At 53.0% G+C, this 42,171-nt stretch carries 37 protein-coding genes and 3 pseudogenes; 30 read left to right on the forward strand and 10 right to left on the reverse strand.

Annotated features, from left to right (window positions below):
* The 7 genes and pseudogenes from rumA to eno form a co-directional block, all read left to right on the forward strand.
* Positions 1–136, forward strand: a pseudogene (gene rumA, locus FDX22_RS02095) (23S rRNA (uracil(1939)-C(5))-methyltransferase RlmD); the annotation flags it as partial.
* Positions 137–234: 98 nt separating this feature from the next.
* A complete protein-coding gene (relA, locus tag FDX22_RS02100; protein ID WP_115257597.1) occupies positions 235–2,469 on the forward strand; it encodes a GTP diphosphokinase in 2,235 nt (744 codons plus the stop codon).
* Positions 2,470–2,564: 95 nt separating this feature from the next.
* The gene (gene mazG, locus FDX22_RS02105) at positions 2,565–3,356 is read left to right on the forward strand and encodes a nucleoside triphosphate pyrophosphohydrolase (protein ID WP_117343141.1); all 792 of its coding nucleotides are present in this window, start codon (positions 2,565–2,567) and stop codon (positions 3,354–3,356) included.
* A 224-nt stretch (positions 3,357–3,580) separates the two neighbouring features.
* A pseudogene (gene pyrG / locus FDX22_RS02110) lies at positions 3,581–3,790 on the forward strand (CTP synthetase); the annotation flags it as partial.
* A 41-nt stretch (positions 3,791–3,831) separates the two neighbouring features.
* Entirely contained in the window at positions 3,832–3,948 is a 117-nt protein-coding gene (locus tag FDX22_RS32530; RefSeq protein ID WP_370316629.1) for a hypothetical protein, read from the forward strand.
* Positions 3,906–5,333: pseudogene (gene pyrG / locus FDX22_RS02115) on the forward strand (glutamine hydrolyzing CTP synthase); the annotation flags it as partial. The gene FDX22_RS32530 and the pseudogene pyrG (FDX22_RS02115), both read left to right, overlap by 43 nt.
* Before the next feature lie 86 nt (positions 5,334–5,419).
* Complete coding sequence (gene eno / locus FDX22_RS02120; RefSeq protein WP_115257599.1) at positions 5,420–6,718, forward strand: phosphopyruvate hydratase; 1,299 nt, start codon at positions 5,420–5,422, stop codon at positions 6,716–6,718.
* 55 nt (positions 6,719–6,773) lie between these two features.
* Here eno and FDX22_RS02125 read toward each other — a convergent pair whose 3' ends face one another.
* The gene (locus FDX22_RS02125; protein ID WP_115257600.1) at positions 6,774–7,598 is read right to left on the reverse strand and encodes a MurR/RpiR family transcriptional regulator; all 825 of its coding nucleotides are present in this window, start codon (positions 7,596–7,598) and stop codon (positions 6,774–6,776) included.
* Positions 7,599–7,763: 165 nt separating this feature from the next.
* On the opposite strand from FDX22_RS02125, the gene FDX22_RS02130 reads away from it, so the two are divergent.
* The 3 genes from FDX22_RS02130 (at position 7,764) to queE (ending at position 10,752) form a co-directional block, all read left to right on the forward strand.
* Positions 7,764–9,320, forward strand: coding sequence for a PTS transporter subunit EIIC (locus tag FDX22_RS02130; RefSeq protein WP_115257601.1), 1,557 nt, complete (start codon positions 7,764–7,766; stop codon positions 9,318–9,320).
* On the forward strand, positions 9,320–10,009 hold the full coding sequence (locus tag FDX22_RS02135; RefSeq protein WP_135911489.1) for an N-acetylmannosamine-6-phosphate 2-epimerase: 690 nt from the start codon (positions 9,320–9,322) through the stop codon (positions 10,007–10,009). The genes FDX22_RS02130 and FDX22_RS02135 overlap by 1 nt, the downstream gene beginning before the upstream one ends.
* 71 nt (positions 10,010–10,080) lie before the next feature.
* Positions 10,081–10,752, forward strand: a complete 672-nt coding sequence (queE, locus tag FDX22_RS02140; protein WP_137400259.1) for a 7-carboxy-7-deazaguanine synthase QueE — start codon at positions 10,081–10,083, stop codon at positions 10,750–10,752.
* Positions 10,753–10,846: 94 nt separating this feature from the next.
* On the opposite strand, the gene queD is transcribed toward queE, so the two are convergent.
* Positions 10,847–11,209: a 6-carboxytetrahydropterin synthase QueD gene (queD, locus tag FDX22_RS02145; RefSeq protein WP_096755909.1), complete on the reverse strand. Its 363-nt coding sequence runs from the start codon at positions 11,207–11,209 to the stop codon at positions 10,847–10,849.
* A 305-nt stretch (positions 11,210–11,514) separates the two neighbouring features.
* On the opposite strand from queD, the gene cysJ reads away from it, so the two are divergent.
* The 3 genes from cysJ to cysH all read left to right on the forward strand — a co-directional run bounded on the left by cysJ (position 11,515) and on the right by cysH (position 15,844).
* Positions 11,515–13,314, forward strand: coding sequence for an NADPH-dependent assimilatory sulfite reductase flavoprotein subunit (gene cysJ, locus FDX22_RS02150; RefSeq protein ID WP_146716647.1), 1,800 nt, complete (start codon positions 11,515–11,517; stop codon positions 13,312–13,314).
* Positions 13,314–15,026, forward strand: coding sequence for an assimilatory sulfite reductase (NADPH) hemoprotein subunit (gene cysI, locus FDX22_RS02155; RefSeq protein WP_146716648.1), 1,713 nt, complete (start codon positions 13,314–13,316; stop codon positions 15,024–15,026). The genes cysJ and cysI overlap by 1 nt, the downstream gene beginning before the upstream one ends.
* Before the next feature lie 83 nt (positions 15,027–15,109).
* Positions 15,110–15,844, forward strand: a complete 735-nt coding sequence (gene cysH, locus FDX22_RS02165; protein WP_146716650.1) for a phosphoadenosine phosphosulfate reductase — start codon at positions 15,110–15,112, stop codon at positions 15,842–15,844.
* 53 nt (positions 15,845–15,897) lie between these two features.
* On the opposite strand, the gene FDX22_RS02170 is transcribed toward cysH, so the two are convergent.
* A complete protein-coding gene (locus FDX22_RS02170; protein WP_096755914.1) occupies positions 15,898–16,935 on the reverse strand; it encodes an aminopeptidase in 1,038 nt (345 codons plus the stop codon).
* 254 nt (positions 16,936–17,189) lie between these two features.
* On the opposite strand from FDX22_RS02170, the gene cysD reads away from it, so the two are divergent.
* The 12 genes from cysD to rpoS all read left to right on the forward strand — a co-directional run bounded on the left by cysD (position 17,190) and on the right by rpoS (position 27,110).
* Positions 17,190–18,098 carry a sulfate adenylyltransferase subunit CysD gene (cysD, locus tag FDX22_RS02175; protein ID WP_003034152.1) on the forward strand — a complete coding sequence of 303 codons (909 nt, stop codon included), beginning with the start codon at positions 17,190–17,192 and terminating at the stop codon, positions 18,096–18,098.
* A gap of 9 nt (positions 18,099–18,107) precedes the next feature.
* Positions 18,108–19,535: a sulfate adenylyltransferase subunit CysN gene (cysN, locus tag FDX22_RS02180; RefSeq protein ID WP_146716651.1), complete on the forward strand. Its 1,428-nt coding sequence runs from the start codon at positions 18,108–18,110 to the stop codon at positions 19,533–19,535.
* Positions 19,535–20,140 carry an adenylyl-sulfate kinase gene (gene cysC / locus FDX22_RS02185; RefSeq protein WP_115257610.1) on the forward strand — a complete coding sequence of 202 codons (606 nt, stop codon included), beginning with the start codon at positions 19,535–19,537 and terminating at the stop codon, positions 20,138–20,140. Before cysN ends, cysC begins: the two co-directional genes overlap by 1 nt.
* Positions 20,141–20,189: 49 nt before the next feature.
* Positions 20,190–20,513: a DUF3561 family protein gene (locus tag FDX22_RS02190; RefSeq protein ID WP_117343149.1), complete on the forward strand. Its 324-nt coding sequence runs from the start codon at positions 20,190–20,192 to the stop codon at positions 20,511–20,513.
* 219 nt (positions 20,514–20,732) lie between these two features.
* Positions 20,733–21,044, forward strand: a complete 312-nt coding sequence (gene ftsB / locus FDX22_RS02195; RefSeq protein WP_003034163.1) for a cell division protein FtsB — start codon at positions 20,733–20,735, stop codon at positions 21,042–21,044.
* 18 nt (positions 21,045–21,062) lie between these two features.
* Positions 21,063–21,758, forward strand: a complete 696-nt coding sequence (gene ispD, locus FDX22_RS02200; RefSeq protein WP_096755919.1) for a 2-C-methyl-D-erythritol 4-phosphate cytidylyltransferase — start codon at positions 21,063–21,065, stop codon at positions 21,756–21,758.
* Positions 21,759–21,897: 139 nt separating this feature from the next.
* On the forward strand, positions 21,898–22,377 hold the full coding sequence (gene ispF / locus FDX22_RS02205) for a 2-C-methyl-D-erythritol 2,4-cyclodiphosphate synthase (protein WP_096755920.1): 480 nt from the start codon (positions 21,898–21,900) through the stop codon (positions 22,375–22,377).
* Positions 22,374–23,423 carry a tRNA pseudouridine(13) synthase TruD gene (truD, locus tag FDX22_RS02210; protein WP_115257612.1) on the forward strand — a complete coding sequence of 350 codons (1,050 nt, stop codon included), beginning with the start codon at positions 22,374–22,376 and terminating at the stop codon, positions 23,421–23,423. Before ispF ends, truD begins: the two co-directional genes overlap by 4 nt.
* Positions 23,404–24,165, forward strand: coding sequence for a 5'/3'-nucleotidase SurE (surE, locus tag FDX22_RS02215; RefSeq protein WP_096755922.1), 762 nt, complete (start codon positions 23,404–23,406; stop codon positions 24,163–24,165). The genes truD and surE overlap by 20 nt, the downstream gene beginning before the upstream one ends.
* Positions 24,159–24,785, forward strand: coding sequence for a protein-L-isoaspartate O-methyltransferase (gene pcm / locus FDX22_RS02220; RefSeq protein WP_096755923.1), 627 nt, complete (start codon positions 24,159–24,161; stop codon positions 24,783–24,785). Before surE ends, pcm begins: the two co-directional genes overlap by 7 nt.
* Positions 24,786–24,971: 186 nt before the next feature.
* Entirely contained in the window at positions 24,972–26,054 is a 1,083-nt protein-coding gene (gene nlpD / locus FDX22_RS02225) for a murein hydrolase activator NlpD (RefSeq protein WP_310471111.1), read from the forward strand.
* Positions 26,055–26,117: 63 nt separating this feature from the next.
* The gene (rpoS, locus tag FDX22_RS02230; protein WP_000081498.1) at positions 26,118–27,110 is read left to right on the forward strand and encodes an RNA polymerase sigma factor RpoS; all 993 of its coding nucleotides are present in this window, start codon (positions 26,118–26,120) and stop codon (positions 27,108–27,110) included.
* 72 nt (positions 27,111–27,182) lie between these two features.
* Here the strand turns inward: rpoS and FDX22_RS02235 are convergent, their stop codons facing one another.
* The gene (locus tag FDX22_RS02235) at positions 27,183–27,587 is read right to left on the reverse strand and encodes a MarR family winged helix-turn-helix transcriptional regulator (RefSeq protein ID WP_146716652.1); all 405 of its coding nucleotides are present in this window, start codon (positions 27,585–27,587) and stop codon (positions 27,183–27,185) included.
* Between the two features lie 160 nt (positions 27,588–27,747).
* Here FDX22_RS02235 and FDX22_RS02240 point away from each other — a divergent pair, with 160 nt between their 5' ends.
* Genes FDX22_RS02240 through FDX22_RS02250 form a run of 3 tightly spaced genes read left to right on the forward strand, consistent with a single transcriptional unit; the run spans position 27,748 to position 30,015 of the window.
* Positions 27,748–28,341, forward strand: coding sequence for a non-oxidative hydroxyarylic acid decarboxylases subunit B (locus FDX22_RS02240; RefSeq protein ID WP_146716653.1), 594 nt, complete (start codon positions 27,748–27,750; stop codon positions 28,339–28,341).
* The gene (locus FDX22_RS02245; protein WP_146716654.1) at positions 28,341–29,768 is read left to right on the forward strand and encodes a non-oxidative hydroxyarylic acid decarboxylases subunit C; all 1,428 of its coding nucleotides are present in this window, start codon (positions 28,341–28,343) and stop codon (positions 29,766–29,768) included. Before FDX22_RS02240 ends, FDX22_RS02245 begins: the two co-directional genes overlap by 1 nt.
* A gap of 10 nt (positions 29,769–29,778) precedes the next feature.
* Positions 29,779–30,015, forward strand: a complete 237-nt coding sequence (locus tag FDX22_RS02250) for a non-oxidative hydroxyarylic acid decarboxylases subunit D (RefSeq protein WP_096755928.1) — start codon at positions 29,779–29,781, stop codon at positions 30,013–30,015.
* 93 nt (positions 30,016–30,108) lie between these two features.
* Here FDX22_RS02250 and mutS read toward each other — a convergent pair whose 3' ends face one another.
* From mutS to FDX22_RS02265, 3 genes are all read right to left on the reverse strand, one after another.
* The gene (gene mutS, locus FDX22_RS02255; protein WP_146716655.1) at positions 30,109–32,676 is read right to left on the reverse strand and encodes a DNA mismatch repair protein MutS; all 2,568 of its coding nucleotides are present in this window, start codon (positions 32,674–32,676) and stop codon (positions 30,109–30,111) included.
* Positions 32,677–32,882: 206 nt separating this feature from the next.
* Entirely contained in the window at positions 32,883–33,320 is a 438-nt protein-coding gene (locus FDX22_RS02260) for a hypothetical protein (protein WP_249424330.1), read from the reverse strand.
* A gap of 80 nt (positions 33,321–33,400) precedes the next feature.
* Complete coding sequence (locus FDX22_RS02265) at positions 33,401–34,189, reverse strand: winged helix-turn-helix domain-containing protein (protein WP_146716656.1); 789 nt, start codon at positions 34,187–34,189, stop codon at positions 33,401–33,403.
* A 503-nt stretch (positions 34,190–34,692) separates the two neighbouring features.
* Here FDX22_RS02265 and FDX22_RS02270 point away from each other — a divergent pair.
* Positions 34,693–35,298, forward strand: a complete 606-nt coding sequence (locus FDX22_RS02270; RefSeq protein WP_096755932.1) for a helix-turn-helix domain-containing protein — start codon at positions 34,693–34,695, stop codon at positions 35,296–35,298.
* Positions 35,299–35,339: 41 nt separating this feature from the next.
* On the opposite strand, the gene FDX22_RS02275 is transcribed toward FDX22_RS02270, so the two are convergent.
* The 3 genes from FDX22_RS02275 to FDX22_RS02285 form a co-directional block, all read right to left on the reverse strand.
* Positions 35,340–36,713 carry an HlyD family type I secretion periplasmic adaptor subunit gene (locus FDX22_RS02275; protein ID WP_096755933.1) on the reverse strand — a complete coding sequence of 458 codons (1,374 nt, stop codon included), beginning with the start codon at positions 36,711–36,713 and terminating at the stop codon, positions 35,340–35,342.
* Positions 36,700–38,904 carry a type I secretion system permease/ATPase gene (locus FDX22_RS02280; RefSeq protein ID WP_146716657.1) on the reverse strand — a complete coding sequence of 735 codons (2,205 nt, stop codon included), beginning with the start codon at positions 38,902–38,904 and terminating at the stop codon, positions 36,700–36,702. The genes FDX22_RS02275 and FDX22_RS02280 overlap by 14 nt, the downstream gene beginning before the upstream one ends.
* A gap of 75 nt (positions 38,905–38,979) precedes the next feature.
* The gene (locus tag FDX22_RS02285) at positions 38,980–40,323 is read right to left on the reverse strand and encodes a TolC family outer membrane protein (protein ID WP_135911502.1); all 1,344 of its coding nucleotides are present in this window, start codon (positions 40,321–40,323) and stop codon (positions 38,980–38,982) included.
* 331 nt (positions 40,324–40,654) lie between these two features.
* Here FDX22_RS02285 and FDX22_RS02290 point away from each other — a divergent pair.
* Positions 40,655–42,171, forward strand: a 1,517-nt coding sequence (locus FDX22_RS02290) for a retention module-containing protein (RefSeq protein ID WP_146716658.1), incomplete at its 3' end; no start/stop codon positions are given.

The following is a 42,171-nucleotide window of genomic DNA, read 5'->3' on the forward strand; positions in this document are numbered from 1 at the left end:
CTGTAATCCTGCTACGCTGGCTCGTGACAGCGAAGCGTTACTCAACGCGGGATACACCATTCAGCGACTGGCGATGCTCGATATGTTCCCGCACACCGGACACCTGGAGTCAATGGTCCTGTTTGAGCATAGGTAATGAATCTTATACCCACTGGATTTCGGCGCGCAGTAGCCTGAAACCCAATGGGTACGGCTTGTCGACTTCGACAGGCCAGGCCCCTTAAGGAGAGGACGATGGTTGCGGTAAGAAGTGCACATATTAATAAAGCTGGTGAGTTTGATCCCAAAAAATGGATCGCCAGTCTGGGGATCACCAGCCAGCAGTCGTGTGAACGCTTAGCCGAAACCTGGGCGTATTGCCTGCAGCAGACACAGGGGCATCCGGATGCGGAGTTGCTGTTGTGGCGCGGTGTGGAGATGGTAGAAATTCTCTCTATGCTGAGTATGGATATGGACACGCTGCGGGCCGCTATGCTTTTCCCTCTGGCGGATGCCAACGTGGTCAGCGAAGACATCCTGAGCGAGAACGCGGGGAAGTCAATCGTCAATCTTATCCATGGCGTGCGTGATATGGCGGCGATACGTCAGCTGAAAGCCACGCATACCGATTCGGTCTCTTCCGAACAGGTTGATAACGTCCGCCGCATGCTGCTGGCCATGGTCGACGACTTCCGCTGTGTGGTCATTAAATTGGCGGAGCGTATCGCGCACCTGCGCGAAGTCAAGGACGCACCAGAAGACGAACGTGTACTGGCGGCAAAAGAGTGCACCAATATCTATGCGCCGCTGGCCAATCGATTAGGTATCGGGCAGTTAAAATGGGAGCTGGAAGATTACTGCTTCCGCTACCTGCATCCGGACGAATACAAGCGAATCGCCAAGCTGTTGCACGAACGCCGTATCGACAGAGAACACTACATTGATGAGTTCGTCGGTCACCTGCGTTCAGAGATGAAAATCGAAGGCGTGAAGGCCGAGGTGTACGGTCGTCCGAAACACATCTACAGCATCTGGCGCAAAATGCAGAAAAAGCAGTTGGCTTTTGATGAGCTGTTCGATGTGCGCGCCGTGCGCATCGTCGCCGAGCGGTTACAGGATTGCTATGCCGCACTGGGGATAGTACATACTCACTATCGGCATCTGCCGGACGAGTTCGATGATTATGTCGCTAATCCCAAACCCAACGGTTATCAATCAATCCATACGGTTGTGTTGGGGCCGGGTGGTAAAACCATCGAAATCCAGATCCGCACTAAACAGATGCACGAGGATGCCGAACTGGGTGTCGCGGCGCACTGGAAGTACAAAGAAGGTACCGCTTCAGGTGCGGCGCGTTCGGGTCATGAAGACCGAATTGCCTGGCTGCGTAAGCTGATCGCCTGGCAGGAAGAGATGGCTGACTCCGGTGAGATGCTCGATGAAGTCCGTAGCCAGGTCTTTGATGACAGAGTTTACGTCTTTACGCCAAAAGGCGATGTGGTGGACTTACCGGCGGGCTCGACGCCGCTTGATTTTGCTTACCATATCCATAGTGATGTCGGTCATCGCTGTATTGGTGCCAAAATTGGTGGGCGCATTGTGCCGTTTACCTACCAGTTGCAGATGGGCGATCAAATTGAAATCATCACCCAGAAGCAGCCAAACCCAAGTCGCGATTGGCTGAACCCTAACCTCGGGTACGTGACCACCAGCCGTGGGCGCTCCAAGATCCATGCCTGGTTCCGCAAGCAGGATCGCGACAAGAATATCCTCGCGGGCAGACAAATCCTTGATGATGAACTGGCGCACTTAGGCATTAGTCTGAAAGAAGCCGAAAAGCATCTGCTGCCGCGCTACAACTTTAACGAGCTGGAAGAGCTGCTGGCGGCGATTGGCGGTGGGGATATCCGTCTTAACCAGATGGTGAACTTCCTGCAATCGCAGTTTAACAAGCCGAGCGCCGCCGAGCAGGATGCCGCCGCGCTGAAGCAGTTGCAGCAGAAAACGCATGCGCCACAAAACCGCCGTAAAGATGATGGTCGCGTGGTGGTTGAAGGGGTAGGTAACCTGATGCACCACATCGCACGCTGCTGCCAGCCGATTCCTGGCGATGAGATTGTGGGGTTCATCACCCAGGGGCGCGGTATATCCGTGCATCGGGCGGATTGCGAACAGCTGGTAGAACTGCGTTCTCATGCGCCGGAGCGTATCGTCGATGCGGTTTGGGGCGAAAGCTACTCGGCGGGGTATTCGCTGGTGGTCCGCGTCCAGGCGAACGATCGTAGCGGTTTATTGCGCGATATCACCACCATCCTCGCCAATGAGAAGGTGAACGTGCTGGGGGTTGCCAGTCGTAGCGATACCAAACAGCAGCTTGCCACCATCGATATGACCATCGAAATCTATAATCTGCAGGTGCTCGGGCGCGTACTTGGCAAGCTCAATCAGGTGCCGGATGTGATCGACGCGCGTCGTCTGCACGGTAATTAATCATTTGTAGGCCGGATAAGGCGTGCCGCCATCCGGCAATATCACCATGCCCGATGGCGCTTTGCTTATCGGGCCTACGTTTTCAGGATCTTGTAATGAATCAAATCGACCGACTGCTCGGTATTATGCAGCGCCTGCGCGACCCGGAAAACGGCTGTCCGTGGGATAAAGAGCAGACTTTCGCCACCATCGCCCCCTATACCCTCGAAGAAACCTATGAAGTGCTCGATGCCATTGCGCGTGAAGACTTCGACGATCTGCGCGGAGAGTTGGGGGATTTACTGTTCCAGGTGGTGTTTTACGCGCAGATGGCACAGGAAGAAGGGCGCTTTAATTTTGATGATATTTGTGCGGCCATCAGCGATAAACTTGAACGCCGTCATCCGCATGTTTTTGCCGATGTTTCCGCCAGCAACAGCACTGAGGTGTTAACCCGTTGGGAGCAAATTAAAAGCGAAGAACGTGCGCAGAAAGCCCAACATTCCGCATTGGACGATATTCCCCGTAGTTTACCGGCGCTGATGCGCGCTCAAAAAATCCAGAAACGCTGCTCAAATGTTGGTTTTGACTGGAAGACGTTAGGACCGGTGGTCGACAAGGTTTATGAAGAGATCGACGAAGTCATGTTCGAAGCGAAGCAGGCCGTCGTCGACCAGGCTAAACTGGAGGAGGAAATGGGCGACCTGCTGTTTGCCACGGTCAATATGGCCCGCCATTTAGGCACAAAAGCCGAGACCGCATTACAGAAAGCGAACGAAAAATTTGAGCGACGTTTTCGTGAAGTTGAACGGATTGTTGCTGAACGCGGTCTGGAAATGACTGGTGTTGATCTGGAAACTATGGAAGAAGTCTGGCAACAGGTAAAACGCCAGGAAATTGATCTCTAAGGGGTTTCGTCGGTCAAGGGCGATTTGTGTGATTTTTTAAATAACAAGCGATTGATTTACGTCAAAAACATTTACCCCAAAGGGGCTATTTTCTCACTCCCGATGTTAATGTGAGCCTGGTGAAGAGGAGGAATAATGAAAGTTTGTGGCGCTCGCCATGTTCGGGTATACTACTTTCCCGTCTTGGTAATTCCATCGTTTCACCCTAACTTCTCAGGTCCAGCATGACAACGAACTATATTTTTGTGACCGGCGGGGTCGTATCCTCTCTGGGAAAAGGCATTGCCGCAGCCTCCCTGGCAGCCATTCTTGAAGCCCGTGGCCTCAATGTAACCATGATGAAACTGGATCCGTACATCAACGTCGATCCAGGTACTATGAGCCCAATCCAACACGGGGAAGTGTTCGTTACCGAAGACGGCGCTGAAACCGATNCCTGGACCTGGGTCACTATGAGCGTTTCATTCGTACGAAAATGAGCCGCCGTAACAACTTCACCACCGGTCGTATCTACTCCGACGTTCTGCGTAAAGAACGCCGTGGCGACNTCTGGACCTGGGTCACTACGAGCGTTTCATCCGCACCAAAATGAGCCGCCGCAACAACTTCACCACCGGTCGTATTTACTCTGACGTTCTGCGTAAAGAACGTCGTGGCGACTATCTGGGCGCAACCGTTCAGGTTATCCCGCACATCACGAATGCGATCAAAGAACGCGTTCTGGAAGGCGGTGAAGGTCATGATGTTGTTCTGGTCGAAATCGGCGGAACCGTTGGGGATATCGAATCTCTGCCGTTCCTTGAAGCGATTCGCCAGATGGCCGTAGAAATTGGCCGCGAACATACGCTGTTTATGCATCTGACGCTGGTTCCCTACATGGCAGCGGCAGGTGAAGTCAAAACTAAACCGACTCAGCACTCTGTAAAAGAGCTGCTTTCTATCGGTATTCAGCCAGATATTCTGATTTGCCGCTCCGATCGTGCTGTTCCGGCTAATGAACGTGCAAAAATTGCATTATTCTGTAACGTCCCGGAAAAAGCGGTGATTTCTCTGAAAGATGTCGATTCTATCTATAAAATTCCAGGCCTGTTGAAATCTCAGGGGCTGGACGATTATATTTGTAAACGATTCAGCTTGAACTGTCCGGAAGCAAATCTGTCAGAATGGGAACAGGTTATCTACGAAGAAGCCAATCCGGCAGGCGAAGTGACTATCGGTATGGTCGGCAAGTACATTGAGCTGCCGGATGCCTATAAGTCAGTTATCGAAGCGCTGAAGCACGGTGGTCTGAAGAATCGTGTCACCGTCAACATCAAGCTGATCGATTCGCAGGATGTTGAAACGCGCGGTGTTGAGATCCTGAAAGGTCTCGACGCTATCCTGATCCCAGGCGGCTTCGGCTACCGTGGTGTTGAAGGTAAAATCGCGACGGCACGCTTTGCGCGTGAGAACAATATTCCTTATCTGGGCATTTGCCTGGGTATGCAGGTAGCGTTGATTGAGTTTGCTCGTAACGTCGTGGGTATGGACAACGCCAACTCCACGGAATTTGTGCCAGACTGTAAGTACCCGGTGGTGGCCCTGATTACCGAATGGCGTGATGAAGACGGCAACGTCGAAGTCCGTACCGAGAAGAGCGATCTGGGCGGCACGATGCGCCTTGGTGCGCAGCAGTGTCAGCTGGACGACGAGAGTCTGGTGCGTAAGCTGTACGGCACGCCGACAATTGTTGAACGCCATCGCCATCGCTACGAAGTCAACAATATGCTGTTGAAACAAATTGAAGCTGCGGGTCTGCGTGTTGCAGGCCGCTCCGGTGATGATCAGTTGGTCGAGATCATTGAGGTACCGAATCATCCGTGGTTCGTGGCCTGTCAGTTCCACCCGGAATTTACTTCCACGCCACGTGATGGGCACCCGCTGTTTGCCGGCTTTGTGAAAGCCGCCAGTGAACATCAGAAGCGTCAGGCGAAGTAAGAAGTAAAAAGTTAGAACGGCAATGCACCCATCCGGGTGCATTGTTTGTCTGGAGTTTTAGTTTAACTTGTACTGAGGAAAACCTAATGTCCAAAATCGTTAAAATCATCGGTCGTGAAATCATCGACTCCCGTGGTAACCCGACTGTTGAAGCCGAAGTACACCTGGAAGGTGGTTTCGTTGGTATGGCAGCAGCGCCGTCAGGTGCTTCTACTGGTTCCCGCGAAGCACTGGAACTGCGCGATGGCGACAAATCCCGTTTCATGGGTAAAGGCGTACTGAAAGCGGTTGGCGCGGTAAACGGCCCAATTGCTCAGGCTCTGCTGGGTAAAGATGCTAAAGATCAGGCTGGCATCGACAAGATCATGATCGATCTGGACGGTACTGAAAACAAATCCAACTTCGGTGCAAACGCCATTCTGGCTGTGTCCCTGGCGAACGCCAAAGCAGCAGCTGCTGCTAAAGGCCTGCCGCTGTATGCACACATCGCAGAACTGAACGGTACTCCGGGCAAATTCTCTATGCCGGTTCCGATGATGAACATCATCAACGGTGGTGAGCACGCTGACAACAACGTCGACATCCAGGAATTTATGATTCAGCCGGTTGGCGCTAAATCCCTGAAAGAAGCCGTACGTATGGGTTCTGAAGTGTTCCACAACCTGGCTAAAGTTCTGAAAGCCAAAGGCATGAACACTGCAGTTGGTGACGAAGGTGGCTACGCGCCGAACCTGGGTTCCAACGCAGAAGCTCTGGCTGTTATTGCTGAAGCGGTTAAAGCAGCAGGCTACGAGCTGGGCAAAGACATCACTCTGGCGATGGACTGTGCAGCATCTGAATTCTACAAAGACGGTAAATACGTTCTGGCTGGCGAAGGCAACAAAGCATTCACCTCCGAAGAATTCACTCACTTCCTGGAAGAACTGACCAAACAGTACCCGATCGTGTCCATCGAAGATGGTCTGGACGAGTCTGACTGGGACGGTTTCGCATACCAGACTAAAGTACTGGGCGACAAAATCCAGCTGGTTGGTGACGATCTGTTCGTAACCAACACCAAGATCCTGAAAGAAGGCATCGACAAAGGCATCGTTAACTCCATCCTGATCAAATTCAACCAGATCGGTTCTCTGACCGAAACTCTGGCTGCGATCAAAATGGCGAAAGACGCTGGCTACACGGCTGTCATCTCTCACCGTTCTGGCGAAACTGAAGACGCAACCATCGCTGACCTGGCTGTTGGTACCGCTGCAGGCCAGATCAAAACCGGTTCTATGAGCCGTTCTGACCGCGTTGCTAAGTACAACCAGCTGATTCGTATCGAAGAAGCGCTGGGTGAACAAGCGCCGTACAACGGTCGTAAAGAGATCAAAGGTCAGGCGTAATCCTGCTCTTTAGCTCTTAACGTAAAAACCCGCTTCGGCGGGTTTTTTTATGTCTTTAAAGTAGCAGCGGCAGCGTCGCACTGGCGGTTTGCTGACTCACATCGCTGTACTTTTCATCCAGCGCGATAAGCGATGTGGTGAGCAATTCAACTAATAACATTACGCCCACTTTGGCATTGAGCGCCCCAGCGCTCAGCGGTCCTTCGGGTTTGGCTGCAACCAGTTGGATATCACTCAGTGAAGCCAGCGGACTGCGCGGCGTGTTGCTCAGTGCCAGTACGGGGACGCCATGCTTACGCGCAAGTTTAACGACATGAAGCAGATCGCGAGTGGAGCCTGAACTGGAAATTGCCACCACCAGCGAGTCTTTGGAAAGCGTAGTGGCATTCATGGCGGCACGATGCATGTCGCTGAACAGTTGTGCGGGCTTGCCCAGACGCAACAGTTTGTAATGCAGATATTCCCCCAGAATCGCACTGGCCGCCACGCCATAAATCTGTACCGACTGGGCCTGGTGCAGCGCGAGGGCGGCAGCTTCGAGTAATGTCCTGTCGAGTAATTTTGCGGTGTCCTGCAAGGCCTGCACGGATTCATTGACCACATTGTCAATCTCATCGCCGCCGTGTTCGATCGGCTGTCCGTGCTGGAGATCAAGCGCCAGCGCCATCTTAAATTCGTTATAGCCCTTACATCCTAGCGTGCGGCACAGACGCGTGACGCTGGCCTCGCTGGTGTCGCTTTCGCGCGCCAGTTCGGTAATCGTTAGATAGACAACTTTTGCCGGATCGCTCAGCACAAACTCACCCAGCTTCTGCTGTGTACGGCTGTATCCGTCTACGCCCTGGCGCAGTCTCAGCAGCAGGTTTTCATTTTCAGGCATGCAAAATCCTTAATACGTTTCTCTGGCGATAGTGTGGCGGAAAGCGGGGGAGAGATGCCAGTCATTTCAAAAAAGTATGATCGACTTCCAGAATTTTGATGATAATTTTCATTTATAAAATTATTTGTGGTAAAAATTTTCATCAATTGTCAGGGGAATGAAAAAATGATGAATATGTTTAGCGGCGCGTCGTCAGGGACGTGGTTTGAAAAGGCACAGCGGTTTGGCAAATCGTTTATGCTGCCAATTGCGATATTACCTGCTGCGGGGCTGTTACTGGGTATTGGTGGTGCATTATCAAACCCCAATACGTTGACGGCCTACCCGTTTTTAGATGTTGACTGGTTGCAGGCTATCTTCACTATCATGACCAGCGCGGGATCCATTGTGTTCGCCAACTTGTCGGTGCTTTTTGCGGTTGGTGTAGCAGTGGGCCTGGCGAAGACGGATAAAGGCACTGCGGGGCTTGCCGCGCTGCTGGCGTTTCTGGTGATGAATGCCACTATCAACGCTTTGCTGATCCTGAACGGGACGCTGGCGCATGAGAACCCAGGTGCTGTTGGTCAGGGAATGACGCTGGGTATCCAGACGCTGGAAACGGGTGTGTTTGGTGGTGTGGTGATAGGCCTTGTTACCTGCGCGCTGCACAGTCGCTTTAATAAAGTCTCGCTACCGCAGTTTCTGGGTTTCTTTAGCGGCTCGCGCTTTGTTCCGATCATTAGCTCGCTTGCGGCGATTGCAGTCGGTGCCGCAATGACGGTGGTCTGGCCCCATTTCCAGAAACTCATATTTGGACTGGGTGGCCTTGTTGATGCAACGGGTTATCTGGGAACGCTGTTGTACGGTTTTATCCTGCGTATGCTTGGTCCACTGGGTCTGCATCATATCTTTTATCTGCCATTCTGGACGACGGCACTCGGTGGCAGTGAAATCGTTAACGGCCAATTAGTGGAAGGCACACAACGTATTTTCTTCGCTCAGCTTGCCGATCCGAACACTCAGCAGTTCTATGTGGGTACCTCCCGCTTTATGTCCGGGCGCTTCATTACCATGATGTTCGGTCTGCTTGGGGCATGTCTGGCGATGTACCACACGGCGAAGTCAGAGAACAAAAAAGTTGTCGCGGGTCTGCTGCTGTCTGCTGCGCTGACTTCCTTCCTGACCGGCATCACTGAGCCTATTGAGTTCTCCTTCTTGTTCGTGGCACCCGTGTTATATGTCATTCACGCCTTCTTCGATGGCCTGGCATTTATGATTGCCCATATTTTACATATCACCATCGGGCAAACCTTCTCGGGAGGACTGATCGATTTCATCCTCTTTGGCGTATTGCAGGGCGAAGCGAAAACCAACTGGATGTACGTGCCTATGGTGGGCGTGCCGTGGTTCTTCCTGTACTACTTCACCTTCCGCTATTTGATCAACCGCTTTGGCTGGATGACGCCGGGTCGTGAGAACGCAACGTTAGTAGAAAATGCGTTGCCTCAAAGCGAACGTGCCGCAGCAGTGGTTGCCGGACTGGGGGGCAAAGAGAATCTGGAAGAGGTGGATTGTTGCGCCACGCGACTACGCGTGACGGTGAAAGATGGCAGCAAGGTTGATGAAGCCGCACTGAAAGCAACCGGGGCGCGTGGCGTGATTATTCGTGGCAATGGTGTTCAGGTGATTTATGGCCCGCACGTCACCATTATCAAAAATGAAGTTGAAGAGATTTTATCGTAATGAAAACTGTACTGGATACGCTGAAAGGTAAGTTAATTGTCTCCTGTCAGGCGCTGGAAAATGAGCCTCTGCACAGCCCGTTTATCATGTCACGGATGGCATTGGCGGCAGCACAGGGAGGGGCTGTCGGTATCCGTGCGAACAGCGTCGTGGACATTCGCGCCATTAAAGAAAGCGTCGCACTGCCGATCATTGGCATCATCAAACGTGATTATCCGGGTAGCGACGTGTTTATCACCGCCACTATGAAGGAAGTGGATGAGTTAATGACCGTTGAGCCGGAAATTATTGCCCTTGATGCGACTGCGCGCCCACGTCCAGGTGGGCAAACGCTGGACGCGTTGGTTATGCAGATTCGCGCGCGCTACCCATCTGTGCTGTTGATGGCGGACATCGCCAGCGTAGACGAAGCCGTCACCGCAGAACGACTGGGTTTTGACTGCGTGGGTACGACGCTTTATGGCTACACGGCAGAGACGCGTGGGCATGTGCTCGCGGATAACGACTGTGGTTTTTTACGTGAGGTACTGGCTGCAGTCAGCCTGCCGGTAGTGGCAGAGGGGAATGTCGACACCCCTGAACGGGCTGCACACTGTCTGGCATTAGGCGCGCATACCGTAGTGGTTGGGGGCGCAATCACCCGTCCGCAACAAATAACGGCACGCTTTGTCACGGCGATCGCCTCGTAAAGCAACGATCGGGCATGATACTTTGGCGGGGATCTGCGATAATTATCGTTTATCCCCACATTGAGAAGACTATGCAGTACCCGATTAATGAGATGTTCCAGACCCTGCAAGGTGAGGGTTATTTTACCGGCGTCCCCGCCATTTTTATTCGTTTACAGGGATGCCCGGTTGGCTGTGCCTGGTGCGATACCAAACACACCTGGGATAAGCTTGAGGATCGGGAAGTCTCGCTTTACAGCATCCTGGCCAAGACTAAAGAGAGTGATAAATGGGGCGCGGCGAGCAGCGAAGATCTGCTGGCTGTGATTCAGCGTCAGGGCTATACCGCCCGTCATGTGGTGATCACCGGTGGTGAACCCTGCATTCACGACCTGATGCCGCTGACTGACTTGCTGGAAAAAAATGGCTTTAGCTGCCAGATTGAAACCAGCGGCACGCATGAAGTCCGCTGTACGCCGAACACCTGGGTGACTGTCTCTCCCAAGGTGAATATGCGCGGCGGCTATGACGTGTTATCTCAGGCGCTGGAACGCGCCAATGAAATCAAGCATCCGGTAGGGCGTGTTCGCGACATTGAAGCACTGGATGAACTGCTGGCGACGTTGACCGATGATAAGCCGCGCATCATTGCTTTACAGCCGATCAGTCAGAAGGATGATGCCACGCGCCTGTGTATTGATACCTGCATTGCGCGTAACTGGCGTCTGTCGATGCAAACGCATAAATATCTGAATATTGCCTGATAAATTTTGCCGGGTGCGCTTCGCTTGCCCGGCCTACGCTTGTAGATACGTGTAGGCCGTATAAGGCGCTCCGCCATCCGGCAATGACTCTGAATCACTCGCCGCGATAGACGCAGCCCGCCGTACAGGTCTCTTTTACCATCACCGCGCTCAGCAGCGGAACCAGCGGTTTCATCTCATCCCAGATCCACTTCGCCAGTACTTCACTGGTCGGATTCTCAAGACCCGGAATATCATTCAAATAGTAGTGATCAAGGCGATTGTACGTCGGCTTAAATGCCGCTTTTAACTCGGAAAAGTCCATAATCCAACCGGTATGGGGATCGACTTCACCCGTAATTTCAAGACGCACCATAAATGAGTGACCATGCAGACGGCCACATTTGTGCCCTTCTGGTACGTGCGGCAGGTGGTGAGCGGCTTCGAAGGTGAAATCTTTAAACAGGGTGGTGGACATTATCTACTCTCAAGAATGCAAAAAACCGCCGTAGGGTACCTTATAATACGAATTTTATCATTAGTTAAACGGGCGCTGAGTATCCTGACAGTGCATTCATGCAATCAATATCAAATAACTAGTTATATATCATATGGTTATTAAATCTGTTTTGCCGTTAATAACTATAGCTAAAACAGGTTAGTCCATTTGGTTATTTGTTATTTCTATCCCTTCTTTAATTGTTACTATTCTCGCCGTTAACCTTATCTTCAGTTTGGGTTTTATTGCTTAAATCCGCTTTGCTTACTGGAACATGACAACGCATGACGACACAGGCCCCACTTTCCGCTTTGCTTCCGCTAAACCCGGAACAGCTGGCACGCCTTCAGGCGGCCACGACCGATCTCTCGCCCGCGCAGCTTGCGTGGGTTTCTGGCTATTTCTGGGGCGTGCTGAATCAGCAGCCGGGCGCTAATGCGGTTATTCCTGCACCTGCTGCCGAAATGCCGGGGATCACGCTCATCTCCGCCTCGCAGACCGGTAATGCGCGCCGTGTGGCGGAAGCCCTGCGTGACGATCTTATTGCCGCGAAGCTCAATGTCACCCTGATCAATGCCGGCGACTATAAATTTAAAAATATTGCCAACGAGAAATTGCTGGTCGTGGTGGCCTCGACGCAGGGAGAGGGTGAGCCGGCGGAAGAAGCGGTGGCGTTGCATAAATTCCTGTTCTCTAAAAAAGCGCCGAAACTTGAAAATACCGCCTTCGCCGTGTTTGGCCTTGGCGATACCTCTTATGAGTTTTTCTGCCAGTCTGGCAAAAACTTCGACAGCAAACTGGCGGAGCTTGGCGGTGAACGCTTGCTGGATCGTGTAGATGCAGATGTTGAATATCAACCGGCAGCTGCGCAGTGGCGCGCCCGTCTGGTTGATGTGTTGAAGGCACGAGCGCCTGCTGTACCTTCTGTACAGACCGCTGCGAGCGGTGCGATTAACGAGGTGCATACCAGTCCGTACACTAAAGAAGCGCCGCTTAGCGCGTCGCTTTCCGTGAATCAGAAAATCACCGGTCGTGACTCCGAAAAAGACGTGCGTCATATCGAAATCGATCTGGGCGATTCCGGCCTGCGCTATCAGCCCGGCGACGCGCTCGGCGTGTGGTATCAAAACGATCCGGCGCTGGTCAAAGAGATTGTTGGACTGCTGTGGCTGAAAGGCGACGAGCCGGTCACGGTTGATGGCAAATTGCTACCGCTTACCGACGCGCTGCAGTGGCACTTCGAACTGACGGTTAACACAGCCAATATTGTAGAAAATTACGCCACCTTAACGCGCAGTGAAACGTTGCTGCCGCTGGTGGGCGATAAAGCGCAGTTGCAACACTATGCCGCCACCACGCCTATCGTCGACATGCTGCGCTTTTCTCCGGCGCAGCTGGACGCGGAAGCGTTAATCGGTCTACTGCGTCCGTTGACCCCGCGCCTGTACTCAATAGCCTCCTCACAGGCGGAAGTCGAAAGCGAAGTACACGTGACCGTCGGTGCCGTGCGGTTTGACGTCGAAGGCCGTGCGCGTGCCGGCGGAGCCTCGAGCTTCCTCGCCGACCGCGTTGGCGAAGAAGGTGAAGTACGTGTGTTCATTGAACATAACGACAACTTCCGTCTGCCAGCCAATCCTGAAACACCGGTCATTATGATTGGGCCGGGGACGGGAATTGCACCGTTCCGCGCCTTTATGCAGCAGCGTGCTGCCGACGAAGCGACAGGTAAAAACTGGCTGTTCTTTGGCAATCCGCACTTTACCGAAGATTTCCTCTACCAGGTGGAGTGGCAGCGCTACGTCAAAGAGGGCGTACTTACCCGGATCGATCTCGCCTGGTCACGCGACCAAAAAGAAAAAGTCTACGTACAAGATAAACTGCGCCAACAAGGTGCGGAACTGTGGCGCTGGATTAATGACGGGGCGCACATTTATGTCTGCGGCGACGCCAATCGCATGGCGAAAGACGTTGAGCAGGCTTTGCTGGAAGTGATTGCCGAATTCGGTGCGATGGATACCGAAGCGGCGGATGAATTTTTAAGTGAGCTGCGCGTTGAGCGCCGTTATCAGCGAGATGTCTACTAATGAGTGAAAAACATCCAGGGCCACTGGTGGTCGAAGGTAAGCTGTCCGACGCTGAACGTATGAAGCTGGAAAGCAACTATCTGCGCGGCACCATTGCGGAAGATTTAAATGACGGCCTCACCGGCGGTTTTAAAGGTGATAACTTTCTGCTGATCCGTTTTCACGGTATGTACCAGCAGGATGACCGCGATATTCGCGCCGAGCGCGCCGAGCAGAAGCTGGAGCCGCGTCATGCGATGCTGCTGCGCTGCCGTCTGCCGGGCGGGGTCATCACCACTAAACAATGGCAGGCGATCGATAAGTTTGCTCATGACAACACGATTTACGGCAGCATCCGTCTGACCAACCGTCAGACCTTTCAGTTTCACGGCATTCTGAAGAAGAACGTCAAGCCGGTGCATCAGATGCTCAACTCGGTCGGACTGGACGCGCTGGCGACCGCCAACGACATGAACCGTAACGTGTTGTGTACCTCCAACCCGTACGAGTCCGAGTTACACGCGGAAGCCTACGAGTGGGCGAAGAAAATCTCTGAACACCTGTTGCCGCGCACCCGGGCGTATGCAGAGATTTGGCTGGATCAGAAAAAAGTCGCCACCACCGATGAAGAGCCGATCCTCGGTCAAACTTATCTGCCGCGTAAGTTCAAAACGACGGTGGTTATTCCGCCGCAGAACGATATCGATCTGCATGCCAACGACATGAACTTCGTCGCGGTAGCAGAAAACGGCAAACTGGTGGGGTTCAACTTGCTGGTTGGCGGTGGGCTGTCTATTGAGCACGGTAACAAGAAAACCTACGCGCGTACCGCCAGTGAATTTGGCTATTTGCCGCTGGAGCACACGCTGGCCGTTGCGGAAGCGGTGGTGACCACCCAGCGCGACTGGGGTAATCGTACCGACCGTAAAAACGCCAAAACCAAATACACGCTGGAGCGCGTCGGCGTTGAGACCTTTAAGGCAGAAGTGGAACGCCGGGCGGGTATCAAATTTGAATCGATTCGCCCGTATGAGTTTACCGGTCGCGGCGATCGTATCGGCTGGGTGAAGGGCATCGACAAAAAATGGCACCTGACGCTGTTTATTGAGAATGGTCGTATTCTGGATTATCCGGGACGTCCGCTGAAAACCGGGTTGCTGGAGATAGCAAAGATCCACAAAGGCGAGTTCCGTATTACCGCCAACCAGAACCTGATCATTGCCGGTGTGCCGGAAAGTGAAAAGGCGAAGATCGAGAAAATTGCGCAGCAGAGCGGCTTAATGAATGCCGTGACTCCGCAGCGTGAAAACTCGATGGCCTGCGTCTCGTTCCCGACCTGTCCGCTGGCGATGGCGGAAGCAGAGCGCTTCCTGCCGACGTTTATCGACAGCATTGACGCTCTGATGGCGAAATACGCGTTGAGCGACGAAAACATTGTGCTGCGCGTGACGGGCTGCCCGAACGGTTGTGGTCGTGCCATGCTGGCAGAGGTCGGCCTGGTCGGGAAAGCGCCGGGACGTTACAACCTGCACCTGGGGGGTAACCGTATCGGGACGCGTATTCCACGGATGTTCAAAGAGAACATCACCGAGACAGAAATTCTGGCCTTGCTGGATGAACTGATTGGGCGCTGGGCAAAAGAGCGTGACGCGGGTGAAGGCTTCGGCGATTTTACGGTGCGTGCGGGCATTATTCGCCCGGTGCTCGATCCCGCCCGGGATTTCTGGGAATAATGTGAAACTGACTTATTGGGTCTACTGAATTTGTAGGCCTGATAAGCGTAGCGCCATCAGGCAAGGCAAACAGCGAGGAACTTATGTCCAAACTCGATCTCAACGCGTTGAACGCACTGCCAAAAGTTGAGCGCGTCATGGCGTTGGCACAAACCAACAGCCAGCTGGAGAAACTGAGCGCGCAGGATCGCGTGGCGTGGGCGCTGGAGAATCTACCCGGCGACTACGTGCTCTCTTCGAGCTTTGGTATTCAGGCGGCGGTTAGCCTGCACCTGGTGAATCAGATTCGCCCGGATATCCCGGTGATCCTTACCGATACCGGCTATTTGTTCCCGGAAACCTACCAGTTTATTGACGAGTTAACGGACACGCTCAAACTTAATCTGCAGGTTTACCGGGCAAAAGAGAGTGCCGCCTGGCAGGAAGCGCGCTATGGCAAACTGTGGGAACAGGGCGTTGAAGGCATTGAGAAATACAATGACATCAACAAAGTCGAGCCGATGAACCGGGCGCTGCAAGAACTCAATGCGCAAACCTGGTTTGCCGGCCTGCGTCGTGAGCAATCCGGCAGTCGTGCCCATTTGCCGGTACTGGCTATCCAGCGTGGCGTGTTCAAACTGCTGCCGATCATCGACTGGGACAACCGCACGGTGTACCAGTACCTGCAACAACACGGGCTGAAGTATCATCCGCTGTGGGAGCAAGGCTATCTGTCGGTAGGCGATACCCACACCACTCGTAAATGGGAACCGGGCATGGCGGAAGAAGAGACGCGCTTCTTCGGACTGAAGCGGGAGTGCGGATTGCACGAAGGGTAATCGGTAACAGGCCCGGTAAGCATCTGCATGCTACCGGGCAGGATACGGGTGAATTAGCCCGCCTTTGCCAGCTCTTTGACCAGTGGCAGCATAATGCGTACCACGTCGCGACTGCGGTGCTCAATACGGCCGGGTAACGCTTTATCAATATGCTGCTGGTTATCCAGTCGAACGTCGTGCCAGCTGTTGCCTGCAGGGAATGAGGCGGTTTTGGCTCGCTGCTGATAGCCGTCTTTATTACCCAGATTCCAGTTGGTGGCTTCGACGGAGAGCACGGCAATCCCCGCTTTGTCGAACACCTCCGCATCGTTACAACATCCAGTGCCTTTCGGGTAGTTCTTGTTCAGACCGGGATTAGTGCTGGCGGAGATACCGCGACTGCGTGCAATAGCCAGCGCCCGGTCGCGCGTGAGCTTACGAACCGCTTCAGGTGTTTTTTGCCCGCTGTTGAAATAGAGCTTATCGCCGACGATCAGGTTATCGAGATTAATCACCAGCAGCGTATTTTTCTTCTCGGCGGCGCTCATGCGTTTGAGTACGTTCTCTGCGCCGAGCTTGCCTTCTTCTTCTCCGCTGGTGGCGATAAAGCGGATGCCGTACTCGGTCGGGACATTCTTGAGTTTTTCTGCCAGTTCCAGCATCACGCCGAGACCCGCCGCGTTATCGTCAATCCCTTGCAGCGTTAATCCACCGAGATTGGCATCGGAGTCGGCATCGCTTTGCGGCGCGTAGGTATCAAGGTGCGCCATAATAATAATCTGCTGCGGTGCCTTACCTTCATGTGCTGCAATTACCGTGCTACCCGTTACGTTATGCCAGTTTTTATGGTTATTTTTGGCGGTATACACATAGCGGCTATTAAACGTCCGAATATCACTGCTGTATCCCATCTGCTGAAACTGCTGACGTAAATAATCGGCAGACAACATTTCTGCAGGCGAGCCCGTCACGCGGCCAGGAAAAAACGTTGCAATATGGCGGGCCTGGAAGTTGGCGATATCTCCGGGCTTCGAAGAGGTTGCCTGTGCGGGAAGGATAAAGCACACGCCGAGCGCCAGGGCAGCAGGAAAGTGGCGCAATGCGGAAAACATAGTGAGTCCTTAAATACCAAGCATAAATTTTTACCCGCTAGTATGAAACCGTGATCGGGGTAAAACAATTTCATTTGCTCCTAAATGCCCGAAATCCGGCGGCTTAAGCACTTTTTGATATTTGCTTTTCCAGATCGTTATTCCTTTGAGGAACTACTCATTCCAATTCGTAATTTCATTCGTTCTCTTGCCCTCCCTATAGTCGAGTTATCTGAGCATCGTTAGAACAATAACGGCATTACATAGGAACGGTTATGGATCAAAAACGACTTACCCACCTGCGGCAACTGGAAGCGGAAAGCATCCATATTATTCGTGAGGTGGCCGCCGAGTTTTCTAATCCGGTGATGATGTATTCCATCGGCAAAGACTCCAGCGTAATGCTGCATCTGGCGCGCAAAGCGTTTTATCCCGGCACGCTGCCGTTCCCGTTGCTACATGTGGACACCGGCTGGAAATTCAGCGAGATGTATGAATTCCGTGACCGTACAGCCAAGGCCTACGGCTGTGAGTTGTTGGTGCATAAAAACCCGGAAGGGGTGGCGATGGGGATTAACCCGTTTGTCCACGGCAGCGCCAAGCATACCGACATCATGAAAACCGAAGGGCTGAAGCAGGCGCTGAACAAATACGGCTTTGACGCCGCGTTCGGTGGTGCCCGCCGCGATGAAGAGAAATCGCGTGCCAAAGAGCGAATTTATTCCTTCCGCGATCGTTTTCATCGCTGGGACCCGAAAAACCAGCGTCCGGAACTGTGGCACAACTACAACGGGCAGATTAACAAAGGCGAAAGCATTCGCGTGTTCCCGCTTTCGAACTGGACTGAACAGGATATCTGGCAGTACATCTGGTTGGAAAATATCGACATTGTACCGCTGTACCTGGCCGCGGAGCGCCCGGTGCTGGAACGTGATGGCATGCTGATGATGATCGATGACGACAGGATCGATCTGCAACCCGGTGAGGTTATCAAAAAACGCATGGTGCGTTTCCGCACGCTTGGCTGCTGGCCGCTTACCGGCGCCGTGGAGTCAAACGCGCAGACGCTGCCGGAAATTATCGAAGAAATGCTGGTCTCAACCACCAGTGAACGTCAGGGCCGCGTGATTGACCGCGACCAGGCGGGCTCCATGGAGCTGAAGAAACGTCAGGGGTATTTCTAAGGAGCCGCCATGAACACGACACTTGCACAACAAATTGCTAATGAAGGCGGCGTTGAAGCCTGGATGGTTGCCCAGCAACACAAAAGCCTGCTGCGCTTTTTAACCTGCGGCAGCGTGGATGACGGGAAAAGCACGCTGATTGGCCGCCTGCTGCACGACACGCGCCAGATTTACGAAGATCAGCTCTCAACGCTGCATAACGACAGCAAACGTCATGGTACCCAGGGTGAGAAACTGGATCTGGCGCTGCTGGTTGACGGGTTACAGGCCGAGCGTGAGCAGGGGATCACCATCGACGTGGCCTACCGCTATTTCTCCACGGAGAAACGCAAATTTATTATTGCCGATACGCCAGGGCATGAGCAGTACACCCGGAACATGGCCACCGGTGCGTCCACATGCGATCTGGCGATCCTGCTGATTGATGCACGTAAAGGTGTGCTGGACCAGACTCGCCGCCACAGTTTTATCTCCACGCTGTTGGGGATCAAACATCTGGTGGTGGCGATCAATAAAATGGATCTGGTGAGCTTCAGCGAAGAAACATTTACCCGCATTCGCGAAGATTATCTGACCTTTGCCGAACAGTTGCCGGGCAATCTGGATATTCGCTTTGTGCCGCTTTCTGCGCTGGAAGGCGACAACGTGGCCTCCCAGAGTAAAAACATGCCATGGTATAGCGGCCCGACGCTGCTGGAGGTACTGGAAACGGTAGAGATCCAGCGGGCTGTTGATGCCCAACCGATGCGTTTCCCGGTACAGTATGTGAATCGCCCGAACCTGGATTTTCGTGGTTATGCCGGAACTCTTGCCTCCGGTCGCGTAACGGTAGGCCAGCGAATCAAAGTGCTGCCGTCTGGCGTTGAATCAAGCGTCGCGCGGATCGTCACCTTTGACGGCGACCTCCAGGAAGCGCATGCGGGCGAAGCGATTACTCTGGTACTGAAAGATGAAATCGACATCAGCCGTGGCGACCTGTTGCTGGATGCTCGCGAAGTGTTGCCTGCGGTACAGCATGCTGCCGTTGACGTGGTATGGATGGCGGAACAACCGCTGTCGGAAGGTCAGAGCTATGACATCAAAGTCGCGGGCAAAAAGACGCGTGCCCGCGTAGATAACGTGCAGTATCAGGTTGATATCAATAACCTGACTCAGCGTGAGGTCGACGCGTTGCCGCTGAATGGTATTGGCCTGGTTAATTTGACGTTTGATGAACCGCTGGTACTGGATACCTATCAGCATAACCCAGTGACGGGCGGCCTGATTATTATTGACCGCCTGACCAACGTCACTGTGGGGGCGGGACTGATCCGCGAACCCATCGAGCAGCAACAGGCCACGACATCCCCGTTCAGCGCGTTTGAACTGGAACTGAATGCACTGGTGCGTCGTCACTTCCCGCACTGGAATGCACGCGATTTGCTGGGAGGAAAGTAATGGCGCAGCATGACGAAAACGTCGTCTGGCATGCCCATCCCGTTACGCCGCAACAGCGAGAGCAACGCCACGGTCACCGTGGTGTTGTGCTGTGGTTTACCGGGCTCTCCGGCTCGGGTAAATCGACGGTGGCAGGGGCGCTGGAAGAAGCACTATACAATCTGGGCGTCAGTACCTATCTGCTGGATGGCGACAATGTGCGCCATGGCCTGTGCAGCGATCTGGGTTTTAGCGACGCCGATCGCAAAGAGAACATCCGGCGGGTGGGGGAAGTCGCTAGCCTGATGGTGGATGCCGGGCTGGTGGTGCTGACGGCATTTATCTCCCCGCATCGCGCTGAGCGGCAAATGGTCCGCGAGCGCGTCGGCGAGGGGCGTTTTATCGAGGTGTTTGTCGATACGCCGCTGGCGACATGCGAAGCCCGCGATCCGAAAGGGCTGTATAAAAAAGCGCGAGCGGGTGAACTGCGCAATTTCACCGGAATTGACGCGGTGTATGAAGCGCCTGAATCGCCAGAGATTCACCTTGATGGTGAACAATTGGTAACAAATTTGGTTCCTCAATTATTAGACCTGCTGAGGCAGCAAGATATTATCAGATCCTGAGACATCCCCGAGCTTATCGGCTTGGTCAGTCAAGGTCACAGGATTAGCTATGCGTAACAGCCATAACATTACTATTGCAGAGTCAGACACCTTCAATGCCGACGACGAAACCATCTGGTCACTACCGGGGGCCGTGGTCGGTTTTGTGGCGTGGTTGCTGGCGCTGGGCATTCCATGTCTTATGTATGGCCCTAACACGCTGTTTTTCTTCCTCTATACCTGGCCGTTTTTCCTTGCATTGCTGCCTGTCGCGATTGTGGCGGGAATAGCCCTGCACTCGTTATTGAAGGGACGATTGTTCCTGAGCATGACGTGTACCCTGCTGACGGTGGGGCTGATGTTTGGGGCATTGTTTATGTGGCTGCTGGGCTAGGTTATCTCCCTTCTCTTTATATGGCTACTGAGGCTGAAACGCGGACTGGTCATAATTCAAACCGTAACCAACAATGAGATTATGTTCTCCTTACACGGGGTATACGTAACAACGAGCAAATGTGGTACATTTGCCCGCGTTGTCGCGGTATTCCCGCCTGTAGACGGAGAGTCGTCTGCGGATGTTTTGGGATGATGATGCCGTTTTTCAGGGGGCAGGATGGGTAAACTAACGCTGCTGTTGCTGGCTTTATTGGTCTGGCTTCAGTATTCGCTGTGGTTCGGTAAGAACGGCATACATGACTATAGCCGCGTCAACGATGATGTGGCTGCGCAGCAAGCGACAAATGCGAAACTTAAAGCGCGTAACGATCAGCTGTTTGCCGAAATTGACGATCTCAATGGCGGTCAGGAAGCGATTGAAGAGCGTGCGCGCAACGAACTCAGCATGACCAAGCCGGGCGAAACCTTTTATCGTCTGGTGCCTGACGCGTCTAAACGCGCTCAGACTGCAGGGCAAAACAATCGATAAACCAGCCAAGGATTTAACATGGCAGCCACTTTATTGGACGTTTGCGCCGTGGTACCGGCTGCCGGATTTGGCCGCCGAATGCAATCGGAGTGTCCTAAGCAGTATCTCTCCATCGGCAATAAAACCATTCTTGAACACTCGGTTGCTGCGCTACTGGCGCATCCCCGGGTGACGCATGTCGTCATTGCTATCAGCCCTGGCGACAGCCGCTTTGCAGAACTTCCTCTGGCAGCGCACCCGCAAATCACCGTGGTGGATGGCGGCAATGAGCGCGCCGATTCAGTGCTGGCCGGTTTGCAGGCCACCGGAAATGCCCGCTGGGTGCTGGTGCATGATGCAGCCAGACCGTGCCTGCATCAGGACGATTTATCTCGTTTACTGGCGATAAGCGAAACCAGTCGTACAGGTGGGATCCTTGCCGCACCGGTGCGCGATACCATGAAACGCGCGGAACCGGGCAAAACTGACATTGCCCATACGGTCGAACGTACTGACTTATGGCACGCGTTGACGCCGCAGTTTTTCCCCCGCGAGTTATTACACCACTGCCTGGCCCGAGCACTCAACGAAGGCGCGACCATTACTGATGAGGCCTCGGCGCTGGAATATTGCGGCTTTCATCCACAGCTTGTCGAAGGACGCGCTGATAATATTAAAGTTACTCGTCCGGAAGATCTGGCGCTTGCGGAATTTTATCTGACCCGAAGAATCTAGACACAAAATCATTCAAGCTGCATCGAGGCGGCAACTGAGTGAATCCCCAGGAGCTTACCTAAGTAAGTGACTGGGATGAACAAAGGCAGCCAACAAAGAGGCCGCTTGAAGGATGATGTGTATATCAGGAGAATGCATAATGCGAATTGGACACGGTTTTGATGTACACGCCTTTGGCGGCGTAGGCCCAATTATCATTGGTGGCGTGCGCATCCCGTACGAAAAGGGGCTGCTGGCGCATTCTGATGGCGACGTCGCGTTACATGCGCTGACTGATGCGCTGCTGGGCGCGGCAGCGCTGGGCGATATCGGTAAACTGTTCCCGGACACCGATCCGGCCTTTAAAGGGGCAGATAGCCGCGAATTATTACGTGAAGCCTGGCGTCGTATTCAGGCCAAAGGCTACACGCTCGGCAATGTGGATGTGACCATTATTGCGCAGGCACCGAAGATGCTGCCGCACATTCCACAAATGCGCGTGTTTATTGCCGAAGATCTTGGCTGTCATATGGATGATGTTAACGTGAAAGCGACCACCACGGAGAAACTCGGTTTTACCGGGCGTGGGGAAGGGATTGCCTGTGAAGCGGTGGCGTTACTCATAAAGGCTGCAAAATGACAGAGTTTGAAAATCTGACGTATCTCCACGGTAAACCGCAGGGCCGTGGCGTATTGAAGGCGAATCCAGAAGACTTTGTGGTGGTCGAAGATTTAGGCTTTGAACCGGACGGAGAAGGCGAACACGTTCTGGTACGCATCCTTAAGAACGGCTGTAACACTCGTTTTGTCGCCGATGCACTGGCAAAGTTTTTGAAAATTCATGCCCGTGAAGTCAGCTTTGCCGGGCAGAAAGATAAGCATGCGGTCACTGAACAGTGGCTGTGCGCGCGCGTGCCGGGCAATGTCATGCCTGATTTAAGCAAATTTGAGCTTGAAGGCTGTAAAGTGCTGGAGTACGCCCGTCACAAGCGTAAGCTGCGTTTAGGTGCCCTGAAAGGTAACGGCTTTACGGTGGTGCTGCGTGAAGTCAGCGATCGCGCTGACGTTGAAGCACGTTTGCAGGCTATTCTCGAGCGCGGCGTACCGAACTATTTTGGTGCCCAACGTTTTGGCATCGCCGGCAGTAACCTGCAAGGGGCGCTGCGCTGGGCGCAAAGCGATGCACCGGTGCGCGATCGCAATAAACGCAGTTTTTGGTTGTCGGCAGCCCGCAGCGCGTTGTTTAATCAAATAGTCAATGAACGATTGAAAAAAACAGACTTTAATCAAGTTGTTGACGGCGATGCGCTACAATTGTCTGGACGCGGAAGCTGGTTTGTTGCCACTCCTGAAGAACAGGCTGAATTACAGCGTCGCGTTAATGAAAGAGAGTTAATGATTACAGCGGCATTACCCGGCTGCGGTGAGTGGGGAACTCAGCGCGATGCGCTGGCGTTTGAACAGGCCGCCATTGCCGATGAAAGCGTGCTGCAGTCTTTATTATTGCGTGAGAAAGTCGACGCATCGCGTCGCGCTATGCTGCTGTACCCACAACAATTAAGCTGGAACTGGTGGGATGACGTAACCGTTGAGTTACGCTTCTGGCTACCGGCAGGTAGCTTTGCCACCAGTGTAGTAAGGGAACTTATTAACACAACGGGTGATTATGCGTATATTGCTGAGTAACGATGATGGGGTCCACGCGCCCGGTATACAAACGCTGGCGAAAGCGCTGCGTGAGTTTGCTGACGTACAGGTAGTTGCCCCGGATCGTAACCGCAGTGGCGCGTCTAACTCGCTGACGCTGGAATCTTCGCTTCGCACCTTCACCTTTGAAAACGGTGATATCGCCGTGCAAATGGGCACGCCTACCGACTGCGTCTATCTGGGCGTAAACGCGTTAATGCGTCCGCGTCCGGACATCGTAGTTTCCGGGATTAACGCTGGTCCTAATCTGGGTGACGATGTTATCTATTCTGGAACCGTTGCGGCAGCGATGGAAGGCCGGCACCTGGGCTTTCCCGCGCTGGCGGTCTCACTGGATGGTCATAAACACTACGATACCGCAGCCGCGATTACCTGCCGCATTTTACGTGCGCTGAGCCGCGAACCGCTGCGTACCGGGCGTATTCTGAATATCAACGTCCCGGACTTGCCGCTGGATCAGATTAAAGGTATTCGCGTTACCCGCTGCGGCAGTCGCCATCCGGCGGATCAGGTTATTCCACAGCAGGACCCGCGCGGTAACACGTTGTACTGGATTGGGCCGCCGGGCGAAAAATGCGATGCCGGGCCGGATACTGACTTTGCTGCCGTCGATGAAGGCTATGTTTCTGTCACGCCGCTGCATGTTGATTTAACCGCATACGGCGCGCATCAGGTTGTTTCTGATTGGTTAGACAGCGTGGGAGTCGACACGCAATGGTAAGCAGACGCGTACACACTCTTCTTGAACAATTACGTGCGCAGGGCATCAGAGATGAGCTTGTCCTTGATGCGCTCGCCGCCGTGCCGCGTGAAAAATTCATTGATGAGGCGTTTGAACATAAGGCCTGGGAAAACATCGCCCTGCCCATTGGTCAGGGGCAGACGATTTCGCAGCCTTATATGGTCGCACGTATGACCGAGTTGCTTGAGCTGACGCCACAATCGCGGGTGCTGGAAATCGGCACCGGTTCCGGTTACCAGACAGCGATTCTGGCGCATCTGGTGCAGCATGTGTGTTCTGTCGAGCGCATTAAAGGTTTGCAGTGGCAGGCGCGTCGTCGTCTGAAACAGCTTGATTTACATAATGTTTCGACCCGTCATGGTGATGGATGGCAAGGCTGGCAGGCACGAGCGCCGTTTGACGCCATCATTGTGACAGCAGCACCGCCGGAAATCCCTACCGCGTTAATGACGCAGTTGGATGAAGGCGGCATTCTCGTCTTACCCGTGGGCGACGAGCACCAGTATTTGAAACGGGTGCGTCGTCGGGGAGGCGAATTTATTATCGATACCGTGGAGGCTGTACGCTTCGTACCCTTAGTTAAAGGGGAGTTAGCGTAGATATAGGTTCTGAATACCTGGAGTTTTCCTGGATATTCTGGAATTAGTAAGCGTATCGTGGTCACGTTTTCCAGTGTCCAGCCCGATGCCTTGCACGGTGATTACGTCACTGGTTGTTAACCAAATTTTCCTGGGGGATAAATGAGCGCGGGAAGCCACAAATTTACCGTTCGCCGCATGGCGGCATTGTCACTGGTTTCGTTATGGCTGGCAGGCTGTTCTAACACCTCGAATCCGCCTGCGCCGGTCAACTCTGTTGATGGCGGTGCGCCAACGAACACCAATTCTGGCATGCTAATCACGCCTCCACCTAAAATGGGCACGACGGCGACCGCACAGCAAACGCCGCAGATCCAACCGGTGCAGCGTCCAACCACGCAGTCAACACAAATTCAGCCCGTTGCTGAACAGCCAGTGCAGACGGAAAACGGACGCATTGTGTACAACCGTAAGTATGGGAACATTCCGAAAGGGAGCTATACCGGCGGCAGCACCTATACAGTTAAGAAAGGTGACACACTTTTCTATATTGCCTGGATAACCGGGAACGATTTCCGTGACCTCGCACAACGCAATAACGTTCCGGCCCCGTATGGCCTGAATGTGGGACAAACTCTGCAAGTGGGCAACGCATCGGGTGCGCCGATTACCGGCGGCAATGCCATCACCCAGGCGGATGCAGCACAGCAAGGAGTTGTGACCAACCCTGCACAAAATTCCACCGTCGCTGTTGCTTCGAAACCAACAATTACGTATTCTGAGGATTCAGGTGAACAAAGTGCTAACAAAATGTTGCCGAACAACAAGCCTGCTGGGACAGTTGTCACAGCGCCAGTAACGGCACCAGCAGTTAGCGCAACCGAATCGACTGCAAGCTCAACGTCTACCAGTGCGCCAATCTCCACCTGGCGTTGGCCGACTGACGGTAAAGTGATTGAAAACTTTGCGGCTACCGAAGGTGGCAATAAAGGGATCGACATTGCAGGCAGTAAGGGACAGGCTATTGTCGCGACCGCAGATGGACGCGTCGTATATGCCGGTAACGCACTGCGCGGTTACGGTAATCTTATTATCATCAAACACAACGATGATTACCTGAGTGCCTACGCCCATAACGATACAATGCTGGTTCGGGAGCAACAAGAAATCAAGGCGGGGCAGAAAATAGCTACCATGGGTAGCACCGGAACCAGCTCTACACGCTTGCATTTTGAAATTCGTTACAAGGGGAAATCCGTAAACCCGCTGCGCTATTTACCGCAGCGATAATTCGGCGGAACCAGGCTTTCACTTGCTTGTTCCGTTTAGGGATCACGGGTAGGAGCCACCTTTATGAGTCAGAATACGCTGAAAGTTCATGATTTAAATGAAGACGCGGAATTTGATGAGAACGGAGTAGAGGCTTTTGATGAAAAAGCCTTGAGTGAAGAGGAACCCAGTGATAACGACCTGGCTGAAGAGGAGCTGTTATCGCAAGGGGCCACACAGCGTGTGTTGGACGCGACTCAGCTTTACCTTGGTGAGATTGGTTATTCGCCACTGTTAACAGCCGAAGAAGAAGTGTATTTCGCGCGTCGCGCATTGCGTGGAGATGTAGCCTCTCGCCGTCGCATGATTGAAAGTAACCTGCGTCTGGTGGTTAAAATTGCCCGTCGTTATGGCAATCGTGGTCTGGCATTGCTGGATCTGATTGAAGAGGGCAATCTGGGGCTTATCCGTGCCGTCGAGAAGTTTGACCCGGAGCGCGGGTTCCGCTTCTCAACATACGCAACCTGGTGGATCCGCCAGACGATCGAACGGGCGATTATGAACCAAACCCGTACGATCCGACTGCCGATCCATATAGTAAAAGAGCTGAACGTCTATCTGCGTACCGCGCGTGAGTTGTCGCATAAACTGGACCACGAACCGAGCGCAGAAGAGATTGCTGAACAACTGGATAAACCGGTTGATGACGTCAGCCGTATGCTCCGACTCAACGAGCGCATTACCTCGGTAGACACCCCGCTGGGTGGCGATTCCGAAAAAGCGTTGCTGGATATTCTGGCCGACGAAAAGGAAAACGGTCCGGAAGACACCACGCAAGACGATGATATGAAACAGAGCATCGTCAAATGGCTGTTCGAACTGAACGCCAAACAGCGTGAAGTGCTGGCACGTCGTTTCGGTCTGCTAGGGTATGAAGCTGCGACACTGGAAGATGTGGGCCGTGAAATTGGTCTCACTCGTGAACGTGTTCGTCAGATTCAGGTTGAAGGTCTGCGTCGTCTGCGTGAAATCCTGCAGACACAGGGACTGAATATCGAAGCGCTGTTCCGCGAGTAAGCACAGTTCTATCAAGAAAGGCCAGTCTCAGTGAGGCTGGCCTTTTTCTTGGTTTATTGCCATCCGGCAGAATTACCCCATCATCTTGCGTACCAGTTGCGTGAACTGTTCACGCTCTTCCTCGCTCAACCTGCCCAGAAACTCATCATCAATGCTATCGCCCAGCGGCGCTGCGCTTGCCAGTAGTGCCTCACCTTGCTCAGTCAAATAGACAAACCGACGACGCTTATCCGCCGGGAAGTGTTCACGCCTGACCAGCTCACGCTTTTCCATACGGCTCAGCAGCTCGGCAAGCGTGGCCTTGGTGCAGACCGCGGCTTCGGTGAGAGCAACCTGTTCAATGCCGGGATGCTCGGCAATAGCGCGCATCACTGCGTACTGCGGCTTGGTGAGCTCCGGTAATTCGTGCTGCCAGCGTGACGTATGCTGCTGGAAAAGCTGACGTAACAGGTGAAAGGCTTTATTTCGTAACGGCATAGGGACTCCGGGATCGCGGTCGGCTTCTATCATAGCGGGTAATGCGCCATTTTTTAACGATCGTTTCTTTAGCTATCTGTGCGAGTCACCCTTGCCTGAAATGTATCGAGAGCGTATTTTAGCTAAAATGTTCGTACACGAACAAATATTGAGGAGCTGAATGAGACTGATCGTAGGGATGACCGGTGCAACGGGAGCACCGCTTGGTGTGTCGCTGCTACAGGCGCTGCGGGAAATGCCGGAGGTGGAAACACATCTGGTGCTGTCGAAGTGGGCGAAAACCACCATTGAACTGGAAACGCCTTATAGCGTCCGCGAGGTGTCTGCGCTGGCGGATTATTGCCACAACCCGGCGGACCAGTCGGCGACGATCTCTTCCGGCTCATTTCACACCAACGGCATGATTATTATTCCCTGCAGCATGAAAACGCTGGCCGGAATTCGCGCAGGCTATGCCGAAGGGCTGGTGGGCCGTGCTGCCGACGTGGTGCTGAAGGAAGGGCGCAAACTGGTGCTGGTGCCGCGTGAAATGCCGCTGAGTACCCTCCATCTGGAAAATATGCTCGCGCTTTCCCGCATGGGCGTCGCGATGGTGCCGCCGATGCCCGCGTTTTATAACCATCCCCAAACGATCGACGACATCACGCAGCACATTGTGGCGCGCGTCCTCGATCAGTTTGGTCTGGAACATCCGAACGCCCGTCGCTGGCAGGGTTTACGACCGGCGCAGAATTTTTCACAGGAGAATGAATAATGGCATTTGATGATTTGCGCGGTTTCTTGCAGGCGCTGGACGACCAGGGGCAATTGCTGAAAATCAGCGAAGAAGTGAACGCTGAGCCGGATCTGGCCGCGGCCGCTAATGCGACAGGGCGTATCGGCGATGGCGCACCGGCATTGTGGTTTGACAATATTCGTGGCTTTACCGACGCCCGTGTGGCGATGAACACCATCGGCTCATGGCAAAACCATGCCATTTCGATGGGGCTGCCGATCAATACGCCGGTCAGAAAACAGATTGATGAGTTTATCCGACGCTGGGATAAATTTCCGATTGCCCCGGAGCGCCGTGCGAACCCGGCATGGGCTGAGAATACCGTCGACGGTGAAGACATTAATCTGTTCGACATTCTGCCGCTGTTTCGTTTGAACGACGGCGACGGGGGCTTCTATCTCGACAAAGCTTGCGTGGTGTCGCGCGATCCGCTGGATCCGGATAACTTCGGCAAGCAAAACGTCGGCATCTACCGCATGGAAGTGAAGGGCAAACGTAAGCTTGGCCTGCAGCCGGTACCGATGCACGACATCGCGCTGCATCTGCATAAAGCCGAAGAACGCGGTGAAGATCTGCCGATTGCCATCACCCTGGGTAACGATCCGATCATTACCCTAATGGGCGCTACGCCGCTGAAGTACGATCAGTCTGAATATGAGATGGCGGGTGCGCTGCGTGAAAGCCCATACCCGATCGCCACCGCGCCACTGACCGGTTTTGACGTGCCGTGGGGTTCTGAGGTGATCCTCGAAGGTGTTATCGAAAGCCGCAAACGTGAAATCGAAGGCCCGTTTGGTGAGTTTACCGGTCACTATTCCGGGGGGCGCAATATGACGGTGGTGCGTATTGATAAAGTCTCTTATTGCACCAAACCGATTTTTGAATCGCTGTATTTGGGTATGCCGTGGACCGAAATCGACTACCTGATGGGGCCTGCGACCTGTGTGCCGTTGTATCAGCAACTGAAAGCGGAATTCCCGGAGGTACAGGCGGTGAATGCCATGTACACCCACGGTCTGCTGGCGATTATCTCCACTAAAAAACGCTATGGCGGCTTTGCCCGCGCGGTCGGCCTGCGGGCAATGACCACGCCGCACGGTCTGGGCTACGTGAAGATGGTGATTATGGTGGATGAGGACGTTGACCCGTTCAACCTGCCGCAGGTGATGTGGGCGCTGTCGTCGAAGGTCAACCCGGCAGGCGATCTGGTGCAGTTACCGAACATGTCGGTGCTGGAGTTGGATCCGGGTTCCAGCCCGGCAGGGATCACCGATAAGCTGATCATTGATGCCACTACCCCGGTTGCACCGGATAACCGTGGTCACTACAGCCAGCCGGTATGCGATTTACCGGAAACCAAAGCCTGGGCTGAAAAGCTGACCGCCATGCTGGCCAACCGTAAATAAGGAGTAGCAGATGATTTGTCCACGTTGTGCTGATGAACATATTGAAGTGATGGCAACCTCGCCGGTGAAAGGCGTCTGGACGGTATACCAGTGCCAGCACTGCCTTTACACCTGGCGTGATACCGAGCCGCTACGCCGTACCAGTCGCGAACATTACCCGCAGGCGTTTCGCATGACGCAAAAAGATATCGATGACGCGCCAATGGTGCCGAGCATCCCGCCGCTGCTGGCGGAAGGTAAGCGCTAATCAAAATGCCGGGCGTGGCTTTGCCATGCCCGGCTTGCATATAGCGGTATTTTGTAGGCCCGATGAGCGCAGCGACATCGGGCACAACGAGTGTTACACCAGGCTCTTCAACCGATAAATCCATTCCAGCGCCTGACGCGGCGTCAGGGAATCCGGGTCGAGATTTTCCAGCGCTTCTACAGCGGGAGACGTTTCTTCCGGTGCTGAAAGTAGCGACATTTGCGTCCCGTCTACCTGGGTTGCGGCGGCATTTGGCGTAATGCTTTCCAGTTCGCGCAGTTTTTGCCGCGCACGTTTGATGACGTCTTTCGGCACACCGGCCAGCGCAGCGACGGCCAGACCATAGCTTTTGCTTGCCGCACCATCCTGCACACTATGCATAAAGGCAATCGTATCGCCGTGCTCTAATGCGTCCAAATGCACATTGGCAACGCCTTCCATCTTCTCTGCTAACTGAGTCAGTTCAAAGTAGTGGGTTGCGAACAGCGTCAATGCTTTGATTTTATTGGCAAGATTTTCTGCGCACGCCCATGCCAGCGACAGACCGTCATAGGTGGAGGTGCCGCGCCCAATCTCATCCATCAACACCAGGCTGTTTTCGGTGGCGTTATGCAAAATATTGGCGGTTTCGGTCATCTCAACCATAAAGGTCGAACGACCGGACGCCAGGTCATCCGCTGCGCCCACGCGGGTAAAGATGCGATCGATCGGACCTATCTCAACCTTTTGTGCCGGAACATAGCCGCCGATGTAGGCCAGTAGGGCGATCAGTGCGGTCTGGCGCATATAGGTACTTTTACCGCCCATATTCGGCCCGGTGATGATCAACATCCGGCGCTGAGGTGAAAGATTCAGCGGGTTGGCAATAAACGGTTCGGTCAGCACCTTTTCAACCACCGGATGACGGCCTTCGGTAATACGAATGCCGGGTTTGTCGGTGAAGGTCGGGCAGGTGTAATTCAGGGTATAAGCCCGTTCTGCCAGATTGACCAGCACGTCGAGCTCGGCCAGCGCACTGGCGCTCTGCTGTAAATCCGCCAGGTGTGGTAACAGCATGTCGAAGAGTTCGTCGTACAGCTGTTTTTCCAGCGCCAACGCTTTACCCTTCGAGGTCAGGACTTTGTCTTCGTACTCTTTGAGTTCAGGAATGATGTAGCGTTCGGCATTTTTTAGCGTCTGGCGGCGCACGTAGTTAATGGGCGCCAGATGGCTTTGACCGCGGCTGATCTGAATGTAGTAACCGTGTACACCGTTAAATCCAACCTTAAGCGTGTCCAGCCCGGTGCGTTCACGCTCGCGGATCTCCAGTCGGTCAAGATAGTCGGTCGCGCCATCGGCCAGCGCCCGCCACTCGTCCAGTTCATCGTTATAGCCTGGCGCAATGACGCCACCGTCGCGTACCAGTACCGGCGGGGCTTCAACGACGGCGCGTTCCAGCAGTTCACGCAGTTCGCTGAACTCGCCCATTTTCTCGCGCAGCATCTGTACCGGCGCGCTGTCGACGCCTTCCAGCTGTGCACGCAGTTCAGGTAATTGCTGAAAGGCGTGGCGCATACGGGCCAGATCGCGTGGACGCGCGGTACGCAGTGCCAGGCGAGCCAGAATACGCTCCAGATCGCCGACCTGACGCAGAACCGGCTGTAATTCGCTGGTGACATCCTGCAGGGCGCCGATCGTCTGCTGACGTTCGGTGAGGATTTTGGTGTCGCGAACCGGCATATGCAGCCAGCGCTTAAGCATACGGCTGCCCATCGGGGTGACTGTGCAGTCGAGCACCGAGGCCAGCGTATTTTCGATACCGCCGGCCAGATTCTGGGTAATCTCCAGATTCCGGCGTGTGGCGGCATCCATAATGATGCTGTCCTGCTGGCGCTCCATGGTGATGGAACGAATATGCGGCAGCGAGGTGCGCTGGGTATCTTTCGCATATTGCAGCAGACAGCCTGCGGCACATAAGCCGCGCGGTGCGTTTTCGACACCAAAGCCACTCAGGTCCCGCGTGCCAAACTGTAAGTTAAGCTGCTGGCGGGCGGTATCAATTTCAAATTCCCACAGCGGACGGCGACGCAGTCCGCGACGGCCTTCGATCAGCGAGGTCTCGGCGAAATCTTCGGCATACAGCAGTTCTGCCGGGTTAGTGCGCTGTAATTCTGCCGCCATGGTCTCACGGTCGGCTGGTTCACTGACGCGAAAGCGCCCGGAGCTGATGTCTAGCGTGGCATAGCCGTAGCCTTTGCTGTCCTGCCAGATGGCGGCCAGCAGGTTGTCCTGACGCTCCTGCAACAACGCTTCATCGCTGATGGTACCGGGCGTGACGATGCGGACAACTTTGCGCTCAACCGGACCTTTGCTGGTGGCCGGGTCGCCAATTTGTTCGCAAATGGCAACCGACTCCCCCTGATTCACCAGTTTTGCGAGGTAGTTTTCTACCGCGTGGTGGGGAATGCCCGCCATCGGGATCGGTTCGCCCGCGGATGCGCCGCGCTTGGTCAGCGAGATATCCAACAGCTGCGACGCACGTTTGGCATCGTCATAAAACAGTTCGTAAAAGTCGCCCATGCGGTAAAACAGCAGGATCTCCGGGTGCTGAGCCTTCAGCTTAAGATACTGCTGCATCATGGGGGTGTGGTTGGTGAAGTCCGTATCAAGTGACTCTTTCATATTGATTATGCTCGTTTTTTAATATTTTTAGGTACTCGGGCAGTCTCATGTGAACCCCCTGTAGACTCACACAAACCCATAAATTTCACTATCGAAAGCAGCCTGAAGGGCTGCAACGGCAAGCCTCAGTTCAGCCACAATAGAGTATCTTATCACCGACTACCCCAGACATTCACCCGTCACTTTAGCGCAAAAATACGGTGTCACTATTCACTCTCGGGCAAGTCATAATTCTGGCAGTACAGGTAGGGGATGCCTTCTTTAGTGATCAGGTAGGTTTCTTTATTCAGCGAGAAAAGATCGACATTAGAGACGCTGGTATTGGTCAGGAAGAAATCGGGCAGGAGTTGCTGGATGATACTGACAGGGGCGGTTTCACGATTTGATATATGGATGTTCTGCGATACCCATACCGGGCTTGAGCCATAGCTGGAGTGGGTAAACAACACCATGCGTTGCACGGTTTGCTCGCTGTTGTTTGCATCTTTGATGATGCCATCAATATTAACAATACCTTTACTGTCCCCACTTTTGATATCGATGATCCCGCGAAACGAGGCCGTATCGCGTACGATCTCGATCGTAGCGCGACAGGCTAGATTATGTAGATGGCTATGATTTTTACCCTGCTGCCAAAAACTCACAATACTGATAACCACAAGACAAAGCAGCAGGATAATACCTGTTTGTGTTCTGATTTTGGGCGCGCGGGAAGGTAAGTTCATTAGCTATCGTACCGTGGGTAATAGACCGACTGACAGGTATTCTTCTTCTGCTCTCCGTTTATAGGAGAGCGACACTGGATTACTGACAGTTTTTTGGACTCAGGATACGTCGTTATATAGATAAATTTATTGTCCTGGCACAACCCTGGGTTCTTATCGATAAAAGCAGTGTGTCGGGAGAAATCGCTGGCATCGTTATTAAAATAATACTTACAGTTTGAGTGGGTATTTGGGGTGGCAATATAACCGGAAAAATAATTATCACGGGTGTTCCACGGATACAGTATCAGACCGCAGACGATAATAGTCAGTAAGACCAGTACAGATTCCGTTCTGGTGATCGGTATTTTATGTGCGGTATTATCTGAAAACTCAGCGAGGTCGGTATTGCGCGGCCAATCTTCTTCTATTGCCGCAGGGCAATTCTCCGGCGTGTCAATTTCCTCAATGCTAAATGTGTCCTGGACGATCAGCCCTTTACGGGTAATGGTTGTGATAAAGGATGCTTCCAGTTCTAACTGAAGTAAACTTTTACGCAGCGAGAGAATACTCTGATAAAAGGCATTGAAGCTTGCCTGACGATGGTTTTCACCCCAGCCAAATTCCAGTAGTTCGTTTTGCGAAACCACTTTTCCGTGATTTTGGATGAGTAATAAAAGACATAATGATGCTGAGTGCTTGAGCTTTATCTGTAGCTCGGGTTGATCCACTCTCGCCAGGCATTGAGTCGCTGGTGTAAAGATGATTTTTCTTTCAATCAGATAACTGATGTTACCAGTCTCAGACATGATGTCTCTACTCTTGATGATGCTTTCATTGGTGGGGTGGCATTAAAAACATCCCGGCCATCAGGACCACCAATGTCTGTCAGATTCTGCAGCCAGAACCGCGAAATGTTGCAATTTAGTATCATAGCACAACAACAGTAATGGTTTGTTAATGAAAATAAAACATATAGGAATCAAATAATTGTATCTTTCTGGCTATTGCGAAAAGAAGAGAAAGAAGAAATAATGATGACAAAGGCGATAAGCATTAATTCTCTTTGGACTGCGCAATATACTGTTCGGCATCACCACGCGAGAACACGGTTCACACCGAAAACGCGCCAAAGCACCTGGGAATGCGGGTGGTGAAACCATGATGGTTGCGATGTTAGTCGTACCTGTAGTGCGTAGCATCCGGATTAACATAAAAATATAAACGGAAATAAATGTCAGCATGTTATTAAGCTGGCATTTATTTTTGTTTCTGTTTTTTTGTCAGGCATAAATTTGTAGCAGAGATATCCATGTTCCAGAATGAAATAGAGAAGTCGGTAGTACTTATTGGTGATGAAATTAAGAAATCAGATAACGCCTGGCTCTCCTTACGGAAAAAACGCCAGCGTATTGACCTGAAGGTCGATGGACATATCTTATTTCTGGAGAAAGGGACGGTCTCTGTTTATCGTGTAGAAAATGACCTGGTCACGGTCAGTATTTCAGCACCCGCTATTCTCGGACTACCGCAAATGCGCACCGAAGTGGCAGGACATTATTTACGCTGTGACACCGATTGTGAAATGTGGGCAATGAGCGTGCAGAATGCCGATCTCCTGTTCACCGCTAAAAATTTATGGAAGCAGGCGTTTGATATCTTAACGCACCATCTGCAACGCTATTTTCAGCGCGAGACCCTGCAATCGCACCGTACTATTCGCGAGCTGATTATTGAACATGTGAAGTATATTTGGGCGATGGCACCTGAGGTGCGCGAAAAAACGTCGGTGTATACCTTTATTCTGGCGCGTAACCATATCTCGCGCAGTGCCATCCACAAGGTATTACAGGAACTGGTTAGCGATGGAAAAATTAGCCTGAATCGCGGAAAGCTCACTTCTTATATCCCATCATAACCGCGTACGCCCCCAGGGCTATGACTGGGGGCGCAGAGCCATTAACGTTCTCTCAGTGCTTCCGCACGTGCGCGGATAATCGGTTTGAGTAGATAGCTAAGAATCGTCTTCTTACCGGTGAGAATATCGACGCTGGCCACCATACCGGGAATAATCAACATCGGGTGCTCTTTCGTCCCCAGATAGTTTTTATCCGTTTGCAAACGGACAATATAGAAACTCCGTCCCTGTTTATCCGTAACCGTATCCGGGCTTATCTGTACCACTTCACCTTGCAGGCCGCCGTAGATGGTGTAGTCGTAGGCGGTAAATTTCACCATCGCGTGCTGGCCCGGATGAAGGAAGGCAATATCGCGCGGTTGTATTTTGGCTTCAACCAACAGCTTGTCATCAAGCGGGACGATCTCCACCAGATCGCTACCGGGTTGAATCACCCCACCGATGGTATTCACCATGACCTGCTGGACGATACCGCGGACCGGCGAGGTGACCATAGTACGATTCACGCGGTCTTCCAGTGCTTTGACGCTAGCCTGCGCCTTACTCAGATTGGTACGGGCTTCGTTTAACTGGGCCAGCGCATCGCTTTGAAAGCGACCGCGACTTTCGCCAATTTTGTTCTCAATCTCTTTTATTTCTGAAGCGACTTTAGGCAACGTCAGGCTGATAGAATTTAACTGCCCGGCGGTTTCTACTTCAGTACGGCGCAGACGCAGCAGCTCGACTTTTGAGATCGCCCCGGAGGCAAGCAGCGGCTCGGACATTTTGATTTCCTGGCGAATTAACCCGAGACTGCGCTTAAACTGATCTTCTTTTGATTCAACATCGCGCAGTTCCTGTTTCTTCTGTACCAACTGCTCTTCAAGTCCGGAGATTTCGTTGTGAAATTGCGCGCGACGGCTGTTGTACAGTTCTGTTTCTCCGCGGGCGACGTCCGGTGCTTTGCTGGCTATCTCTTCTGAGATAACAAAGTCCCGGTTTTCAACCTCTGCCGTCAGGCGTTCCACCTTCGCCCGCAGGCCGAGTTTATCGGCTTCTGTTTCACCGACGTTAGAGGCAAAACGGGTATCGTCGAGATGCAACAGCGGCGTACCGGCGTTAACGATTTGTCCTTCATGCACGTACAGCTCGGTAACAATCCCGCCTTCCAGGTTCTGTATCTTTTGCAGTTTTGACGAGGGGATCGCTTTACCTTCGCCGCGCGTCACTTCGTCGATGCTGGCAAAGCCCGCCCACACAAAGGCCAGCAGCACCAACGCCAGAATTACCCACAGCGTCAGGCGAATCACCCTCGGGGCGTCATCAATAATGGCGTGGCTGACGTCATTGATACTGTCAGTTTGATTTTCATCGCGGGCACGAAAGTAGGGCTGTACAGAGCGGCGGGCGCGAGCCAGGAAATCAGCGAGACGCATTTATCTGCCCCTTTTTTAACGCATCCATCACGACCGCTTTCGGGCCGTCGGCAATGATGCGTCCTTTATCAACAATAATCAGGCGGTCAACCAACGACAGCATTGAGGCGCGATGAGTAACCAGTAATAGCGTTTTACCTGCAATGCAGGGGGCCAGCGCGTGTTTAATCTGCTCTTCGCTGGTGTTGTCCATCGAACTGGTGGGTTCATCCAGCAGCAGCAAAGGGGGATCGAGTAATAACGCACGTGCGAGCGCGACGGCCTGGCGTTGCCCGCCAGAAAGCCGCGAGCCACGCTCGCCGACCTGCAGGTTATAGCCGTCAGGGTGCAGGCGGGCGAAGTCGTTCACTCCCGCCAGTTCTGCCGCGCGCAGCATAGTTTCGTCATCGACATAGCGCGCGCCGCAAAGCAAGTTGTCGCGTAGCGTTCCGCTAAATAACTGGATGTCCTGCGGGACGTAGCCGATGCTGTGGCGCAGATCGTTGACATCCAGCTGGCGCGCATCGACACCGTCGATCAGGATGTTACCGGCACTGGGCGGGTACAAATTAACGATCAATTTACTCAGTGAGCTTTTACCGGAGCCGCTACGACCGATAATGCCTACACGCTCACCGGGCGAAATGGTCAGGTTGATCTTGTTGAGCGACAGGCTTTTTTGTTCCGGGTAGCTGAAGTCCACATCGCGAAATTCTATGCTGCCCTGCAGTTGTTCACGTTTGAGCGGCGTTTCATCCGCCCGGCGTTCCTGCGCCAGCGACATCATTTTCTCGGTACTTTTGATGGTCAGCTTCGCCTGTTGATAGCGGGCAATCAGGCCGGTTAACTGGCCCAGCGGCATTAAGGCGCGACCGTTGAGCATGTAGCAGGCGATCAGGCCGCCCATACTCAGCTTGCCGCCGATTATCATGTATACGCCGACGATGATCATTACCACGCCAGAGAGCTGCTGGAACCAGCCGGTCAGGTTGCTTGCCAGGCTGGACAAGGTTTTCACGCGCAGTTCCAGACGACTCAGGCTACCCAGCGTTTGCTCCCACAGATACTGGCGCTCGCTCTGAGCATTATTCACTTTGATGGCATCCAGGCTGCTTAATGTTTCAATCAGCAGCGCCTGGCGTTCGCTGGCCAGGCTCATGGTTTTTTCCACCGCGGCGTTAACCGGTTTTTGCAATGCCCAGCTGCACAGCAGCGCAACCGGCAGCGTGAGGACCGGGATCCACGCCAGCGCCCCGCCGATAATGCCGATGACAACCAGCAGCAGCAGGGTAAAGGGCAGGTCAATAATGGTGGTCAGGGTGAGCGAGGAGAGAAAATCGCGCAGCGATTGAAACTCGTGGATGTTTTGCGCGAAGCTGCCCACGCGCGCAGGGCGCTCCTTCATCTCCATACCGATAATGCGTTCAAACAGGGTCGAGGAGATAATGAGATCGCTTTTTTTGCCAGCAATATCCAGGCAGATGCTGCGCAGCATTTTTAAGATCAGATCAAAGACAAAAGCCAGGCAGATACCAACCGCCAGCACCCACAGGGTTACCGTCGCCTGATTCGGCACCACGCGGTCGTAAACGTTCATGGTAAATAGCGGCGTGCCGAGCGCAATCAGGTTGATCAGCAGACTGGCCAGCACGGCATCCATATACAGAAAGCGCGACAGCTTGAGCGTATCTTTAAACCAGGATTTAGTACGCGGTAAAAATGCTTCTGCCTGCAAATCGAATTCGTGACGCGGGTGAGCAAAAATTACCTTGCCGGCATAGTTCTGCGCAAGCGTGGTGGCATCGACGGTGATTTCGCCTCCTTCGCTTTCGCTGGGCATAAAGCGGGCGCTACCGTCATCATTCCAGCCCAGTAACACCCCGGTTCCCCCGGAGCGCAGTAACAGAACGGCGGGCAGGGACATGGCGGGGATTTTATCGAGCGCGCGCGTCACCACCCGGGCTTTTAAACCGGCGCGTGCAGCGGCACGGGGGAATATATTCAGTGTGAGCCGATCGTTTTCTAATGGCAGGCCGCTGCTTAATGTTGCTCGACTGGCGGGTTTACCGTGCAAAGAACACAGAATGAGTAAGCTATCTAATAAAGGGTCGTCATTATAGCTACGGGGATCATGATATTGAGAATTTGTGCTATCAGAATTCTCCGGGACTTCATTTAATAATTCAGCTTGTGCACTCATTTTAGCAACCATTTCTGACTGCACGACTTAAAAATAGCATGCTAATAATAAGTGTGCAGCTCAGATGTTTATTTGTATAAATAATGATTAATGAAGTTCCGGCAGGTTATTTCCTGCTGCGGTATCTACAGGTTGCCCCGATGGCGGCGGTGCGATTTTTAGAATACTCATTAATTCACCGGTGCGTTCGCTAATTCGATACCCGCTGGTCATGGCCAGGTAACGTAATTCAACCAGACGACGTTTAGAGGAGAACACTTCATTTTCACTGTCGAGTAAATCCAGCAGCGTACGTTCACCCAGACTAAATTGGTCCTGATAGGCGGTGCGAACTTTCACGCTTCGGTCGGCATATTCTTCCGCCGACGGCAGCTGGGCGCGCGCATTTTGTAATGCAGTCCACGCCAGGCGCAGCTCCTGATTCAACTGGCGCAGGGTGTTATTGCGCACATCCTGAGCCTGTTTATGCAGGTAGGCGCGAGATTCCATGTTGGCTTTGTCGCTGCCGCCCTGGTACAGGTTGTAATGCAGCTTTACCATCGCTTCCCACTCTTCAGTGTGCGCGCGGGTGGTATCGGTGTTATTGCTGATACCCCGAGACAGCTCAACGTCGACACGCGGGTAGAAGGTCGATTTTGACGCTTCATACTGCTGATGTGCGGCTTCGATGTCGGCGTTGGCAGACTTCAGTAACGGGTTGTTGTTTTCCATCCGGTTTTTGGCGTCGGCAAGTGAGGTCGGGAGCTGCGCGTCAATGCTTTCCGGCAGGCTTAACCCTTCAGGATCTTGACCGCTTACACTGACAAACGTGGTCTTCGCGTCTTCCAGGTTGGTTTGCTCGGTGAGCAAATTGTTCCGTGCCTGCGCCAGACGAGCTTCCGCTTGCATAAAGTCGCCGGAGCGGCCCACGCCCTGATCGGTACGCAGTTTTATCTGGTCGTAAATGCGCTCGTGGTTAGCGAGATCATCTTCTGCCAGGCGAACAAACTCCTCGCGCTGCAGCACATCAAAATAGGCCTGAATTACCGTGTAAGCGGTGCTTTCGCTGGTGTTCATCACGCCAAATGCCCGTGAATCAACGGTCGCTTTTTGTCGTGCAACGTCGCTATGGGTGGCAAAACCATTAAACACATTTTGCTCCAGGCTGAGCGTCGCGCCATTGGGGGATTGAGTCAGCCCGTTTGTGCTGCCTGCGGCACGGGTGGTCGCATCATCAATATTTTTACGCCCGGTTTCGGCATTTAAATTCAATGCGGGTAAATATCCACCTTGTGCCGCACGGAGTTCTTTTTCTGCTGAATAGCGACTATTTATAGCCGCATTAACTTCAGGGTGATTGGCTAATGCGTCTTTAACAGTATTGTGTAAGTCTTCTGCATACACGGAATTTATTGAAAACCATGAAAGCAGAAAAACGAAAAACTTCTTCATGACAGGAATGCCTTATATCACACGGTTATGACATCCAGTTGTCGTCGCCATCATCCATTTTCACAAACACGTTATATTAATTAACAAATATGAATTATCTTAATTGACGCTTGCAATCAGCTATTCAGAGATATGTTTTGTCACATCGTGTTTTATTTTTGGTTATTTTTTATTATATTCATTTGCCAGTCAAGTCTCATGTATATGCATTCTAAAAAATGTGTTTTTTTCCACATTGAATATTAATGTTTACATTAAAAGAATGTGTTTTTTGTTCGTTAATATATTAACGAGTTTATAAAAATAATGATGGTATTTAAGTGAGGTTACGGTGAGCAAATTACTCGGTGTGATCAAAGCAATTATTGGACAGGTCTATGTTGTTGAAGCCAATGGCACACAACGACTTGTTCATGAAGGCGACAGGATCTCTCTCGGTGAAGAAATTGTGACCGGTGCCAGCGGCGCGGTCAGTATCTCTCTACCTAACGGGCAGACGGTAGATATTGGGCGTAATAGCCACTGGGGAGAGCACGGGATACAGGTAAGCCATAATCCGAATCATGATGCCCAGGATATTGCCGCCGTACAAAAAGCCATCGCCGATGGTGCGGATCCGACGCAGATACTTGACGCGACCGCAGCGGGCAACGACGAACCGGTGTCGATGGAAGGTGGCGGTGGCGGTCACACGCGGGTTCAGCTTGAACTGACCGGGCAGGTGGTTGATCCTACTGCGGGTTTTGGCACCAAGGGACTGGGTAGCCCAAACGGCGATATCAACCTGCCGGTGGCGGGGATCCTGTCCGGGTCTGCCAGTCTTTTCCCACCAGAAGTGACTATTGCGGAGTTTGCAGGCAACGACGGCTACATTAACAAGAATGAATTCCACCGGACGCATTTAAGCGGCACCAGTAACCAGAACCACGTCACGCTGACCTTCACCGATAGCCAAAAAAACACATTCACCGTCGATGTCCCTGTGAGGAACGGTCACTGGTTTATCGATACCGATCTGGGTGGTTTACAGCCAGGGAACGTCACCGTGGTGGCAACGGCCACCGATGTGTCGGGTCGAACGGCACAAACTTTCGACAATGCGCTGATTGATATCACCGGCCCGCGCATCGATATTACGGTAGATAACGTCACGCCAGACAACCTGATTAACTACGAAGAATCTCTCCATACGCAAACCATCATCCATGGGCATGTAGGCGGCGACGCCAAACCTGGCGATATCGTGACCTTACTGGTCGATGGCAAAGAATATACCGGCATTGTGACCGATCCTGGCAATGGCCCGCTGACGTATAACATCCCGGTATTAACTCACGGGTTGCTGAATGACCCAACTTTCCACGCCACGTTAACGTCAACCGATGATGCCGGGAATACCACGACTGTTTCTACGGAGCATCATGTCGAGAGCGATCTGCTGGCACAGAATGCTGTGACCATCGAGACAGTGGCGAATGATGATGTTGTTAACGCCAGTGAAAACCGCATGCCAACGCTGATTACCGGCGTCGCCAGTGGCGATGCCAAAGCGGGCGATCCGGTGACGTTGACTGTTCAGGGAAAAGAATTCCACGGCACGGTTTTCGACGATCATGGTCAACTCCGGTACGAAATTGAGGTGCCAAGAGGAACGCTTAAAGAAGGCGTCAATGATGTGCAGGTGAAGGTGGTTAGCCATGATGATGTGGGTAACGAAGCGACTGCCGTCACACACAAAAACGTGGTGCTGGACACCGTGGCGGCGAACGCCATCAGCATCGACACCGTGGCAGATGACAACACTGTCAACCGCAGTGAGTCCCGTATGCCGACGCTGATTTCTGGCGC

This window comes from Citrobacter sp. TBCS-14, from assembly GCF_005280805.1.
Classification (GTDB): domain Bacteria; phylum Pseudomonadota; class Gammaproteobacteria; order Enterobacterales; family Enterobacteriaceae; genus Citrobacter; species Citrobacter gillenii.

Coding starts and splice junctions, on each gene's coding strand:
- relA (WP_115257597.1), top strand. CDS start 235: ATGGTTGCGGTAAGAAGTGCACATATTAATAAAGCTGGTGAGTTTGAT.
- mazG (WP_117343141.1), top strand. CDS start 2,565: ATGAATCAAATCGACCGACTGCTCGGTATTATGCAGCGCCTGCGCGAC.
- eno (WP_115257599.1), top strand. CDS start 5,420: ATGTCCAAAATCGTTAAAATCATCGGTCGTGAAATCATCGACTCCCGT.
- FDX22_RS02125 (WP_115257600.1), bottom strand. CDS start 7,598: ATGCCTGAAAATGAAAACCTGCTGCTGAGACTGCGCCAGGGCGTAGAC.
- FDX22_RS02130 (WP_115257601.1), top strand. CDS start 7,764: ATGATGAATATGTTTAGCGGCGCGTCGTCAGGGACGTGGTTTGAAAAG.
- FDX22_RS02135 (WP_135911489.1), top strand. CDS start 9,320: ATGAAAACTGTACTGGATACGCTGAAAGGTAAGTTAATTGTCTCCTGT.
- queE (WP_137400259.1), top strand. CDS start 10,081: ATGCAGTACCCGATTAATGAGATGTTCCAGACCCTGCAAGGTGAGGGT.
- queD (WP_096755909.1), bottom strand. CDS start 11,209: ATGTCCACCACCCTGTTTAAAGATTTCACCTTCGAAGCCGCTCACCAC.
- cysJ (WP_146716647.1), top strand. CDS start 11,515: ATGACGACACAGGCCCCACTTTCCGCTTTGCTTCCGCTAAACCCGGAA.
- cysI (WP_146716648.1), top strand. CDS start 13,314: ATGAGTGAAAAACATCCAGGGCCACTGGTGGTCGAAGGTAAGCTGTCC.
- cysH (WP_146716650.1), top strand. CDS start 15,110: ATGTCCAAACTCGATCTCAACGCGTTGAACGCACTGCCAAAAGTTGAG.
- FDX22_RS02170 (WP_096755914.1), bottom strand. CDS start 16,935: ATGTTTTCCGCATTGCGCCACTTTCCTGCTGCCCTGGCGCTCGGCGTG.
- cysD (WP_003034152.1), top strand. CDS start 17,190: ATGGATCAAAAACGACTTACCCACCTGCGGCAACTGGAAGCGGAAAGC.
- cysN (WP_146716651.1), top strand. CDS start 18,108: ATGAACACGACACTTGCACAACAAATTGCTAATGAAGGCGGCGTTGAA.
- cysC (WP_115257610.1), top strand. CDS start 19,535: ATGGCGCAGCATGACGAAAACGTCGTCTGGCATGCCCATCCCGTTACG.
- FDX22_RS02190 (WP_117343149.1), top strand. CDS start 20,190: ATGCGTAACAGCCATAACATTACTATTGCAGAGTCAGACACCTTCAAT.
- ftsB (WP_003034163.1), top strand. CDS start 20,733: ATGGGTAAACTAACGCTGCTGTTGCTGGCTTTATTGGTCTGGCTTCAG.
- ispD (WP_096755919.1), top strand. CDS start 21,063: ATGGCAGCCACTTTATTGGACGTTTGCGCCGTGGTACCGGCTGCCGGA.
- ispF (WP_096755920.1), top strand. CDS start 21,898: ATGCGAATTGGACACGGTTTTGATGTACACGCCTTTGGCGGCGTAGGC.
- truD (WP_115257612.1), top strand. CDS start 22,374: ATGACAGAGTTTGAAAATCTGACGTATCTCCACGGTAAACCGCAGGGC.
- surE (WP_096755922.1), top strand. CDS start 23,404: ATGCGTATATTGCTGAGTAACGATGATGGGGTCCACGCGCCCGGTATA.
- pcm (WP_096755923.1), top strand. CDS start 24,159: ATGGTAAGCAGACGCGTACACACTCTTCTTGAACAATTACGTGCGCAG.
- rpoS (WP_000081498.1), top strand. CDS start 26,118: ATGAGTCAGAATACGCTGAAAGTTCATGATTTAAATGAAGACGCGGAA.
- FDX22_RS02235 (WP_146716652.1), bottom strand. CDS start 27,587: ATGCCGTTACGAAATAAAGCCTTTCACCTGTTACGTCAGCTTTTCCAG.
- FDX22_RS02240 (WP_146716653.1), top strand. CDS start 27,748: ATGAGACTGATCGTAGGGATGACCGGTGCAACGGGAGCACCGCTTGGT.
- FDX22_RS02245 (WP_146716654.1), top strand. CDS start 28,341: ATGGCATTTGATGATTTGCGCGGTTTCTTGCAGGCGCTGGACGACCAG.
- FDX22_RS02250 (WP_096755928.1), top strand. CDS start 29,779: ATGATTTGTCCACGTTGTGCTGATGAACATATTGAAGTGATGGCAACC.
- mutS (WP_146716655.1), bottom strand. CDS start 32,676: ATGAAAGAGTCACTTGATACGGACTTCACCAACCACACCCCCATGATG.
- FDX22_RS02265 (WP_146716656.1), bottom strand. CDS start 34,189: ATGTCTGAGACTGGTAACATCAGTTATCTGATTGAAAGAAAAATCATC.
- FDX22_RS02270 (WP_096755932.1), top strand. CDS start 34,693: ATGTTCCAGAATGAAATAGAGAAGTCGGTAGTACTTATTGGTGATGAA.
- FDX22_RS02275 (WP_096755933.1), bottom strand. CDS start 36,713: ATGCGTCTCGCTGATTTCCTGGCTCGCGCCCGCCGCTCTGTACAGCCC.
- FDX22_RS02280 (WP_146716657.1), bottom strand. CDS start 38,904: ATGGTTGCTAAAATGAGTGCACAAGCTGAATTATTAAATGAAGTCCCG.
- FDX22_RS02285 (WP_135911502.1), bottom strand. CDS start 40,323: ATGAAGAAGTTTTTCGTTTTTCTGCTTTCATGGTTTTCAATAAATTCC.